The sequence below is a fragment of the Sphingobacterium sp. UBA1897 genome (assembly GCF_002337775.1).
Classification (GTDB): domain Bacteria; phylum Bacteroidota; class Bacteroidia; order Sphingobacteriales; family Sphingobacteriaceae; genus Sphingobacterium; species Sphingobacterium siyangense.
The window spans coordinates 1-57,671 of sequence record NZ_DDGR01000036.1; the positions used below are offsets into that span (position 1 = coordinate 1).

Genomic DNA, 57,671 nt, shown 5'->3' on the forward strand with positions numbered 1-57,671 from the left:
GCTGGAAACAGTCAAGGGCTTTCTTTCGTTTAGGACTTGCTATATCCTCATTCCTTAAAGAAAGTCATATCTCTATGTCCTGTTCCTAGCGCCTTATCTGGATCCATCTCAGATGGTGAATGCTGATATTCTTAGTGAGTATGTGCTGCGTATGATCTTAAATTAAATAGTTTGTGTCAACGAGATGAAGTGATGTGGTAATTATTTATTATTTTTAAGGAAATTATTTTGTAACATTTAAACTTAGAAAATGGGATTAATGATATTATTTTGGGTTGGGGGATCTGCTTTAATTGGCTTAATTGGAAAGAATAGGAAAATAGGCTTTTGGCCAATTTTTGCAATTTCACTGGTAGTAAGCCCAGTTATAGGCTTTTTTGTAGCTCTTTTCTCGAAAAAGAAATATTCCATGCAACGTGTTATCGAATATCAAGAAGCACAATTTCGACAAAATTATATAAACCAATCCAACAACCGTACAAATCAAATTGATAAAAGTAATGCAGTATCAAATATTGCCGATGAATTGACCAAATTTAAACAGTTACTGGATAATGGAGCCATTACACAAGAAGAATTTGATTATTATAAATCAAAATTGCTTCGCAACTCCTAGATAATTGTCAATTGCCTGCTCTATACTTCTGTTAGATAAACTGTAGTAATGCTTTTAAATTAAATGGTTTAACCATAATCCCATCAAAACGATGTAGCTGCCCTTCCGGAGCTCGCATTGTCACTTGGGATTCGTCTGAGGTCAGTGCAATAACCTTGCTATTCCATCCCTGTAGGCTATTGTTGTCTTTGATTGTATTGAGGATATCCCAGCCTGTAGGGCCTTGCATCCTGAGATCGGTGATAATAATAGCCGTTCTATTTTCCTTTGGATAGGCTATTGCTGCAGATGAATCCTGATAGATTTTCACATCTTCGAAATGTTGCAATGCTTGTTTTACGAATAGATTATTGATTGGATTGTCATCAATAAAGACAAAGCGTAGCTCTTTTGAAAGCTTGTCCAAGCTCGTAATTTGTTTCTTATTTTTCTTTTCTTCGGTGAATGGAACGACTAATGTAAACGTTGATCCCTTGACTTGCTGACTGCTAACGCTTAAGGTTCCATTTAGTTGTTCAGCCATAAGCTTGGAGGTACCTTTTTTTACACGGAAGCCCTTGCTGGAAACAGTCAAGGGCTTCTTGCGTTTAAATACTTCCCCGGTTTACTGCATATCCTCCGCCTATTGGTTATCGCAGTACATGGCCGTCGGAGAGCCCCTTTTCCTAGTGGCGTAGATAGTCCTGACTAGTCCTATACGAAAAACTTACAGACCGATTCCCAAGAAATCTAATGCGAACTTGCGACCTAGATACTAATCATTCAAAGAATATGGATCATGCACTGCTATGACATGATGTGGATTCCGTCATTGATATCTCGCTAAGAAGATCATAAAACATCAGGAAATGTGATTACGGTCACTTTGGTTTTCAGATCTTGTCGTGAAAAAGGACTCCTTAACAGTGTATTTCTGCTAAGTCATTTACAACCAATGGTCGAAATTGCTAACTAAGCCTTGTAATCGGGTAATAAAAAAGTGACGTACATCACTTTTGTACGCATTGTCCATCATTAGATTGTCATAAATTGCTGCTTATTTTTGAATCAGAATCAACAATTTAAGTAATGCAGTTAGAGCAATTTAATTACGACAACAAGATTGTCAGGAATTTCGGAATCGCTACCATTATTTGGGGGATAGTTGGTATGACCATAGGATTGCTTGTGGCAACGCAGCTTGTTTGGCCCCAGATGAACTTTGGATTGCAATTTACAACATTTGGTCGTGTACGTCCTGTGCATACCAATGCGGTGATTTTTGCTTTCGTAGGTAATGGTATTTTTATGGGAGTTTATTACTCCTTACAGCGGGTGCTTAAAGCAAGAATGTTCAGTGATGCTTTGAGTAAGCTCCATTTTTGGGGTTGGCAATTAATTATTGTTGCCTCGGCTATTACACTCCCACTCGGTCTTACTTCAAGCCATGAGTATGCCGAAATGGAATGGCCTATTGATATCGCAATTACCCTCATTTGGGTCGTATTCGGAATCAATATGTTCGGTACTATTATCAAACGGCGCGAACGTCACATGTATGTCGCTGTTTGGTTCTATATTGCCACATTTGTTACAGTAGCCGTATTGCATATTGTTAACTCCATCCAATTACCTGTAGCGGGCTGGAAAAGCTATTATGTCTACAAAGGCGTACAGGATGCGCTGGTACAATGGTGGTATGGTCACAATGCTGTTGCTTTTTTCTTGACAACTCCTTATTTGGGAATGATGTATTATTTCCTTCCTAAGATGGCCAACCGTCCAGTTTACTCTTATAAGTTAAGTATTCTTCACTTTTGGTCTTTAATCTTTATTTATATCTGGGCAGGTCCTCACCATTTGCTCTATACGGCGCTACCTGGTTGGGTACAGTCTTTAGGGGTTGTATTCTCCATTATGTTGATTGCTCCGAGTTGGGGCGGTATGATCAATGGCTTGTTGACCTTGCGTGGTGCTTGGGATAAGGTACGGACAGAGCCTATGTTAAAATTCATGGTCGTGGCCCTTACTTGTTATGGTATGGCGACTTTCGAAGGCCCTATGCTATCTTTAAAGCAGGTGAATGCAATAGCTCACTTTACCGACTGGATCGTAGCACACGTACACGTAGGTGCATTGGGATGGAACGGCTTTATGACATTCGGTATTCTGTACTGGTTGATACCACGTATTTATAAAACGGAGTTATATTCTAAGAAGTTGGCATCAACCCACTTTTGGATAGGTACCTTGGGTATTTTGTTCTATGCGATCCCGATGTATTGGGCAGCTGTAGTACAAGGCTTGATGTGGAAGGAATTTACACCGGAAGGGGTCTTGAAATATCCAAACTTCCTTGCGACAACATTGGAAATTTTGCCAATGCACATGATGCGTGCACTAGGTGGTGCACTTTATCTATCGGGCGTGTTCCTAATGACGTTCAACTTGATCAAAACTATGCAAAAAGGGAAGCTTTTGGCCAATGAGCCTGCAGAAGCTCCTGCATTATTGCCGGTTCAAGTAAACGAACAGTCTCAACACCGTCGCCTTGAACGTAAGCCAATTTTATTTATGGTACTGGCTCTTATTGCGATCCTCATCGGGGGTATGGTGGAGATGGTGCCGACTTTTACAATTTCTAAAAACGTTCCAACGATTGCGAGTGTAAAACCTTATACAGCATTGGAACTGCAGGGAAGGGATCTCTACGTGAGAGAAGGTTGTGTAAACTGTCACACGCAAACTATTCGTCCATTTAGATCCGAAACTGCCCGTTACGGAGAGTATAGTAAGGCGGGAGAGTTTGTTTACGATACACCGTTTTTATGGGGTTCGAAGCGGACGGGACCAGATCTGCATCGAATCGGTGGAAAATATCCTAATAAATGGCACTTTGATCACCTGTTGGATCCGACGATTACCTCGCCAGGAAGTATCATGCCAACATATCCTTGGTTGATCGATCAGAAGCTGGATAATTCTATTCTGCAAGATAAAATGAAAGCATTACGGAAATTGGGAATCCCCTATACCGACGCGGAAATTGAACATGCTGAGCAGGATCTCACCAAACAGGCACAAAAAATTGCTGATGATCTAAAACAAAATCAAGTGAATGTGTTAGCTGACCGTGAGATTGTAGCTGTAATTGCATACTTACAGCGATTAGGAACAGATATAAAAGCAGCTCCAAAAGTAGCTGATAATGTTAACGCAAATCAATAAAGCTATGTTTAAGCAAATAACAAATCTAAACGGCAGTGAGCTTTATCTAATTGCATCACTTTGGATCTTCTTGGTGTTCTTCATTTCAGTAGCAATAATGTTGTTTCGAATGAAAAAAGACTATGTTACTTATATGAAGGAATTACCTTTGGAAGAAGATGAAACAGAAAAGGAACTGAATCATTCACCTGAAAGTCTATAATATATGAGTTTATTATTGGATACTGCACCAGCTACCGCAGAAGTTGTTCAATCTACGATAGGATTCGGTACAGATAATTTATACACAGATATCTTAATTGTTGTATTGATCGTTGTGATGCTGGCTCTTCTCGCTTCGGCATTGATGGTCAATCGTGCGATGAAATCCATCATTAAGATTACCATGCCTGAATTGGCCAAGGAGGAAAAACTCAAAAAGGCGGCGAATAGGGGCTGGATGAAAAGGTCCTGGAACAAGATCATGGGGATCAGACCGATTTCAGAAGAAAAGGATATTGTCATAGACCATGAGTATGATGGTATCCGCGAATTGGATAATCCGATTCCGATCTGGTTTAATTTCCTTTTTTATGGAACGATTTTTTTCGGCCTTGTTTACTTATTTGTTTATCAGGTGTCGGGCATCGGAATGAACCAGGACCAGGAGTATGAACATGAGATGGTCGTTGCCGAGAAAGAGCGTCAGGCTTATCTTACTGCTTCTGCGAGCAATGTAGACGAAAGTAGCGTGGAGTTTCAGCCGGAAATGGCAGCTGATGGAAAAGCAATCTTTACCGCAAACTGTGTCGCTTGTCACGGTGGTAGTGGCGAGGGAGGCATCGGACCTAACTTGACCGATAAGTTTTGGCTTCATGGTGGCGAGATTAAAGATATCTTCAAAACCATTAAGTATGGTGTTCCTGATAAAGGAATGGTGCCATGGGAACAAACTTTAAGTCCTGCACAAATCGCACAGGTTGCCAGTTATATTATCACCTTAAGGGATACACACCCTGCTAATCCAAAAGCTCCGCAAGGTGAAGAGGTAACCTATGGCGGTGGCCAGGCTGCAAGCGGAGAGAAGCCGGCGGATGAGAGCAAAGCAGATCAGGCTGAAACAGAAAAAAAAGCAGAGTAGTAAATTGAAATAGCAATGAGTACAGTAGTCGTGAATAATGCCAATAACGGTGGATCTAAGTCAAAAAAAAGACAATGGATTTATGCCAAAAAACCGCAGGGAGAGCTTTACAAAAAGAGACAGTGGGTTGGTTATTCACTACTGCTGTTCTTGTTTGTAGTTCCTTTTATCAAAATAAATGGTGAACCGTTTCTCATGTTCAACATTATTGAGCGAAAGTTTTCCATCTTAGGAAATCTGTTCTATCCACAGGATCTCTACATATTCGTATTCGGCATGTTAATCGTGATGGTATGTGTGGTTTTGTTTACTGTTGTCTTTGGACGGGTATGGTGCGGATGGACTTGCCCCCAGACTATTTTTTTGGAATTAATATTTAGACGAATTGAATATTGGATCGAAGGTGATTGGCAACAACAAAAGAAATTGGATGCTGGACCTAATACGGATCAAAAACAATTGAAAAAGTTTTTGAAACATGGTATATTCCTGATCATATCATTTTTCATTTCAAATATCTTTTTGTCTTATATCATCGGTGTTGATGCGCTGATGAAGATCATCACTGATCCATTGGACCAACATATCGGTGGATTGATATCAATAATCATATTTACATTGGTTTTCTATGGTGTGTTTGCGTACGTCAGGGAGATTGTATGTATTGCAATTTGCCCTTATGGCAGATTGCAGGGCGTACTCCTCGATGACCAAAGTATCACTGTTGCATATGATCATAGACGTGGAGAGCCAAGAGGAAAACAGCAAAAGGATGCAACGACGACACATGGAGATTGTGTAGACTGCAAACTCTGTGTACATGTATGCCCCACAGGAATTGATATTCGAAATGGTTTGCAATTAGAATGTGTAAGCTGTACGGCCTGTATTGATGCTTGTGATGCTGTCATGGACAAAATTGGAAAGCCTAAAAAGTTAATTGGCTTTTATCCAATGGGTGAGATTGAAGGAACACTGAAGAAAAAAAGCAATACGAGAGCAATAGCCTATTCTATCGTGTTGGTTGCATTAATGTCGGTCTTTTGTTTTCTGTTGTTCAATCGTTCTCAGGTGGATGGAAGATTGCTTCGGGCAAAGGGAAGCACCTACCAGCTTCGTGATGATAAGACAATAAGCAATCTGTATTCTTTGGAATTGATTAATAAGTCTGGTAAAGAAATGCCTTTTAAATTGGTCTGTGATGATCCGCGTTTAAAGATTCAACTGGTCAATCCTATTCAAAAATTGAGTAAAGATGGGCATGCGACACTGAGCTTTTTTCTAATTATCGCGAATAAGGATGTGGAGACCTATAAAAGTAATATAAAATTAGCTATCTATTCGGGAGATAAGAAAGTGGAAAGTTTAAAAACCACTTTTATTGCGCCTCCGGGCATGAATTAAAATGAAAAACAATGAATTGGGGTACAAAAATTTTTTTAACCTTGGCGGTATTTATGTTGTGCATCGTCGGAGCTGGAATATATATGGTGAGTCATGATTCGGATAGTCTGGAAGAAGATGACTACTATGAACAGGGGCTGAATTATGATCAGGCTTATGATAAGAAGCAAAATGTGCTGATGATGAATGAATCGCCAACCGTCGAAATCAGGAAGGATACCCTATATATTCATTTTGTGTCCAAAGAAAATAAAGGGAAATTACTATTCCGAAAACCTTCGGATAATCGGCTGGATAAAGAGCTACCGTTTCAGACAACCAGTAATTTATATACATTGCCCATTTCCACATTCGATAAGGGCATGTGGAATTTGTATATTGACTGGAAGAGTGTAGGTAAAGATTTCTTATTTGAAGAGCATATTTTATTTTAGTTTACGAAAATGAGCTATACCTATTTTGCATTTTTCATGGGATTGTTTGGAAGCATACATTGTGCGGTAATGTGTGGTCCATTAATTTTTGCCATTGAAGGAAGGCAGGGGTTTGGTTGGAACGTTTTCTTCAATAAAATACTGTATCAATCCGGCAGGGTACTGACTTATGGTTGTTTAGGACTTTTACTCGGTACGATCGGAACATTTGCGCAGATTCAAGGTTGGCAGCGAAGTTTGAGCTGGGCCACAGGTATTATTCTGATCGGAATTGCTTTATTCCAGCTTATTGGTAAGCATAATCGGAAAATCGCTAGCTGGCAGACGAAGGCTGTGCAGCCAATTGTACGCTTATTGTCGAAATGGCTCTATAAACCGGGGGGGAGTTTTATTGCTGGCGTACTGAATGGCTTATTGCCCTGTGGTATGGTCTACATGGCACTCATGTCGTCCATAAATGCAGACAGTCCACAGCAAAGTTTCTTTTTTATGTTGTGTTTTGGCTTAGGAACTATCCCGCTATTGTTTGCGTTTTCTTTTCTGGGAAATTTCTCCAGATCTTTCAAAATCGGATTTTCGAAATGGGTTCCCTTTCTCTATTTCTTATTGGGAATATGGTTTATACTCCGGGGTGCCAATTTAGACATTCCTTATTTAAGTCCATTCATTCATGTCGATGGTGCAATAAACTGCGCTTAACGACAAACAATATGTCGATGCTAAGTATTATATTTGGTAAAACCCTTAGCACACAATATGGAGGTACTTCATCATATTTTACAGATTGCATTAGAATATTATTGGATTCCCTTACTCATCCTTTATATTGGTGTAATCGGGACGATTTTGATCGAAAACCGTAATCCTTCCAAGACCATTGCCTGGATTATGGTCATTGTTTTCTTACCTGTCGTCGGTTTGCTCAGTTACTATTTCTTTGGTCAGAAGTTTAAGAAGGTCAAAAGGATGAAACGCGTGTATCGCGAGCAGTCCAAAAAGCTACTGGATGCCTGGCGTAAGGAATCCGAAATTATGGAGGAACATATTGATACGTTAAATGAGCGGATCGGTAGTTTGGCCATGGTATACCGCTACCTTAAAAATCAGAAGATCTCTACATTCTCCCTCAACAACGATGTAACCCTGTTTATCAATGGGGAAGAAAAGTTTCCGGTACTTATTGATCGTCTTAAAGCTGCGCAGCATTCCATTCACATGGAATATTATATTTGGGAAATGGATGAAATAGGGCAGGAGATCTTACATATTCTAGAAGAAAAAGCAAAAGCTGGGGTCACCGTACGTCTGATATTGGATAGTTTTGGTGCTCCAGATGTCATTAAATATTTACGGCGGCATAAACCCGATTTTGTGTTTCAAGCTTTTCTTCCAGTAACCTTTAGTTCCTTGGCGAATAGCAACTACCGAAATCACCGCAAGATAGCGGTGATCGATGGGAAAATAGGTTTTGTCGGCGGAATCAATATTTCAGATCGGTATATCAATAATGGAAAAAATGAGGTCTATTGGCGGGATACAGCTATGATGGTTGTTGGCGCGGCTGTAAATACGTTGCAAATCCAGTTTTGGAACAGCTGGAACCAGACAGAGGCTGAGTCTTTTGAATTGGGACATGGTTATTTAAACCGATTTCCCCTTACCGATGAAGATGCAAGTGGGGTGGGATTTACAGCCAGTGATCCCGGATCGCCAGCGCCTTTCAATATGGAAGCAATTATTGCCGGTATCAACGAAGCAAAAGAATATGTACAGTTGTGTACACCCTATTTTATTCCCAGCGATCAATTGACGACCGCTTTAATGCTCGCGGTATCTTCAGGAGTCCGTGTGGACTTGATGTTGCCGGCCCAGTCTGATTCGTTTTTTGTACAGCACGCCTCATTCTCGTTTATAAAACCACTGTTGGAAAGAGGAGTCAACGTATACCTTTATACAAAGGGATTTCTGCATGCCAAAACCATCTGTATTGATGGGAAGCTTGCCTATATCGGTACGACAAACTTAGATATCAGAAGTTTTTACATCAATTTTGAAATCTCGGGAATTGTCTCGGATAAAGCGCTTTGCGACCGTCTTAATGCGCAATTTTTGGCTGATATTGAGGTCTCAGATCTGATTACAATCCGAAAATGGATGCAACGAAGCCGCTGGAAAAGAGGAGTTGATTCCATCTGTAGGCTTTTGGCTCCATTGCTTTAAATTACCTTTAAAAGTCGGTAATGACCCTATGGATAGGTATAATAAATGTTAAAAATACCCCAATGAGGTTGGTCTTTGCTCAAAATTGAATATATTTAGCTATTCATTTTTTATTCTAAGACTTTCAATGAAGCACATAAAACTATTGATTTAATTAACGACATTTTAATATATTTGAGCCGCTTTTAATATGTTTTAAAGCGGTTTTTTATTTCCTTTCAATTTGATGACGTATGATTTTACAGCAATAAATAAATCTAAATCATTGTTCAATTTATATTACACCAATAGAATAAAGGAGCTGATCGATAATAATTTGACAGTGTTGGAAGTTGAAATTTATCTTACAAAAGAAGAGGTTGAAGAGTTGGATTTCACTAAGCCAATCTATGTGGAAAATGAAGATGGTAATACATACTTTTAAGCTACTAGAGGTGAACTATAGTAACAATACCTTACTATCAAAGTGCAAATTGCAGAAGATTATTATTTAATATATATTTACAGGATGAAAAAATCTTTATTATTACTGTTACTTATGTTAGGGCTGACGACAACCATACTAACAAGTTGTGAGGGGGATAAAGACCCTTACCAATATGAACATACTATTAAAAAAGGATATTCCAAGGAAGAACTTATTGCCAATCTAGAGGGAGCTTATAAGGAAATATATGGGAAAGATTTTTTGTACGAATTGGAAAAAATTCAGAACAACAAAAATGAAATATATAGAATTAGTGTAAAACCAGACGGTCTTATAGATTTTAATTTTGAAAATGGTAAATTAAATAATTATCTCTTGATTCGGAATGATAATAAACGTCTTGATTGGATGTTCAATATAATAAAAGGTGTTGAAGCTACAAAAGCTGAATATTAAAATACATAATACCGTACATATTACCTACCAGAGTATGTACAATGATGGCTATCCAATTGGGTAGCTTTTTTGTTCCCACCCTTTGCCACGGAGCCAATATTTATCTAAAAAATTATGGCTATTAAAGGCAATTCAAATAAAGAAGAAATAGTATTAGGCGTATCTGTCGATGTTGCGGAAGCGCAAAAAAGGGTGAAAGTTTTAGAAAAAAACTTGATGCTCTTCAAGGGGTCAAATTAAAAGTCAGTGGTGGTGCACTTGCACAGGTCAATATGTAAATTGGCCAAACGACCAAAGCAATAAAAGACCTAAATGAAACAATTATAAATCCATTATCTAATGTTGACGAAGTTAAAAATATTGGGAAAGTAGTTGACGATTTAAATGAGACAATCGAAGATGTAAATAAAAATAAGGTAAAGCCGAAATCTGATAATAAGGAAATTAAAACTACAATCCTTTCATTGGATGAAATGGATGACTTATTGAAAAAGCTTCGAGATGAGCAACGCACAACTAAAGACCCTTTACGTTTACAGCAACTAGCTAACGAAACTAAGAGCCTAACGTTACAAATACCTGCAATGGAGTATGGATATAAGGACGTTACCGCCACCATCGCTATGTTAGAGGATGAGTTGTATTCCCTATCAGTGAGTAACCAGCAAAATAGTGAAGAGTTCGCCACTAAAGAATTGTTTGATGAGTTGGTGCTTATCAACCGTCAAATAATGTTAAAAAATGAATTGTTGAATAATATAAAATGGAAATAATTATATTTGGAATATGACTGCAATTGAACATGAAACTCTGATTTTTGATAAACTCAAGAGTGTAGTGAACCAAAAGGAATTTATTGAAACACTAGAGAATCAACTCATCTTAATCAATAGTACTAAAGATGCTGTAACGCAAATTTCTAATCTAGGTAATGAAGTTATTAATGACTTGGAGAATAAACTAGAAAAAAAGACTAGTGCAAAAGAAATCGCTAAAGAGGTGTATAATGAATTATTTATCAATAATACGAAAGCGAGAGCTGAGAATTTAGGTCAAAGCGAAAAGGAAATCAAGTTTAATTTGAAACTTCAAAGACAATACGCTAAAAAAAGTGGGCTGAAATATTAAGGACACAATTTAGGATACATTGAATAATTAAATCACTAATAATTAGATGCTTAAGTTAAATACTATAAAACTATTGACTTTATCGATAGGACTGTTAGGAATGGGGACGACTTATGCCCAGACTACACCTACGTTGCCTATTAATACGATCGTAGAACGAGTTCAGAAATATTTTCAGGTCTACCCAGTTGAAAAGGTACATTTACATTTCGATAAACCATATTATGCGGTGGGGGATACCCTCTGGTTTTCGACCTATTTATCCCGCAATTTGGCCGAATATGAGCCGAGTAAAATAGCTTATGTGGAAGTACTGAACAGTCGTGATTCCCTGATTCAGACACTAAAAATTCCATTGGATAAAGGGGTAGGAAATGGGCAGATTGTACTTGATCCTCAATTTATGTCGCAGGACAATTATCGATTTAGAGGTTACACAAAATGGATGGCCAACTTTGATAATGCCTACTTCTTTAATAAAGTGGTGCCAATCGGTGATGTTATCAATAAGAAATTGATTACGAACATTGAATTTCAAAATAACATTGGTGGTAATAAAACCCAAGCTGTCATACAGTTCCGCGATCGTACGGGAAAACCGATGATCAATTCAAAAATCAATTGGGAGTTTGTCTCGGGATGGGAAACGTTCGACAAGGGTAAAGGTGAGACTGATGGTCTAGGGAAAGTAACGATAAATTTGTCTGCAAAGGAAAAAGCAAATTTGGAAAAAGGACAACTGAAGATTAGCATTCAGGAGAATAAAAATGAAAAACCTTTGTCTAGTTCTTTCTTGCTCAAAAATGCCTTGTGGGATGCAGACGTGCAATTCTTTCCTGAAGGGGGAGATATTATCGCCGGATTGGCAAAAAAAGTGGCATTTAAAGCCCTCGGATCCGATGGGAAGGGGCTAAAGGTAAAAGGAAGTATTTTAGATTCAAAGGGCAAGTCTGTAGCGGAGTTTGCGGACTTCGGAACTGGAATGGGCTATTTTTCTCTCCTGCCGCTCGCGGGAGAAAATTATCAAGCTGTTGTGAAGTTTGAGAATGGACAGGAACGCAAATACAAATTGCCGGCTGTTGTCAATGACAAGGCAAATGTTGTTTTTGTAAAACAGGATGCCACGAATGCTGAGTTTGCCGTGGTAACCAGTGAAGAGAATTTTTCAAAAAACCAGGGGCAATCCTATTATGTTTTGGTGCAGTCGAATGGTCATCTCTGTTTTGGCGCGCAGGTGAATTTAAAATCTTCATCAGCATTGGTCAATATTCCGAAAGAGCGTTTACCAAATGGTATTGTCCAGGTAACCTTATTGAGTCCGGACGGAAAGCCTATCAGTGAGCGCTTGGCATTTGTTCAAAGTGAAAAACTTTTAAATATTCAGGTTACCAGCGATAAGCAAAGTTATAAGGCTAAAGACTTGGTCAATCTTAAACTTGCTGTAGACAACAATGGGCAGAAGTTCCCGGGAAGCTATTCAGTAGCTGTAATAGACGAATCCAAAGTTCCTTATAATGATCAGGCAGATCTATCGATTGTGAGCAACTTTTTGTTGACTTCGGACCTCAAAGGAAATGTAGAGAACCCAAATTCATATTTTGATGAAAAAAATCCCAACCGGGATAAGGCTTTAGATGCTTTATTAATGACGCAGGGCTATCGTCGATTTGACTACCCGACGCTTATATCGGAGAAGTTGCCGCAGATCAGTTTTCTTCCTGAGCAAGGAATCGAATTGTCCGGTATACTCCGGATGAATACGGGACGTCCTTATCCAAATGGTGGGTTACTTTTATCGGTACCTTCCCGTAATATTAAGAAGGACGTTTATACGGATCAAAATGGACGATTCACATTTAAAGATCTTGTGTTCCCGGATTCGTCCAAAGTAACGGTTAATGCTCGGTCGAATGACAATTACCGAAGCTTGGTTATTAATATGGACCAGAGCTTTTACCCTGAGATCGATAAGAATAATGGCTATAAGAGTTATTTTGTACCTAATATAGACCAAGCTTTTGCTCCTTATTTGGCGAATAGCCGAAAAGAATATCGAAAATCGATTCTCTTGGATGAGGTCGAAGTGACGGCTGTAGTGAAGAAAGTAATCACCAATAAAGATTTTCCTTCTATTTCGGGGCTGTCCATGCCGGAACACCGTATTGAACCCGAACGTTTGACCGGTTGTAACGTGTTGACTATGTGTCTTCAAACGGTATTGACGGGCATTACCTATGATCCACAGACATTGAAATATTATGTTTCTCGTGATTATAATGCGGGTGGGCGTACACCTGTTCAATTCTTTCTGAACGGTATGGCTATTGATGAGCCAGGATTGAATAGCATCAATGTCGCGGATATCGAAGGTATCGAAATCTTCTTACGTGATGAATTGGGTACAGTCTCCAGAATGTATCAAAATAATGGTGTTGTGTCAATCTATACGAAGAAAGTGGAAGCGAAGAAACCACGGATGTCATTGAGTGAGATTGAAAGCTTATTGCCTAAATCAAATGTAATCGATATGTATCCATTGGGGTATATTAAAGAGCGGAAGTTCTATGTTCCGAAATATGATACGCCGGAAAGAAAGGCTGCAAACGATTTGAGAACGACCATTTACTGGAATCCGAAAGTCTCGATCACAGAGACTGGGGAGGCTGCCATTCAGTTTTATAATGCCGACGGAAATGGAAATTACAAGGTAATCGTCGAGGGAATGGATCAAACCGGGAATATTGGCCGTAAGGTAATAAACTACGGTGTTCAGCCTTAAACCTTGTATATAGGAGTTGATCAAAAAAAGAACGCTGTTCTCAGTCAAAGAGAGCAGCGTTCTTTTTTTTGTTAAAAAAAACACCTCCTTGATGGGCAAGGAGGTGCTAACTAACCAATTATAAACCTAAATTATGAAAAGTATTTTGTCGCTATTAATAGCGCTAATCTTCTTATTTATAAAGTATATTTCAAATCTTATGCCAAATAGTTTTTATAGCACTTTTGGCAGATTTTTAGTTGACTTTTTTGATCAGGCTACTTATTCAGGTGGAAATAACAGGGTCTACAACGTGGTTCATAAGCGTCTTTTTCACCTAAAAGTACGGTTTCCGTATCCTTGGTCAGGCGATAGGAATAATTCGCTGGCGCGCCACATTGCATGCAAACCGCATGTACTTTCGTAACGTGTTCGGCTACTGCCATTAGATTGGGAATTGGGCCAAATGGTTGCCCTTGAAAATCCATATCGAGCCCGGCAACAATTACCCGGATACCACTATTTGCCAATTTGACACACACCTCTGTCAAACCGTCATCAAAAAATTGTGCCTCATCGATTCCGACAACTTGGGTAGAGGAACTCAAAAGTAGGATCGCTGAAGAATGATCAACGGGTGTTGACGGGATGCTATTACTATCGTGAGAAACGACCAACTTTTCATCGTATCGTTTGTCAACAGATGGTTTAAAGATTTCGACATTCAAACGTGCATATTGCGCTCGTTTGAGCCTGCGAATCAATTCTTCTGTCTTGCCTGAGAACATCGAGCCACAGACAATTTCAATGCTACCATATTGAGCGGGGCGCAAAGCCAAATTATGTTCGGAAAAAAGCATTTGATTAATTTAATTTTGTCGGAAGGTCTGCAAATAAGGTGATTTTTGTAAAATGACCTCCCATTATATTCTGTTTTTGACACTGCTAATATCAGAATTAAATATTAAATTTGATAACAGTTTTTACCAACATGGGCCTATCGGCTTATGAACGTGAAACTTAAATTATTTGAACTTCTTGGCGCTTTTTGCTAGTGCATAATTACACGATTACTTGACAATTTGTGTTAAAAAAGATTTACAAATAATTTACAACGAGCATGGCAACTGTTAATGCAAAAATTGTCCCTCATCAGAAAAAGGATGACGGAACCTGGAATGTCAAGATCACTGTTAGTCACAAATCCCAGACGAAGTATATAGATACATCTTCATTTGTAGATAAGGCCTACCTGGATTCAAAAGGTAAGCTTAAGAAGGCATTTGTTGATAAACATTTTTCTACTAAACTAACGGAGTATCGCGATGCTCTTACAGCTTTGGGTAGCAAAGTGAAATTTATGACCTGTGAAGATGGTAAGAGTTTTCTTAAGAACTTAGACGCAAAGGATGATATTATAGATCTGTTCTCCAAGTTCGATGAAAGGATTGATGAATACCGAAGCAAAGGGAGGGATGGTCAGGCAAAAAATATATTGTCGGTGATAAACCATCTACGTGATTTTACAGGGGAACAGTCGTTTGATATCACTCATCTTACTACGGGATTTTTATATGAGTTCAAGCGTTACCTAGAATCGCCAAAGGTTATCGTCAGAAATAATAATAATGGAGGATATACCAAGCCGCAGGAACGCCGGGGAATAAATGCTAATACGAAAATCATATATTTCGGTATCATAAGCAATTTGGTAAAAATAGCTTCTATAGCTTCAGGAAAGCCCTTCAGTCCATCAATACAGGCTATCAGGATGTCCTCTACACCGCGTTGCTTTAGATCGGTGAGTACGGATAACCAGAATTTAGCTCCTTCGTTTTCCAAACTATAAAGCCCTATCAGGTCTTTGCGACCATCCATTCCTATGCCCAGGATATTATATATGGCCCGGGACTCAACCGTACCGTTCTGACGGACTTTATAATGCATGCAGTCTAGGAAAACAAAGGGATAGACGGCTTCTAGCGGACGACTTCGCCACTCGTTAATAGCAGGCATAACGCTTTCTGTAATACGGGATATTTCAGTTGCAGAAATCTCTATAGCATACATCTCACGGATAAAATCACTTATTGCACGCGTGCTCATACCTTTGGCATACATGCTCAGCACATGACCTTCCAACTGTTCTGTTATAGTAAGCTGACGTTTGGGAACTACCTTGGGCTCAAATGTACCAGATCTATCCCGTCTAGATTCAAGTTCAAATGTACCGGTATTAAGACCTCGAACAGTTTTTTTGGCCTTGCCATTCCGACGATTAGAGTTCCCGGAAGCTTTATCTTCCTGAAGGTGACTTTCTAGCTCGCTATCCATCATCGACTCCAGTAAGTGCTTCATTAAGGGCGCTAGAACGCCATCATTGGGAGATAAACTCTTTCCGTTATAAAGACCTTGCATAGCTTCCTCTTTGAAGCGTTCAAAACGGCGAAGCCCTCTTGAGTTCCTTTAAAAACAAAATCTAACGAAAAATCGAATGGGGTCTTTTCTTTCATGACCATGTCGTTTGAATAATTAAATATAAAAAAAACTTATTGAATTATTCCGTTGACACAGTTTACGTTATAGTCTCAAAAGAGGTAGCTCATGCTATCTCTTTTCATCTAATAGGGCCAATATCTTTTTCAAAGTAGATTCCATTGTAATCAATCTGTTTTCAACTTCTGCCAATCGGTAAGCGAAAGATTGACCTTCTCCGCTATTTTTGCTCAGGTATGTTATGTCATTTAATGACATGCCTGCTTTTGAAAGACCTTTTATAATATGGCCAGATAGACGACGTTTCCCATTCTCTATATTTGAAAGAGTGTTTACAGATGTGTCAAGCATCTTGGCAAATTCAACCGCGGTCTTTCCTAATTCCTCACGGAATGCGCGAACCAATTTACCTTCTTCCTCGAAACTACTTTTTTCCATCGTGTGTATGTTTATGTACTGTCATTTTAAAGTGTAATAAATAGCCGCTACTTGATCTGACAGTTGGTTGTTTTTAAAAATTGTCAGATTGCCTATTCGAATATAGTAATGTTTCTGCAAAATCTATAGATTCAACTTGTTGCTTATTTTCTTGCACGGGATAAGTAACAAGTTGATCTTCTTTTAGTGTCTCCAGCATCTTTTCTTTTGCCAAATTAATTGTATCATTGAAGGTCTGCATAGGTGTCTTTCCAAAGCAATACTTTCCAGTATGGGTACGATCCTGATTATAGTAATTCATCCAACGATCAAGGTCGTTTTGGAGTTCCTGAATGCTTCGGTATATTTTCTTTCTGAATGCAACGGCATAAAACTCATCCTGAATAGTACGATGGAAACGTCCGCAAATACCATTGGTTTGAGGGCTTTTTGCTTTTGTTTTCGTGTGATCTATATCTTCGATGGCTAAATAGAGCTGATATTCATGCAGGTCTCTTACCTCGCAGTATTCTGTTCCTCGATCGGTTAATATTCTTAACAATCTTAAGTCATGTTGTTCGAAAAATGGTACTACCTGATCATTGAGCATATCTGCGGCAACTAATGCATTCTTACGATCATACAGCTTTGTAAAAGCGACTTTAGAATATGTATCAATGAAAGTCTACTTATATATATATGCCCAACTCCCTTAATATTACCGACATAGTATGTATCCTGAGCACCTAGATATCCGGGATGATGAGTTTCTATCTCTCCATGTGCCTTTTTCTCAGCTTGTAGCTCTGGAAAGAGCTACAAGCTGAGCTTTCGTTAAAACAAATACCTTCCTGTGCAGACTTTGCCTCTAAGGCTTTTAATCTGAGCTTGAAGGTCTGCAGATCATGCCTCATCCGGTAACTGCCCTAAAGCGAGCTGGTCTATAGCTAGATCGACAACAGCTTTTTCAATATGCTCTTCTACTCGGTTCTTTAATATGGGCTTTCTTCTAGAAAGTTCTTGAAGTGCAAGCTCGCTTCCTTGATCATACAATTCTTTGAATCGATAAAAACTGTCTCTTGAATAGCCCATTACTTTACAGGCTCTTGATACATTCCCTAAGTGCCGGGCAAGCTCTAAAACACCCAGTTTGTTCTTGATGATTTTTCTTGTGTTGTCATAACTCTAATCTATTTTTCAGCTGTTAATTTATTGCAACTGTCAGATTAAGTCTTGACTACTTCAGATTAGTAGCTATATTAATTCTTATCTATCACTTTTTAACCTGGGGGAATTATCATTTCGCAGCAGATACGTTTTTAAGACGAGCGGGATATTATGGCGTAACAATATTCTACATATTGAGCGGACTCACGCTTCATTACGTATATATAAATAAGTTGTACTTTGACAAAAGTAATTTTAAATCATTTTTTGTCAAGCGGATTACGCGTATTCTTCCACTTTTAGGAGTTGTTTCGATTGCAGCAATCATACTTTCCAAGAAAGTCCCAGATATTCTCGATCTATTTCTCAATTTGACAGGACTATTTGGTTTCTTTAAGTGGGATACATATTTTGCTACAGGAGCGTGGTCAATAGGGAATGAATTGGTGTTTTACGCTTTCTTCCCATTTCTCCTAATTGCAGTAAGGATGAAAAACTTTTTTTTCTGGTTTATAGGCGTTTTAATTTTATCCGTAAGTATCTATTTTTCTTATATCGTTTTGCCAAATTCCGAAGTCAACGCAGAATTGTGATAGGGAAATTATTCTCCGAAACAAAGGCTTCTACTGTTTTGCTTGTACTTCTATTTTTAGCTTCTTTATTTCTATACTATCCAACCGAAAGCGATAATGATTTTAAGTTGATAATGGGTACTAATAGAATTGTATTTTCTTTAACTTGTTGGTGTATGGTGTTGTGCTTGTTTTTATTAAAGGTTGAACATAGCGGATTTTATCACAAACCATTATTATTTATGGGGGAAATAAGTTATGGATTATATCTTTTTCACCCTATTGTTTATTCGGTATGTAAATTCACAACCAAATTATTACATTTATCTTTATTATTATTACATTTATCTTTGCCAACTTTTTTTTATTACTTTCAGCAATATTATCCATTGTGTTGAGCTATTTTAGTTATGAATTTTTTGAAAAAACAATCGTTAAAGCAACTAACAATTTCCTTAATAAACGCTAGTATAATTTTGTTTTCATTCAATTCCTGCAAAAAGGATAAACAAGAAATACGAGATATCTTACGGCCCGTAAATCCAGAATATATAAAATTTAATGAAAAGAGTATATCGATTTTTAGATTGAATGAAAAAGAAAAATTAGAATATCCTATTTCATTCAATTTGGAAAAATATGAGCTGTTAGTAAGTTTTAAGCCAGTTCAGACATATGTTGAAGGATTCTTCGGCAAAGGCATGGGAGGTGTAAAATTTGAGGGTAAAAAATTGAGCTTCTACAACAACAAGGGTGACTTATTGTCAACTAAAGAGTGGAATGTTGAAGAAGGTGTTGAAATTAAAATTAAGAAAGATATAGAATCGATAAAATATTTTTTTGATGATATTCTTATGGAGTCTTTTGAAATAAAGGATCAAAGTACCGCTGTGTTATTGAGAGGTGCTCCGATTTTATATTTTGAAAAGGGTGCAGCAGAAATCATTTATTTTTCTATCAATTCTTACAAAAATCCATCTGTTTTTGTAATAGGTGATTCTATTGTTGAAGGTGGCGCATTTGTTTCATATAAAAGCGATATAACAAAAAAGTGGTCCAACTTAATAAATCCAAAATTTCCAATTGACAATATTGCTATTGATGGATATGGAGGTTCTAAGATGGATTTGGAAACTTCAAATAGAATTATAAAGGAGATTGATATTTTTAAACCAAAGCTGGTTTTTGTATGTTTTGGAACAAATAATACTTCCAATCCGGGAGAATATATTGATAATGCAAATAAAATATTAGAGTACTGTAAGGCTAAAGGTTTGAAAATAGTGCTTTCAACTTCTTTGCCTCGTCCAAATTATGCTTTTTCTAATTCTGGAGCTGCAATAAATGACTGGGTAAGAGGATCAAAAATTGATGTCTTAGACTATTACAACTACTTGTATGAAAATGGTTATATTATCTCAAATCGATTTTTCGGTGATTCATTTCATCCGAACGTTAACGGAAACAAAATAATTGCTGAACATGCTGTTGAAATAATTAATAAAAATATGCTATAATTGAGATCCTCTCAGACTCAAGGTTTTTTTATAAAGTAGGAATATCACCCGACTAGATCATCTCTATAATTATATCCGCTTCATCTTCGGTCAACCATGAATTGTTGTTGAAGTGTACTTTCCATCCCACAGTTGTGTAAGATATACTAGTGATAAAGAATTTGTTGATGTACATGTGAAAATAACCTCCAATCACTGGAGAAATCTCCACAACCATAGACACACCATCTACTTCAAATCCTTGGAATATCTTTGATAATATACTAACAATATTAGTATGTTATCAAGAGTGTAAATACGGTAAATGAAAAAAGCCTAGATTGTTAGTCTAGGCTTACCCGTGATCTATACAGACCATATTGCCTGTTTTTTCTTTTATTCCGAAGTTTTCTGATTGTAAACGTCACATATATGTTCGAAATTATCACGTATTTTCGGTAATGTTTTCACATCTACATTTGGCGGCCTTACTCTTTCCTGACTGTTCAATAACCTCAAAAAACAACCGAATATGTTTTAGCAAATAAATCTATTTGTGACAAGTTTTTGAACTGCTTACAGAACAGTCGCTCGTTATGATTCGCTAAGCATCCGGTAAGGAAATTCTGCATGCTGTATGTGAAATTAGGTATTTTTATTGCGTATCTTCCTACAAGAAATACAAGTCGGGTTGTTCCTTTGCGAAAGCGCCCCGAATACTTTAGTCGGAGCGCTTCTCTTTGTTGCTTAGTGAGGGTTATACTTCAGTGTAGGTAAAGATGATAGGTTTATCGCCCGGGTTTATCTCTTTTTTTATCCAAGTCACTAAATTTAAATGCTTCCTGTTTTCCTCATTCCAAATAACAGCATTCTCTACTTCAGAATAGCTCATCTTTTTTCCCTGATGTAATCGTCTTCATCGTCCAATGAATGTTCGGTTAAAACATGGGGAATTGCTGCCTTTAAATCCATTGCCAAAACTTGCATCGTGTTACTGTTTAAGTCTACTTCAAACAGTTCTCTGTTGTCTATTATTTTCATAAATTATTTATTTTAAGTCCCGTAATAACTGCTATCGCCAAATAAGGTATACCACCGTTGCTCATAATCTTTGTAATGAGTATTGATGCTTATTAAAAGACCTTCTGTTTTATATTTGGCAATATCCAATTCTTCTCCATAACACGGTGACCATCTATCGCCGCAACATGAACATGACGAACTTTGATGCTCAATCATTGTTTCAAGTAGTGCTATCGCATGATTTTTATCTACAGCTTCAATTACTACCCTATGGCAGACATTTTTGTCTACATCAAAACTACCGCCTGAGTTATTTTGAGTGAACTCGTATAATTTTGTTTCTATTTCTCTTTTCATGATTTATAATTCTTTAATTATCTTGGTTAACATTGCTCGGACTTCATATCGCTGCACCTTTCCTATGTGCGAATTGAATCCTCTGAAACACCTGTACACATCACCGAAATAGTCTGCATAGGCTACCATCTTACCATTCTTAACAGCATAAGTGTAAGGCTTCTTAGAGTAGACACTATCTTTCTTTTTAGATGCTAGGTCTACTAGATTGTTGTTTTCTTCGATTGTCATAGCCTACTTTACTTTACCTTAGTGATTGTTAACTTGCCGGTTCTCAATTTCTTTTTCAATTCTGCTTAAGTCCTTATAAAGGCTTTCGGTAACTATTTTAATGAGTATTTGATCTATTGAATCAGGGTATGAATCGAAATTTGATATACTACGAATTATATATCCCAAGTCTTTTTCCAAAGACCATTCGAACCCGAACCCCATGTATGATTTAGTTCTAATCGCAAAAACTCTTGACGATAGTTCAGGCAAATTTTTCCGAACTCGCTCACGCTACTTATCAAATTTTTTACGTGCTTCTCTTTCAAGTTGTATGTTGTCCATCTTCTTTTCTTTTAAAGGGTGCCGGTTAAAGCACCCATGGGTGATAATTAAGCTTCCACAAACTCACCATTAACCAACTTGTAATGTGTATCTTCTTTAGGAATTACACCATCAATAATTGCAGTTTTGACACCGATAATATCATAGTTATTATTGTATTCAACTAAGCAGATAGCACAGCCTTTTTTACCTCGTATTTTCGAGCTTTTACCAGCAATACCAAAAGAGTTTTTGCCGTCTAGGTTTATTTCAGAATCGAATCTACCAGCAGACACCGAAGAGATAAGGCCGCTGTTCACCGAAGAGTTACTGGTATTCTTCTCTATATACTTATCTGCTCGTCTACGTAAGAAGTTTACTTTTTTGTTAGTGTATTCGATGCCAATTTTTACGGAGTCAAATAGTTTTAACTTGGTTTTTACTTTGAGGTTAGATACTGCTACTTTTGAATTTTGAGAATCAAAGTCTATTTTACCAGAACCTTCAACCTCTGCAAAATCCTTGTCATTACCTCTGTAGAAATTAAATACATCGAATGGGTGTTCGCAGAAATGGAATCCACTTTGGCAGGTAGCAACATTGCCTTTATGAATAAATTCTTTGTTCTCATCGAACTGGAATCCACGGCAATTCATTCCTTTATCAAATCCTTTGAAACCTCTTACAAGTAAAAATTCCACTGGAAGTATAACATTGAACGGTGTTTCTTTTGACTTGAATAGTTCGGCTATTTCGCTTTCTTCAAATTCAGCAATTCCGCAACCTATTTTGGTTACAATAAATTCTAAGTCTGCATTATCATAAGCATATTTGTATAACTCATCTATATGTTTAGATATGGTGCTTAATGATAGTTTTTGCATTTTCTTACTCAAAGTAGGTAAGGCATAACTTTGACCTTGAAGTCCTGTTGCTTGGCCTTCAATTGCGCCAAACTTTTTAACTGCTGTTCTTGCGGCACCGCCTGCATGGTTGCCGTTCATGTTGCTTCCGAATACGAAGATTTGTCCTTCTTCTAATTTTGATGGTGTTGTTTTCATGTTGTGGTTATAATTTTGATTTTTTAATATTCTGTTGCTACTTCCTCACGAGTAGGGGCTATGTCGTATACTCCTGTTGCAACTTCCAAAGTGTCCACGTTTAATCCAGACAATACTCGGGAAATATCGAAGGACCTACCGAACAGCAACAAACCACAGGCAAGAGCCATAACGTTGGTTACACCTGGTAGCGGTTTGATTGAACCATCAACCTCAATAAATACTTCTTTGAATTCAACCACAGGCATGGACATGCCGTGTCCTAAATAGATAGACCATAATGGAAGACTTTTATCTCCCCATGTTCCGTTGGGATCGAATCCCAATGATGATAGATTACTCTCTGTGAAATTTGGTTTCATTTTCGTTAAGCTTTAGCACCTTTGATTGCTCGCGATAGTAATCACGAGCAAAATATGGCAAGTCCAAGCGCTTAACCTCTTTATAGTCATTGGAAAATTCATGTTCACTCCATCCGCAGCTGATCAATCTTTTAATAACCTTGATAAATCCCTTAGGATCTCTCTTGGCTACCTCCGACACAACCAGCTTTCCTCCAATTTCCAACTTCTTCAGTTTGGTAAGCACTAACAATTCTAAATCAGTGTCAAGTAATCCAGAATTAGTAACATAACGTGGTATAACTAAAATGATAATAATGTGAATGTAAAAAAAACATATTACAACATAACAATAGTGTTATTAAAAAAAGTTTATTTTATTTAGGATATTTGAGAGTAGGGCAGGGCACTTCTGTCAAGTTTTGTAGAAAGGTTTACAAATAATTTACAACGAAGTGTATTCAATCTTGTTATAATGTTTGTGTACAGTTACTTAACGGCATTATATCAGAATTAAATATTAAATTTGGGTAGCAAAAAAGTGAACGTAAATCCAAATATTTCTAAATCAAAGGATTGAGTTTTTCACTTTTCGGTCGGTTGAAGGTATAAGTATTATAAATGATTAATTGGTGATTTCAAATAGAACTATGGGTACTAAAGAGGAAATTTTTAATAAGATAGGCGATTTATTACAGGATTTAAATGGACAGTATTTAAGCTTGTCAGAGCAGGGGAGTTTGTCCGAAATTAACGAATTAGTAACACTGGAAGCGAAAGCACAGGCTGTAGCGGCTTACATAACTTTACTCAAGACCAAGGCTGTTCTTCAGGAAGGTCAATCGCAGCATGCTTTAAGTAATGCAGCCTTGGACAGTAAGAAGATTTCTTTCAACGATTATTTTACCCCACCTTCTACCATTAGAACATCAGCGCAGCAAGTTGTTGCTGAACAGTCCCAAAAAGAGGTTCAAGAAGCTCAACCAGTTGAAGATTTCAGCCGTGAAAATGAAGAAGCGATCGTGGAGGAAAAAGAGACCCCATTTGTCTTTGAAAGTGAACCTGTAAAATCGAAAGAGCCAGAAACTCCATTTGTTTCTGAAAGTGAACCTTTACAATCGGAGGAGCCTAGTCCTGCAATTGCTGAACCTGTCGGTCCGCCAGTTGTTGCAACTCCGCCGGTTTTTGAAGCTGCTCCAGTGGAGGAATTAGCTTATCAGGCAGAAAAGGAAGTTAAAGCGCAAGTTGAAGAATCGACTGTCTTCGTTACAGAAGTAATCGAAGAACCAAAAGAGGTCGTTATTGAACAGCCGCAAGAAGTTCTTATTCAGGAGGAAATCAATACGGTCATTGAGGAAGCTCCAGCGAGACCATTGACCTTAAATGAAATTATCTCTCAACAGAAACAAGCTGGCGTACAGAATCGTGTTTATCAGGTGAATCAATCTGGACAGAGCGATAAACTCACGGATATTAAAGCAGGGATAAGCTTAAATGATAAGCTCTTATTTATTAAGGATTTGTTTAATGGGTATAGTTTAGCATATAGTGAGGCTGTTGAGTTATTGAATAGGTTTACAAGCTACGCGGAAGCCGATGCATTTTTGCAGACAAATTATGCTATTAAAAATAAATGGGCAGATAAGCCGCATACCGTTGAAAAATTATACGATGTCCTGCGCAGAAGATATAACTAGAATTATAAAACATAAAAAACAGCTCTCGTTCTACCGGAGCTGTTTTTTTATGCCTATATTTTGGTTCTTTAGCTTAGTTGAAATTGTAGCCAATCGTTCCCTTCATGACCATAAACGAAATACTTTGGTTGAAGAATTTCGGCTAAGGATTCGAGTTCGCTCAAATAATTGTATCCGGGAATTTGTGCAAATTGTTCACTGGTCATAATAAAGACCTGATCAAGCTCGATAGCTTTGGATGAAGCGATAGCTGCCGTATTCAACAATTGTGGAATTTGGATAAATGTCTGTTCCCCATTGCCGATGACGATGATTTTATCGGCATCATGTTCTGTCGTAACTGGAATACCACCTGCAATTTTTATGGCTTCCTGCAGATAGGCAGAACGGTTTATTTCAAGGGGCTGTATTTGGTCCAGCACCAGTACTTTGGGCCTGTCAGTGGCCGAAATAAACTTAAGCTTATGGATTAGAATACTTGTTTCGTCTTCAATTTTTTCAACCAGTTCAACTGTTTTATCGATGGCATCGAGATCAGTCCCGATACGTTTGATATAGGAGATCATATCATCGATGTCGACAAGTTGAGGGCGATCTGAAATCAATGTGTCGTAGGTTTCAGCTGGGATAGCTGCCGGATTTAGGTCCAACTGGTCCAAAATATGGGCGACTAGTTTTTCTTGATTGCTTTGCATGGTGCAAAAATACAAAACCTTCATGACTTCGAAGACACCAAGCGCAATGAAAGCGAACTGAAGGTTCTTTCTGGTCAATAAGATCAGACACTTTCAGAAAAAAAAGAGGCATTGGGGAAAGTAAATTAGCAATAGTAGGTATGCGCAGATTTTTGTAAATTGGCCTGAAATAAATGATATAAATATGTTTGACAAATTATTTCAAGCCCAGCAAAAGGCGGAGGAAATCAAGAAAAGATTGGATTCAATTTCTGTGTCTGGTGAAGTGGAAAGTGGTTTAATCCGTGTGGTAGCGACAGCAAACAAAGAGATAAAAGAGGTTACCATCGATCCTGTATTTTTATCAAACGCAGATAAGGAAGAATTGGAGGAGTTGCTTGTGGTTGCTCTGAATAAGGCAATTGCTCAAGCTGAGAATATCAGCCAAGCTGAAATGCAGGCAGCAAGCAAGGATATGTTGGGTGGACTAGGAGGACTAGGCGGATTATTTAATCAATAGCGATATTATCATGAAAGCAACTTATTACGGACAATCATGTGTGGAGTTTGATTTTGACGGAACGAAGGTTCTTTTAGATCCATTTGTTACGTATAATCCACTTGCAAAAGAAATCGATGTAAATACAATTAAGCCGGATTATATCTTTTTAAGTCATGGACATCAGGACCATGTGGCAGATATGGCGACGATTCAAAAAAACAGCGGTGCCACTGTTTTAGCGATTGTTGAAACTGCAGGCTGGGTGAGAAGACAGGGAGTACCTGATGATAAAGTTATCGAGTTTAACTTGGGCGGAACGGTTCAACTACCTTTTGGTTCGGTAAAGATGGTATATGCCGCACATACCAATAGTACACCTGATGGTCAATACGGTGGGTTTCCTGCAGGTTTTGTCTTTAATGTAAAAGGCAAGCGAATTTATTTTGCTGGAGACACTGCATTAACCATGGAAATGAAATTGCTGGCAGACATGAAGCTGGATTGGGCATTTTTGCCTATTGGTGGGCATTATACAATGGATGTGGATGATGCAATTAAAGCCGCTGAATTTGTGAATTGTGCTCGGGTAGTTGGTATCCATTACGATTCATTTCCGCCGATAACGATCGATAAACAACAAGCTTTGGATAAATTCCAAAATGAGGATATTTCATTGTCATTGCCGGAAATCGGTTCGACATTTGAGTTATAACCAATACAACAAAAAGCCGAGCTAGCTCGGCTTTTTGTTGTATTGGTTTCTTGATTTTATGCAGATCTGCGTTGTGTTCATTAAGATATGACAATCTTTTTAAGATCTTCCAGGCTGAAAAGAGGGATATCGATGATTTTATTCTTCAGGATTTGTTCTTTGTTTTCTTCAAAATAGAAGAGCTTCCATTCCCCATTTTTATATTCTAAACTACTGAGGTTTTCGATCCAATCGCCTGAGTTCATATAGGTACAAGTTCCTTTTCTGGTAATAACTTCTTTGATCTGAGGCTGATGAATGTGTCCGCAAATGACGAAATCATAATTTTTTTCAATCGCCAGTTCAGTAGCGGTATGTTCAAAATCCGATATATATTTGACTGCTTTTTTAACTGAGTTTTTGATCTTTTTGGATAATGAATACTTTTCTTTACCCATCTTATCCAGGCAATAATTAATCACATTATTGAGCTGAATAAGTTTGTCATAGCCCCAGCCACCCAGTTTGGCCAACCATTTCGAATGATGGATGGAGGCGTCGAATACGTCCCCATGAAAGATCCAGACTTTTTGGTTATTGAGCGAGAGAAGCAGTTTATTACTTAGCTTGATGTTACCTAATTTGAGGTCGGTAAACTTACGTAGCATTTCATCATGGTTACCTGTGATGTAATGTACTTCTGTACCCGAAGAGCTCATATCAATAATTTTTTTGATGACTTTGAGATGTTCCTGTGGGAAATAGCTTTTTTTGAATTGCCAAATGTCTACGATGTCTCCATTCAATATCAGTATTTTGGGAGATACGGACTCTAAATAAAGTAAAAGCTCCTTCGCTCTACTCCCGTAGGTACCTAGGTGTAAATCTGAGATTACAAGTATATCAAGGCTTCTTTTCATTTGCAATAAATTTGTTTCATGTACGTCTTCAAAGATGTCTAAACCTTCTTTGTTGATTTTTGTTGTCCTTTTGCCTGTTGGGGACTATATTTCACCTTTGACAGATTTGCCTGAAATGAATCGATCATGAACGGTCTATTTTACCGTTTTTTTATTATTGTATGCCACGATTTTTCATTCAATAAATCTGTTATCTTCTTTTACAAAAAAAGAATACTTTTATTTTGTACCGATGAAATTCCTGTTATTAAATCATTAAAATGTTTTGTAAAACGGTATGAATTAGTTTATTGGAAATTAATATTGGCAAGGGATTTTCATTGAGGAGACGACCACAAGGTCAAGAGAGTGGGGGAAGAGCAACAAAAAAAGGTATCCAATTTTATTGAATACCTTTCATTATGTTAAAGATTATTTTTCTTTTTTATTTGGCAGTTGCTGCCGCTCTATCGATGTGAAATTGTACTAAATCGTCAATAGGAGAGCGTAAGATCTTGCCTACTTTCATTCCATATTGCTCAGCTTTTTCAGCCAAAACATTTCTGAAATTATAACCTACCGAACCAATACAGTTGAAAGTATAGCTTTGATAATTAGGGTATTTGCTAACAAGGTTTCTGAAAAATGCTTCAAAAGCTTCATCAACGATATTACGTGTATATTCGATATTTACATTATTGTCATAGACAAATTTGCTAAAGCTAGCACAGAAACGATTTGGCATAGGTTTGGTATAAACCGCGTCCATAATTTCGTCTTTTGTCATTTTATACGTGTTATAGAATACTTCTTTAACATCTTTAGGCATCAAATTACGAACATAATCTGCCAGTAATTTTTTTCCAATATAACTACCAGAACCCTCGTCACCTAAAATGTAAGCACCTGAGTCGATGTTTAATGTGATTTCTTTGCCGTCATAGAGACAAGAGTTTGTTCCTGTTCCTAAGATCGCAGCAAATCCGGCTTGAGTTCCTAATAATGCTCTTGCTGCTGCAAGAAGATCGTGTCCTACTTCAACTTCAGCTGTAGTAAATACTTGTTTTAAGGCATCAACAACAATTTGTGCTTTTTCCTTGTTATGAACACCTGCACCATAATAGTTTACCTCTGAGATTTTTTCAAAAGGTAAATCTTGCGGTAGTCCTTTTTTTAGGGAGTTTACAATGTATTCACTATCAACAAAATAAGGGTTATATCCTTCTGTGTTGAAGTAGATTTTTTTATTCGAATCGTCTAACAAACACCAGTTTGTTTTTGTTGATCCCCCGTCAGCAATGATTATCATTATTGAGTAGTTTTAATTGTGTTTATCGTTATAAAATGAGTAATCAATTCATTAATCAATTCCCCGAAAATACATTTTTTAATTTTAAATATCATAATTTATCCATGTATTTTTCAAAAAATAAATTTTTGTCCTTTGGTGACTATATAAAAAAACTGGCTTAACGATATTGTTAAGCCAGTTTTTGAGCTGTGTAATAAAATTGTTTAAATAGTGTACTATTTACAATTAGTAAGGGTATTAATGGCCCCCTTCAGCCTCTATTTCGTCAATATTGATTCCTTGTTTTGTTAATATTCCCTTAACAAATATCGCAAAGAAAACAACATAACAGAATCCGATCAACGGTAGGATATACGAGTTATGGATACCAATAATATCTGCCAATTTTCCTTGAATCGGAGGAAGAACACCACCGCCAAGAATCATCATGACAAGAAATGCCGAGCCTTGAGCGGTATATTTACCTAAACCAACAATGGATAAACTGAAAATCGAAGACCACATAATTGAACAAGCAAGACCACCCGATAAGAAAGCATAGATTGCAACTGTACCTGATGAGAATAAACCAATCAACATCGCAATGATTCCAAATAATCCGAAAATAATCAATGTACGGGCAGGTTTTTCTTTACTTAGGTAGAATGCTACAATTTGAAGAAGAATACATACTACGTAATAATAGAGATGTGACATTTCAAATCCTGCAAGCGTATTTACTCCGATGATAATGGAGAATGCAATCAGAGGAACGATAATCAATAATCCATTTTTAGCTGATTTACTCAAGTTAAAGGCTGTAATTGCGCCGGCCCAACGACCAATCATCATACTCCCCCAATACATAGATACATAAGGTGTAATTTGCGATGATTGCAAATGACCAAATTCCTTCAATGTCAATAATTCCCCGAGGTTACTACCGATAGCAACTTCGATACCGACATAGATAAATAGGGCGAGCATACCCAAAGCCAATTGTGGATATTTCATCGCACCCCAGCCTTCTGGATTTTTTTGTGCGCTCTTATTGGAGAACAATAAACCGCCGATCACAACGACCAATGCTCCGGCCAACCATAGCATACGTTGCATTTCGAGTGGTTTGGCCACTTCTTTAATGTGCAATTTGAGTTGGTCAATCTGAACCTGATCCGTTAAACTTGAAACCTGTTTATGCAACTGCTCTACCTGCAAGGCTAAATCGCTCTTATAGCTTAGAAAAACCGGTGTGAACATACCAAAAAGTAGTACGGTCATAATGATCAATGTACGTAAAGCTTTATTAGCCTTTTCCATTGGTTCATCACTAATGCCAGCAGGAACTTTTTTACTGAAATTAAATAATGCTGCAGCAAGGAGGAACAATAGACCAACACCTATGTAAAGATAAACAACCTTGTTTAAAGGAAGGTTAGCGATCTCGGAGTCAGAAATAGGCTCAAAAGTTCCGAATAAGGAAAATCCGATAACAAGAGGTCCTATTGTTGTACCAAATGAGTTGATACCACCACCTAGGTTCACACGGGAAGCACCCGTTTTCGGATCGCCCAATAAAACGGCAAATGGATTTGCTGCAGTCTGTTGTAATGAAAAACCAAGGGCTACAACGAATAGTCCCAACAACATACCAACATATAAGTTTACTTCGACAGCAACAATCATGGCTGCTGCACCCAAGGCCGAGAAAAGTAAACCGTAAACGATACTCTTTTTATATCCCCATTTTCCAACCAGGTCCTTTCCTCCGATTGAACTGAAAATAAATAGTAACAATGCACCAATATAATAGGCTGTATAAAAAGCAAAGTCTATTAACTGGGATTGAAACTGGTCTAAATGAAAGTAATTTTTGCAGAACGGTATAAAAACACTGTTCCCTGCCGCAATGAACCCCCAAAAGAAAAACACAATAATCAATGTGTAGAGTGCGGGGTAATTGGTTTTAGTTTGTTGCTGTTCCATATAAGGGATCTAAAAACTTAAATTTTGAAAGGTACGAACTTATGAAAAAAAATATAAAATTCAATCTAAAAATGTTGTTAAATCGTTTTACTAGCTACAATAGTAAATATTTTTTTTGAAATATTTTGAAATAACAAAATTTGTTTTTTTCTTTGTCTAGGTTCTCAATATTTAATCCACTTCGGGTTTAAAAGAAATCATTAAGTTCTTCATCACATTTAATCATGGAAACTTGTTTAAGTGTGTAATCAGAATTCAGAAAAAAGCTCAAAAAAAAATCCAAAAATCATACACAACACATTAATGGATATTAACGAATTAAACGCTAAACTCGTATCGGAATTGCGCGAGATTGCCAAGTTGATCGGTATCGCAGATGCTGATAAATTGCGTAAACAAGAATTAATCGAAAGAATTAGCAATACTGGTGGGGAAGAGGAAGCAGCTCCAGCGCCAGCTGAAAAAGCAGCTAAAGTAGAGGAAGATAATCAGGAACATGCTGAACGTACACGTAAACGTGTGCGGACCGTAAAGACTGCGGAACCTGTCACGGTAAGAAAACGTGAAGTTTCTGAGCATGACGAAACCCCGGTTGCAACCGAAGACGCACCATCAGCAGATAAAGGTCCCCAACCTGAAAAAGCAACACAAACTCCTAAAGCAGAAAACACTTCTTCAAGTACAGATTTCGATAATGTGATCGTTAATGAGGGTGTATTGGAGATTATGCCTGATGGTTACGGCTTCTTACGTTCATCAGATTACAACTATTTGACTTCTCCTGATGATATTTATGTATCCCAATCTCAGATCAAATTATTTGGTTTGAAGACGGGAGATACGGTACGAGGTTGTATCCGCCCACCTAAAGAGGGTGAAAAATATTTCCCTTTGGTACGGGTTGAGGCTATCAATGGGCAAAATCCTGCTGAGGTTCGTGATCGTGTGCCATTTGATTATTTGACACCATTGTTCCCCGATGAGCGTTTAAATTTGGATATGGGTGTTGGAAATTACTCTACGCGTATCATGGATTTATTTACGCCTATAGGTAAAGGTCAACGTGGATTAATCGTTGCTCAACCGAAAACGGGTAAAACAAACTTGTTGAAAGAGGTTGCAAATGCTATTGCAAAGAATCACCCAGAAGTTTATTTGATTATCTTATTAATTGATGAGCGTCCTGAGGAGGTTACTGATATGGCGAGAAGCGTGCGTGCTGAAGTTGTTTCTTCAACATTTGATGAGCCGGCTGACCGCCACGTGAAAATCGCTAATATTGTGCTTGAGAAAGCGAAACGTATGGTAGAGTGTGGACATGATGTCGTTATTTTGTTAGACTCAATCACAAGATTGGCTCGTGCATATAACACAGTTGCGCCTGCGTCTGGTAAAATTTTGTCAGGGGGGGTGGACGCTAACGCTTTACATAAGCCAAAACGTTTCTTTGGTGCTGCCCGGAATATCGAAAACGGTGGTTCATTGACAATTTTGGCAACAGCATTAACAGATACAGGTTCTAAAATGGATGAAGTTATCTTTGAAGAATTCAAAGGTACAGGTAATATGGAATTACAGTTGGATCGTAAGTTGGCTAACAAACGTATCTTCCCTGCGATCGATATCACAGCTTCCAGTACACGTCGTGATGATCTATTGACAGACAAAGAAACATTACAACGTATTTGGGTACTTCGTAACCACTTATCTGATATGAATTCTACAGAGGCCATGGAATTTTTACAAGGTCAATTGCGTGGAACTAAATCAAATGAAGAATTTTTGATCAGTATGAATGGGTAATCCCATCAAATTTTGATATTTTAGCCATCATTTTAATCGAATGATGGCTTTTTTTATAAATTAGATCCTGTAAATGAAAAAACATATCCCAAATCTACTTACTTGCCTAAATTTATTTAGTGGCTGTATCGCTGTATTGATGGCATTGCAAGGCAATATTCATGTGGTTACTATTTGTGTCTTTGCGTCCGGGATATTCGATTTTTTTGACGGAATGGTGGCAAGACTTCTTCATGTTAAATCACCAATCGGAAAAGAGCTTGATTCGTTGGCCGATATGGTCAGTTTCGGTTTTTTACCTGGGACAATCATGTTTACCTTATTGACAAAGGTATTTCCTGATGGCTCTCTGTTGCCTTATCTGGGCTATATCATTACTGTTTTCTCAGCCTTACGTTTAGCGAAGTTCAACCTGGATGAGCGTCAAACTTCTGATTTCATTGGTTTGAATACGCCAATGAATACATTTTATGTGCTTTCATTGCCTTATATCGCAGACAAGTACCCGCAATTGGTTTTAAACCCGATTGTATTAATCGTTAGTATTCTTCTAACCAGTTATCTTCTGGTGAGTGAAATTAGGTTGTTTTCGATGAAATTTAGTTCGATGGACTGGAAAACGAATAAGTTTCGCTTTATATTTTTGATCTTGACGTTGATCTTGTTTATTGTTGGTCAATTTATGGCTTTACCGATTATTTTAGTTTTATATTTCCTATTATCGGCATTGCATTTTAATAAAAAAAACGATCTTGTTTAGATCGTTTTTTCATATTGTTCCAATTCAAACAGGAGCTCTTTCATTTCGATATCTATAATATCAAAGGTGGCCTGAAGGCCCTCGAGAGACTCCTCATTTTTTGCATTGGTCTCTAATTCCTCAAATTTTTCTTTTAAGTGAAAGGCACCGATATAGTCCATTGTCGGTTTGATGTGATGGGCTGTATCACCAATCTTTTGAAGATCACCTTCAGCCAGCGCTTGTCGGAGCTTGTCGAGATCTACAGGTGTTTGAATAAGATACATGGATACAAATTGTTTGATTAATTCGTGGTTGTCAAACATGTTTTGGCGGATCAGTTCAATGTCGATATGGTTCATCGTCGCTAATTTTCTTTACAGGTAAGTCGTCTGTGCATTTATCCAATAAATATACGTTATTTTTTTTGTAAACGGGGTGGATATAACCCGGAGCTATTTCTACCAATGGTTCGAGTGTGAACCTCCGTTCGGCGATATAAGGGTGTGGAATCTGCAGTGAGGGCAAGTCGATGATTTCCTGGTTAAAGTAGAGTATGTCGATGTCAATTACTCTTTCACCCCATTTTTTTATACGGATACGTCCTAATTCCTGTTCGATATGTTGTGTTAGATCTAAGCATGCCAAAGGCTGTAACTCGGACGCTATTAAAACGACCTGATTCAAAAAGGCCGGTTGGTCTTCAACTCCCCAGGCCGCTGTTTCATAGATCGAAGAAACTTCAATAATTGCTCCAACATGTGTTTCAAGTTGTTTTCTTGCTAGATCAAGCTGTTGAAAACGGTCTCCGAGGTTAGTGCCCAAAAGTATATAAATCTTATTCATAATGCTAAATTAAGCTTTTGTGGAACTTAGTTGTTTGAATTTCGGCTATTTCTTTGGATTTAGGGTATTCATGATCTTTGGATATGTAAGTTTCTTTCAGGCTAGGCATCTTAATTTCGCGAATAAAATGTGGTGTAGTTGAAATAAAAGACTGGGTGAATAAAAAATATTGCATTACCTTTAGTGAAAAATAGGTCTTTCTCTTGGAAGATATCTTATGGATCGGATTTAATTACAAAATATGAAATCATTTTTTAAGTACGTACTGGCAACAATTACGGGGATTGTGATCTCTTTTGTTGTGTTGTTTATTGTTTTGATGGGAATTATTGGGGCGATCATCAGCTCGGCGTCCTCTGATCAGGAGATTGTTGTTAAAAGCAACTCGGTTTTATACCTATCCTTTGATTATGATATTACAGAAAGAAGTGAAGCGAATCCTTTGGGTAGTCTCAATCTTCCAGGTTATTCTACTAAAAATATTGGGCTAGACGATATTTTGGCAAGGATCAAGTATGCGGCTACGGATGGGAATATTAAAGGGATCTATTTAGATGCTAGTCATATCGGTGTTGGTTTTGCGAGCTTAAAGGAAGTAAGGGACGAACTTTTGGCCTTTAAGAAAACCGGGAAATTTGTTGTTGCTTATAATGCCGGGTATGACCAAAAGGCCTATTATGTAGCGAGCATCGCTGATAAAGTATATGTTAATCCACAAGGGACGATTGATTTTAGAGGTTTGGCAAGTTCTACGATGTTCTATAAGGATCTCTTGGATAAGGTTGGGGTAGAGATGCAGATTGTGAAGGTGGGGACATTTAAAAGTGCCGTTGAACCTTACTTTTTGAATAAAATGAGTGATCCCAATCGTTTGCAGGTAACATCATATTTGGGAAGTATATACAGTACTTTTATTAATGAAATAGCTGCGAGCAGAAATATTGCTGCGGATTCAATACGGGCTATAGCGAATGACTATCGTGTTCGGGATGCGGACGATGCGGTAAAATATAAGCTTGCGGATGCTAAGTTGTATAAAGACGAACTTTTGTCAGACTTGAGAGAACGTTTGAAAATTTCGGAAAAAGATGAAATATCGTTTGTTTCTCTACTGGATTATAATAAAAAGATAAAAGACGATGCGAGTGGATCTGAAGTCGCGGTTCTTTATGCTGCAGGAGAAATTGTTGACGGTGAGGGTACTGGACCTGGCCAAATCGGTGGTGATAAATTCTCCCGCGAACTACGAAAATTAAGAGAAGATGATGCGATTAAAGCTGTTGTTTTGCGTGTTAATTCACCAGGTGGATCTGCTTTGGCTTCAGATATTATTTGGCGGGAGGTTATCTTGACCAAGAAAGTGAAGCCTGTTATCGTTTCCATGGGAGATTTAGCTGCATCAGGAGGGTATTATATCTCAGCGGCAGCGGATTCGATATTTGCCGAACCAACCACGATTACAGGATCTATTGGCGTATTTGGCGTGATTCCTAATTTCCAAAATCTGATGAACAATAAGATTGGAGTACATTACGATGGTGTAAAAACGGGTAAGTTTGCTGATTTGATGACTTCTTTTGATCGCCCGTTGACAGCAGAAGAAAGGGATATCATCCAGCGGGAAGTTGATAAAGTATATGGTACATTTACGAAAGTTGTTGCAGATGGCCGTAAATTATCCATTGCTGATGTTGATAGTATTGGGCAGGGAAGAGTTTGGACCGGTGCGCAAGGACTGAACAATAAATTGGTTGACCGTCTCGGAAACTTGGATGCCGCTATTCAGGCTGCCGCTAAAAAGGCCAACTTGAGCAAATATAAAGTGTCCCAGTATCCGGAGAAAGAGGATCCTTTTACCTCAATATTGAATAATTCAAAAGAAAAAGTCCAAGTTTGGGTTGCAAAAGAGCAAATGGGCGAATACTATCGTTATTTTGATGTCATGAAAAAAGCTACCGCACAGACGGGTGTGCAGGCGAGATTGCCTTATAGCGTTGAGATTCACTAGCAATTGATTCGCAAAGGGAGTCCAATCGTCGGATGGTTATAGATTATTATGATTTATGACGATGTAGGTAATTCTTACGTTGTGTGACAATAAGTTCGATCCAAGGTAAGAATTACCATTAATAAATAATTATTTCTAATGAAAGCAAATGCTTTTTTTTATATTTAGCTGTTCGTTTGACAAAACGACCTAATCCCAAATCAATAAAGTTACATAATGAAAACAGTAGACGATTTAAATTTTGCAGGTAAAAAAGCCTTGGTACGTGTGGATTTCAACGTGCCTTTGGATGAAAATTTCAATATTACGGATGATAATCGTATCCAGGGAGCGGCTCCAACAATAAAGAAGATTTTGAATGATGGTGGAAGCGTGATATTGATGTCCCACTTAGGAAGGCCAAAAGATGGTCCTACTGATAAGTATTCATTAAAACATATTGTTGCTCATCTTTCACAGGTTTTAGGTACTGATGTTCAGTTTGCCAATGACTGTATCGGTACAGAGGCTGTAGAAAAGGCTGCAGCTTTACAAGCTGGTCAGGTTTTATTGCTAGAAAACCTTCGCTTCTATAAAGAAGAAGAAAAGGGAGATGTTGAGTTTGCAGAAAAGTTGTCAAAATTAGGTGATATCTATGTAAACGATGCTTTCGGCACAGCGCACAGGGCTCATGCTTCGACAGCAATTGTTGCGCAATTTTTCCCGGGAGCTAAATATAGCGGTTACTTGATGGCAGCGGAAGTTGGAAACGCAGAAAAAGTATTAAACAATCCGGTTAGACCTTTTACGGCTATTATGGGAGGTGCAAAAGTTTCTGATAAAATTCAGTTAATTGAGGCCTTGTTGGATAAAGTTGATAATCTTTTGATTGGTGGAGGTATGGCTTATACATTCATCAAAGCTAGAGGTGGTGAAATTGGTCAATCATTGGTTGAAATCGATAAACTTGATTTAGCGAATGAGTTGGTGAAAAAAGCGAAGGAAAAAGGTGTAAACTTGGTTATTCCTACGGATGCTCAGATTGCAGATGCATTTTCAAACGATGCCAATGTGTATGATGGACCAAATGATCAAATTCCGGCAGATTTGCAAGGTCTTGATATCGGGCAGGAGTCTGCTGCAAATTTCGCAGCGATCATCAAGAATTCTAAAACAGTTCTTTGGAATGGTCCGATGGGTGTTTTTGAATTTGATACCTTTGCGAAGGGTACCAAAGCTGTTGCTGATGCTGTTGTGGAAGCAACGAAAAATGGCGCATTCTCTTTAATAGGGGGTGGTGATTCAGCTGCTGCGGTAAGTAAATTTGGTATGACTGAGGATGTAAGTTACGTCAGTACAGGTGGTGGTGCTCTTTTGGAATACATGGAAGGAAAAGTTCTTCCAGGTGTGAAGGCACTTGAAGATTAATATAAATCAAATTTTTAGAAAAGGGACAACGTTATGTTGTCCCTTTTTCATTAAAAAAGATCTGTGTTATGTACTAAACTATTGATGTAATGTCAGATTAAATCAATTATCTGTTAAATGTTTGTGTAGTACTGGTGAGTTTTTATTGTATTTGCTAAATTTATCATGACATGGGTTATATATGCAGATATTGATGGATGCTAATAAGAGTAAAGAAAAAGGTAGTTCTGGTTTTTTTTCGGTACTGACGTATAATGTAGCGGGCTTGCCCGGGATTATTTCTTCTGCGATTACAGGCAGAAGTAGAAGTATTGCTGAAATTGGAAAGAAGATCAATCCTTTTGATATTGTTAATGTACAGGAGGATTTCAATTATAATAGAAGTTTATATTGGGGCGGGAATTTACATCCATATCGCACAAGAACCAAAGGGCGTGTTCCCTTTGGTGATGGTCTCAATACCTTGTCTCATTTTCCAATGACCGATGTTGTTCGCGTACCCTGGAAGAAACGTACGGGAGCAGATTTTCTAACACCGAAGGGCTTTACCCTAGTTCAGATAGAAATCGTTCCTGAAGTCTGGTTGGATGTCTATAACGTTCATGCGAACGCACAGAATAGCAGGAAAGCTTCAAGTGCACGTCGGGATAATCTCAATCAGCTACGTGATTATATCGGAGAGCATTCGAGCGATAAGCCACTTATAGTAATGGGCGATTTTAATGCACATTATAGTTTTTGTGATGATAATCTGCATGATTTTATGGATTCCACAACATTGGTTGACAGCTGGGTTGAGCTCGAAAATGGAGGCTTAGTACCAGAGGTGCGACATGAGTTTAAACCTCCACATATGCTGTCTATCGGCAATCAGAGCGAATCTATCGATAAGATTCTTTACCGGAGCAGCAGTCACCTAAGTCTTACTGCCCGGGATTATAACATAGAAAATAATCTATTCACTAATATTAAAGGACTGCCCTTGTCGGATCATTATGCTTTGGCACTGAATTTTAACTGGGCGATTCATCCTTAATAGGTGTAGTTTAAACTGAATGTTGGAACTATACGTTGCGTTGTCGTGTTGTCATTGATATAGGTGCCTTTAACGACGAATTCGAAGTCTGGAAGTGGGTATCTGAAAGCATTGAAATCAAGCGATAGATAGGCCCCAAAACTTTTTGGTGAAATCTCCTTGTGTTTGTGTATGTTTTGATAATCAGCAAATATTCCACCTTTTACACGTTTAATATAAGCTAAGGATCCTAATCCAAGGTCGGGATAAGCTATGGGGAAGCGATAGTTTACCAATACCGTGTTTTTTATTTTTTCATATTTGTAGTAGCTAAATCCACTCACTAAAGGGATGTCGTTGATATATTGATAAATTCCTGATCCTGTTTGGGCGCTCAGTCTGATTTGAAAGCCGTGATTGCTCATGAATCCAGGTAGATAAAATACTGTTCGTGCCGATAGAATTTCACCTTTTGCATTGTTTTCGAAGGGGGTATGCCGATAGGTGACGCTAAAATTTTGCCCCCATCTTGGGTAGAGATCCATGCTGGCCATACGCGCATTGCGATTGAGGTAAAGCTGGTATGTTAATGGAAATGCAGTCTCGTAATTAAAGTTTTTGACATCTGTTCGGCTAAGATCATAGCGCCTTAGATAAGCTGTTGCCAGGTTGAACCCAGTGGAATAGACGTAGTCTCTTCTGTAAAAGGAGAGTGGGATGGAGATCTGTGACGATATATAATGCTCGCGCCAGTCGAAACGGATGCTACTGTCCGGTTTATTAGGGATGCTTGCTGCTGCGATTTGCCCTCTGTTTTCATAACGTAGTGAGAATTTTGGGAAGTACTTGTTGTAGGTCAGTTCTGCCGAATATACTCCTTTTCGGATGTCGGTATCATATTCATATCCCAGTGCAATTTGTGTGGTATTTAAGATGTTGTTTGATAACCAGAAGACTCCGGGTTTAAAATTGTCGAAGCTTTCAAAATTGCTGCTACTTAGCGAAAGACTATGGAAATTAAACGTTCTACCTAGTCCACGATAGGGGACAATTTGGTAGTGCTGACTAGTATCTACTGAGACTGAAGCGATATTTTTTACGCTGTCTTTGGTCAATGCCGTAGCGTAATAATGCGAAAAATAATCCGTTTCGGGAGCGATATCAAATGCTGTGTCTATGGGTGTTTGGGCGATCTTGTAGCCATTGTACTGGTAGTCGTTGAAGAATAATTGTCTTGTATCCTTGTCGTAAAATGGGTTAAAAGCGCCAAACTGTGCCTTTGTCAAAAGCTGCTTTTTGCCAGATATGAGGTCGATGCTGTAAATGTTATCGATACCATTGAAGTTGGCTTTTGTGATGATCTTCATACCTGAAAGGTATTGCGGCCTTTCATATTGTTGGTTACCCCATGGTGTTAGGTTGGTGATTTTGTTATTGTTCAGGTCAATTTCACACAATGCGGTTCCATGTTGAGATAATCGTATGCCTATTATTTTATCTCCTTGGGGGTTGAAAGCAGGGTGCTGGAGCTGTTCAGCATTACCTATTTTAACCCGTTTGATGATACTGTTGTTTTTAAGGCTTATAAGCGTCAGATAGCTGTCGTTGGATAAATCTACCTCAACACAGGCGATGGTTTCGTCTAGTGGGCTAAAAATAGGTGAATAATATCTCGTCTGTTTGCTGAGCTGGTTAATTTTCCCTGTTTTGAGATTCATGATATTGATGACGCTGTATGTTCTCTTGTTGAAACGCGGATCTTTATGAAGCTCATCCCATACGATGTAATTGCTGTTTACGTCAAAATGTGGCGTCAACTGTATGCCGGTTTTGACGAGCCTATTTTCTGTTTTTGTTGCCAAATCATAGGTATAAATTGCATTCGTCTTTTGTGGATTCTGTTTAATAAAATAGATCAGACCATTCTTGTGTTTCGGCAATAAATTACTGTTGTAATAATTGTTGTTTTTTTTGTTTATTTCTGTGTACTTCTGGTATTGATAATTGCTTGTTTTTTTATTCCATATAGCGTCTAAATTTGCTATTGTTTTGTTGTATAAATAGGCACTATTTCCACCTATTTTTTTCTTTAAAACGCGATTAATATTGTAGGGGTATAGCGGTTTTTTGTTAAGCTCTGAAAAGAGGTCGGCTTCATAATTCGAGGGTAATTCTGATTTTAAAGTGGAGGTCATCAGATAACCGATTGTATAGTAACTCGGGACAATATCTTTATAGGATCCCAGTAAATATTTATTAAAACTATAGTTGTGATTCGATTGAAAGTTTGCTTTGATTGGCATTTCAAAAGCGGGTAATCTTCCTCTTCCTCCTTCCGAATATATCGTTTCAGTTAGCGTTGCATCCCCTTCGAAATACCAAGAAGGGACGGTCAGTCCATAGTAGGCTAGGGCTAATTGTTCAAAAAATGGCGCGCGCAGTTTGCCTGTCAATTTGTCAAATTGACTTACGTGTCTTGACTCATGCAGGATCAAATTGGGTAGCCAGGTCTGATTGTCTGGCTCTGCTCCGGCGGTGCTGTACAGTTCAGATTTACGTGGAGACAGCTGTACAAAACCATTCGTTTGTAGATTCGTGTTATGGATAATGAATGGGATTTTCCGCGGTGTTATTTTGTAATTTCTAGAAGTTGTACGCAGCGATCGGTTAACCTGGTCAGCTAGGGTAGGGGCCTTGCTCTTCATTTCTTCGGGGAAAATAAGTTGAAAATTCTTCGTTTCGATCTTATACCATTTTTGGCTTAAAGGGGCTTGGCTGTCTTCAAAAAATTGAGCGGAACTTTTTTGTGAATATATTATTAATGATAATAATGATAATATGCTGATAATTATGTTTTTATGTTTCATTAATTTCTGTATATCGTGTATTTGCTATTTTTTTTAGTTTTATTGTTCCTATTTACATGAACTTTAAGTTATGTTTGAAATTGTTTTATCTTTGAATAATAGGTTTTTATGTTTTTTATGTTTTACTTTTTTTATGCTATTTTTTTATTTAAAATAACCTGATAATAAGGGGGCGTTCTGAAAAAATGCGCTATATTCAACAGGTTAAAGCATATGACGAATATACTTAAATAATTGGCGATTCTAAGAGAGTGTCGGGAAAATTTGTTTGCTTTTTTTGTATAAAAATTTGACGACTAGGAGTTGTTGCTTTCGGAGGGACTGTTGGTGAGTTGGGTGTCGTCTGATTTATTTTATTCGATAAAAAAATGGATCGGTGATTAGACGATAAATTTCGTCGTCTTTCTTTTGTCTAGACCTGTTGAAGTTATTGGCGAGAACGGTTTTCTCTTTAGTTTTTGTTGATGACAAAATGTCTTGTTTTTGATTTGAGCATTGAACGTTGCGCGGCGTATTTATCCCAATTACTGCGACAGACAGCAGGTTTTTATTATTTATTTTTTTATGCAGAATTTACTTTAAAAAAGCGATTTTTGTAACATATAAATTTTGTGTAGATGTAGGATTTTTAAATTGATAGGAGATATGGAAGAACTGGAAATGCAGGTGAATCAAATAGAGCAATTGATAGCAAGTGGAGATCTTGTTGGGCTGGAAGAATTTTTGAATGAATTAAATATTTCAGAAGTAGAGGAGCTAATTGATGAGTTGCCCGAGCATGGTTCACTATTTATTGAATCATTAAATTTGAATCGCGCAGTTAACGTTTTTCGTATTCTGGATTTCCCTACGCAAAACAGGATTTTTAAGAAGCTTTCTAAAGCGAAAATTAGCGCGCTAATTAACGAGTTACCCCCCGACGATCGGACTTCTTTTTTCTCAGAAATGAAGGACGATATTAAGCATTTAATTTTACTATTACCACCCAAAGATCGTGTTGAAGCATTGGCGTTGCTGGGCTATCCAGAAGATAGCGTTGGACGTCTAATGACCCCCGATTATATTACCGTAAAAGAGCACTGGAGTATTGAACGAATATTGGGACATATTAGACGTTATGGAAGAGATTCGGAGACGATAGATGTACTCTATGTGATTGATGGAAATGGGAAGCTGGTAGATGATATTCGGATTAAAGATGTGTTGATGGCGGAGCCAGATAGAGTCGTTGGCGAACTGATCGATCATCGTCTGATTTCGCTGAATGCTTACGATCCCCAGGAGGAAGCGATCAACATCTTCCGGATGAATAACCGAGTGGCCTTGCCTGTTGTCGACGAACAGGGGGTTATGTTGGGGATAGTGACTGTCGATGATATTCTTTGGGTAGCAAACGAGGAGTACACGGAAGATATGCAGCGTATCGGGGGAACGGAGGCTTTGGATGAACCTTACCTGGATGTGTCGATTAAGAACTTGGTCAAGAAAAGAGCTGGTTGGCTTATTGTGCTTTTTTTGGGGCAACTTTTGACCGCTACAGTTATTGAGCACTTCGAGGAGCAAATGGCAAGTGCGATTATGTTGTTTGCGCTGATGCCTGTTATTATTTCCAGTGGTGGGAACAGCGGTTCGCAAGCGTCAACATTAATTATTCAGGCGATGGCCTTGGGGGAAGTTACCTTGGGGGACTGGTGGCGTGTGATGCGAAGAGAGATTCTGTCGGGTTTGCTGCTGGGACTTATTTTGGGAGCGCTGGGTTTTATAAGGATTATGGCATGGCAGTCTTTTGCGCATAGCTATGGTGAGTATTGGGTGTTGGTTGCATTGGTTATTTCTTTGTCCCTGGTCGGCGTTGTCCTTTGGGGATCGTTGATGGGGTCTATGTTGCCTTTTGTGATGAAACGGCTTGGGGCCGACCCTGCGAGTTCTTCAGCGCCTTTTGTGTCGACATTAGTCGATGTAACAGGTTTGCTGATTTATTTTAGTGTAGCGACGCTTATTTTGAAAGGTGTGCTGCTATAATCGTACTGAATTTACAATATTGCCCATTGATCAGCTAATAGCCATTGAAGGTAAAAGAAGGATAATGTTGGTTTAAGTGCTGAAAAGGGGATTTTGTGGAGCAGTATGAAAAATAAAAATAAATTATTCTAATTGGAATTTAGGAAGTTGTAAAAAATGTGCTCAAAAAATTTGTAGTATTCTAATAATCTTCCGATACTTGCATCACGGAAACGCGATAGGGTCTCCGGAAAAATTGAAAAAACACTCCTGAATAGCTCAGCAGGTTAGAGCATCTGACTGTTAATCAGAGGGTCGCTGGTTCGAGCCCAGCTTCAGGAGCAATTTAATAACTTACATAACCGGGGTTTTTAAAATATTCAATTTTTCATTCCTGAATAGCTCAGCCGGTTAGAGCATCTGACTGTTAATCAGAGGGTCGCTGGTTCGAGCCCAGCTTCAGGAGCAACAACGCAAATATTTTATTTGCAAATAAAATTAAAATGTACTACTTTTGTACACTCTATGAGAAAGGAATTTCTCGAAAAATAAATTCCTGAATAGCTCAGCAGGTTAGAGCATCTGACTGTTAATCAGAGGGTCGCTGGTTCGAGCCCAGCTTCAGGAGCAATATTGAAACCGGCTTTACGCCGGTTTTTTTGTTTACCATGCTTATTAAAAAACTATGAGTTTAGTAATTATTGGTACGGTGGCTTTCGATACAATAGAAACACCGTTCGGTAAAACTGACAAAATTCTAGGTGGTGCCGGTACATTTGCTAGTTTGGCGGCATCATATCTATGTGATCAAATCAAATTGGTCAGTGTTGTTGGGGAGGATTTTGGAAATGACAATCTCGATCTTATCAGGAACCGTGGTATAGATGTTACGGGTGTCCAGGTGATTACTGGTGGGCAAACTTTTTCTTGGTCAGGCAGGTATCATAACGATATGAATAGCCGTGATACCTTGGCGACAGACTTAAATGTATTGGCTGATTTTGATCCAATTATTCCTGAAAGTTATCAGGATTGTGAGTATCTTCTCTTGGGTAATCTTACACCTCAAATACAATTAACAACGTTGGAGCGCTTGGTACACAAACCTAAGCTGGTGGTTCTGGATACGATGAACTACTGGATGAATGTTGCCATGGATGATCTAAGAAAGGTACTTCTAAAAGTTGATGTGTTAGCCATCAATGATTCAGAGGCGAGACAGCTGTCAGAAGAGTATTCTCTGGTTAAAGCTGCAAAAGCCATTTTAGCAATGGGACCTAAATATTTAATTATCAAAAAAGGTGAACACGGTGCGCTTCTTTTTGGAGAGAATCAGATTTTTTCTGCTCCAGCTCTACCATTAGCAGATGTGTTTGATCCAACTGGCGCGGGGGATTCCTTTGCAGGAGGTTTTATTGGCTATCTTGCCAAAGTAAAAAGTATAAACTTTACAAACATGAAGAACGCGTTAATTTTTGGTTCTGCGCTAGCTTCATTCTGTGTAGAGAAATTTGGAACAGATCGTTTGGTTGATCTTACCGAAGAGGACATACAAAAGCGCTTGAATGCTTTTGTTGCCCTATCTCAGTTTAATTTATAATCATTGATCTTTCAGTTTTCCGACGATCCGAAATTTTGAAAATACAGATTCTGAATGAGGGGCTTCTTGGAGCTCCTCAGTTAGATCTTGTCCGGCCCAATGTTCGTAATGCATCCCGTTTTTCCACAGTCTACTTTCTCCGACATCATAGATAAATCCGCGATAAGCAACCCAGATCTGTGGTTTGTCCTGACCATTACGTAAAGCCAGTTGGCTTTTGCTGTATTCCGATAATTCTTCTGCCATTCGTAATTGTAAAAAGGCGAAGATAGAAAAACTAGGCTACTTTATATGCCGATAGTGATCTTTTCATTAATTTTCTAGCGACATGTATTCTTGTTTTCACTGTTCCGATAGGGATATTTAAATGTTCAGATATCTCGTGGTATTTAAACCCTTCAAAGTACAGTGAAAATGGGATGTAATATTCTTCGGAAAGATTAGATAAAGCTTCATGGATGTCTTCCATGACAAATTTGCTTTCGCCTTGATTTGAGGAGGCGGATAATAGGAGGTTAGAGTTAGAAATATCCTCGTCTTTCGTAATGAAAGAATTGGTTTTCACAATACGTCTATAGTTATTAATAAACGTGTTTTTCATGATGGTGTAAAGCCATCCTTTCAAATTGGTTCCTTCTTTGAAATTTTTAAAATAGGTCACAGCTTTCAGGATAGTGTCCTGAACGAGATCGTTGGCATCTTCGTAATCACTGGTAAAATTTCTGGCGTAGAGTTTTAATGAGTCCGATTGCTCAATAACCATGGTGTCAAATTCATTCTTTGTCATAGCTTAATGAATTATAACTGTTCTTTTTACAAAACAGTACGTTTATAAAATGCGGTTCATTAAGTATGAGGCAAATAATGCGCCAAAAATGGTAAAATTAGATTTGTTAATATAATTTTAAGATTATTTTAAGCACAGCAAACGTTTGCGTAAACTAACTTTAAGTAAATAAAATTAGCTCAAAGTGATATTTTACTAAAGTGAAGCCTGTTTTTCTTTTGCTTTCAGATTTAAAAAAAATATTTTTACTTTTTTTAAATCTTTACAGTAAATTAACTTCACGCTCCAGCTTAATGCCAAATTTGTTGGCTACATCACTTATGATTTGTTCCGATAGATTATAAATTTCCTGTCCTGTAGCGTTTTGTCTATTTATTAGTACAAGTGCCTGATTTTTCCATACACCTGCTTGTCCATATTCTTTTCCTTTCCAACCGCATTGTTCTATTAACCATCCAGCAGCCAATTTTGTTTCATTATTAGGCATTGGATAATGCGGTATTGTGGGGTATTCTTTCTGAAGAGGCTCAAAAGTCGATGCTGTAACTACGGGGTTCTTAAAGAAACTTCCGGCATTTCCCACTGTACTTGGGTCAGGGAGCTTTTCTACACGGATTTTGGAGACAATGGTTGCGATATCGGCAATACTTGGGTTCGTTATATTTTCTTTAGCGAGTTCGGCTTCTATTGCACCATAAGTTGTATTGATATGAGCTGTTCGGCTAAGCTTATAGGTTACCTGGGTAATGATAAACCGTCCTTTATGAGCTGTTTTAAAGATGCTGTCACGGTAGGAGAAATTGCAATCTTCTTTTTTGAATGTGGCAAAGTTGCCGGTATGCGTATCGAAAGCCTGACATTCGTGAAAGACATACATTAACTCCGTACCATAGGCACCGATGTTTTGCACGGGTGAAGCCCCGACAGTGCCGGGAATCAGGGCCATGTTTTCAATGCCAGCGTAATTATGTTCGATACAGTACCAAACGAAGTCATTCCAGATCTCTCCAGCTTGCGCTGTGACATAGACATCGTCGCCATCTATCTTTGCTTGTATACCCTTGCTGTTCATTCGAATAATATATCCTTCGAATGCTTTGGTGAAAAGGACATTGCTACCAGCTCCAAGAACAAAAAAGTTCTCTTTAAAAATATCATTTTTAAAAATTTCGGTCAATGTTTCATTGTCATTCACTTCGATTAGAAAATTTGTCTTTTCTTCAATTCTAAACGTATTGAAAGCTTTTAAAGATATATTCGATTGAATGTTTAACTTCATATTGACTTTAGTTTTCAGAAATTCAAAAAAATCAGCTATCTTTAGCATGATAATCGGTAAAGATAGTATAAACCGTTTATTTAACGATAAAAAATATAAGTTTAATGGGTAATGCAGATGTAAAAAGAATCAAAATTCTAGAAGCTGCGACGAGGCGCTTTGCACATTTTGGAATGGCTAAGACAACGATGTCGGAAATAGCCAAAGATCTCAATTTCTCAAAAGCATTGCTGTATTATTATTTTCCGGATAAGAATAGCTTATATTCTGCAGTTTTCGAATACGTTATTGATAAAATGATCGAGGATATCGAGGATGTCATTGCGCAGGGAGGCGACTTTGAGGAGATCATGATGTATTCTATTGATATGCGGGTCAAGATTATCAATCAATATTATAATTTATTTGAATACACCATGAAGATGGTGAAAGAGCTTCCGGATGAGTTGGAGCAGGTGTTCAAAGAATCTTATCTACGTGAAGTAGAAATTATTGAGAAGATTCTCAATATTGGTATCGATGCTGGGGAGATACAGGTTGAAGATATCAATGAAACTGCGCGGATTCTTCTGTATTCACTATTCGGTATGCGTATGGGCATATTAAAGGATATGAAAAACATGTTGTTCCCAACAAAAGAAGAATTCGATCATATTCTCAGTTTACAGAAGAAAATGATGAAAATCTTCTTAAATGGTTTACGTTTTCAAGTCGTTAAATAAGTGTTGAGCGAATATGTTCGATAATCTGTTTGGCATGAATTCGTGAATTTTCAATAAACCAAAGGTGGGTATTTAAGCCACCACAAACGACGCCTGCCAAATAAATCCCGGCTATATTTGTTTCCATTGTTTCTTCATTATGGCTAGGAATGCAAGGTGCCTCTTGGGGAATATCAATTCCGATCTTTTTCAAAAAATCAAAATTCGGGCGATAGCCGGTTAAAGCCAGTACAAAATCATTATCGAGTTCGACGATACCGTTTGGTGTTTGGATATGTGCAGTAGTTGGAGTAACTTCTATTAAGTGGCTATTATAATACACATCGATTTCACCAGCAGCAATTCGATTTTCAATATCAGGTTTAACCCAATATTTTACCCGACGGCTGATTTCGCTACCACGGATCACCAAAGAAACTTGCGCTCCTTTTCGGTAGGTTTCAAGCGCTGCATCAATGGATGAATTACTGGCGCCGACAACGATCACCTTCTGGCTGCTATAATAATGTGGATCATCGTAGTAATGCCTAACTTTGGGAAGTTCTTCGCCCGGGATATTGAGCAACATCGGTATGTCATAAAAACCTGTGGCGATGATGACTTTTTTGGTCAGGTACATGCTTTTGTTGCTACTGACCAGGAACTCCGTATCCTCTTTCTTAATTTCCAGTACTTCTTCAAAAAGATGGGTATCCAGTGTGAACTTTTGCTGTATACGTCGGTAATATTCCAAAGCCTCCATGCGTTTTGGCTTGGGGTTGGTTGTGACAAAGGGAATATCACCTATTTCTAATCTTTCGGAAGAAGAGAAGAAGGTCATATTTTGGGGGTAATTATACAGTGAGTTGACTAAACAGCCTTTTTCAAGAATAAGATAGCTTAAATTTGCTTCTTTGGCTTCTAAGGCGCAAGCTAAGCCAATTGGCCCGCCGCCAACTATAATCAGGTCGTACCGTGTTATCGTATCGCTCATGGTATAAATGTCGAGAATTTTAAAGAATAAATCAGCTTAAAGCTTTAGACAGCTCATTTTCTGACATTGCTGTGCTTTTAGTATGAAGGTCCTGAACTATTTTATGCAGGTCCTGCGCAATTTTATTGAGAAAGTCCAGCTGTTCGGTCAATAGCTGCCCATCAACCGAACTGACATCTGTATTATCAAATTGGTCGTTGGGAATTTCGATCGCCAAAGGAATAAATGCATTGACGCTATCGTCAGAATGTAGCAGTTGAATGGACTGCTCCAAGGAGCTTAATATTTTTCGGATCGTCCGGACATGGTCCTTATTGATATAATTATTGTCCATTTCGTCGAGATGGTTCATTAATGTCACCGAAAAAGAAGCTAAAATATGGTTGAATATGACGAATTTATTGACTTCCTTACTATATTTTTGACGTTTCTTGGGTTCGGTAAGCATGCGCTGGAACGTCGAACCCATATTGGCGGTTTCGACGTAGACAGCCTTGCGGGTTAGTTTGTAATCCGTGATGGAAGGCGCTTGGCCTGCAATTTCTTTCAATGCCTGAAAGATGTAATTGTAGTTGGCAATGAGTAGCTTTCGCATGGACTCCTTGACTTGCATGCTTTCCCAATTTGGAAAAATAATATAACTGGATAAGAATGCAATCATGCCCCCGATAAAGGTGTCTAATATGCGTTCTTTCGTGACGTCTAGGGTATTGGCGCTGACGAAGCTCAGCATAATTAATACATAGGGTGTCATAAAAAGTACCGCAATAACATAGTTGACGCGGAATAAACTATATGCCGTCAGAAAAAAGAATACCAAGAGAACAAATAGTATAGTTGGGTCATGGATGGTTAACAGGATGAGGGCTCCGATGAGGCCACCTATCGTTGTGCCTATGAGACGCTGGATATTTCTCTCCTTTGTGAGTCCGAAGCCAGGTTTTAGGATAACCATGATGGTGAGGAGGATCCAATATACATTATTGGTGATATTGGTGACCTCAAACACGTAATAGGTGACCGACATGACAATCGCCATACGGCAGGCATGTCGAAAGATGGTGGATTTTAGGGTAAGATTTTCGCGGAACTTCTTAAAATCAATTGCAGAGCTTTGAACAAAGCGTTTTGCGTCATCAATTTCCTTTCTTTTGACATCGTCAGGTTGTAGATGCGAGTAACCATAGATATTTTTGATCCGGCGAACCAGATCACGTAAATTGATCAATACCTTGCGTAAAGCAAATGTGCTGTATTGTTGATTTTTATCCAGTTGATCGATTTTAGTGTGAAGGCGACTGAGATCCGAGTCGAAATCGTACAGTGGTTTTGGCTGCGTATTTGTATTAAGCTGATAGGCTAAATTGTCAAGCTCATTGGTATATTTTAAAATCACATTTTTGAAATCTTCCAAGATTCCTGTAGGTCCAAAGCGTTCGCTGATGGTATTGTAATCATAGTGCGCCGCCATACTTTGCTCAAAGAGATCGACGATATCGTTGAAAACGAGGGTTAAATAACGTCCTACCTTTGTGGTGTCTTTTATCGATCGTTTACTTTGAAATAATACATCCCGTAGGTTTTCCTGATGCTGATTGACTTCAACTTGTTTGTCGATTAGTTTGAGGTAGTTTTTATCATTATCAATTTTAGCATCGTAAAAATTAGCTTTTAGCCGGATGTAATCAGCAACATAGCGAATTGTTTCTGATAGTTCCTGTTCGGCCAGCCTGTAAGGACGTACTTGGGTGATGGAAAGACTAATGGCGATATACCATAAACCACCTAAAGTGTAGAAACCTAGATAGTTGATAGCTTCAGCAAGGGGGTAGTGAATCTGTACATGGATCAACATCATCAGGATGCACATGAGACCTACGTTGGCGGCTCTTCCATTGAAAACCGCAAACATCGCGAATATAAAGCAGGCTACGCCGATAAAAATTGCTAATAGATATACATTTTGATTGACTATATTGGTTAAAATAAAAGTTAAAGTAGTTAATATCGCACCCGCAATCATTCCTTTCCTTCTATGGCTAGGCGCACCGGGGGTATCCGATAAGCCTACTAAGAGCGCTCCCAGAGAGACAATGGTTCCATTGGTAAATTGCCCTATGGTTGCAAAGATCAGGACAGGCACGATACATCCGATGGTAATTCGGAGTCCATCTGCAAAATATTGGCTATAGAAAAAACTTTTTATTTCTTGTGTCTGTTTCATAATGTGTATAGTACAAACTTAGATAAATTGCTTTTCATATTAAAAACAATTATTCTGCTATGTTTGCTCTTTTTTGTACGGATGATAGCGATATAGCTGGTTGGTTTCTGTCTGATCAAGAAAGGTTCATTTTGTAGCCGGGCTTTATGAACTAAGGGATCGACACAGGTCGTTCCCATATTGTACTATGTTAATGTGTTAAAAATGAAAAATTACTAAAATTTGTTAGTATGTTTTTAAAATTTTAATTGTTTTTTTGATTAATTTATATTTTTTTATTTGTTTAGCTATAATATTGTTATATTTGGAGCCATAGGGTAATTTCAGAGACATTACAAAATTTCAAGAGTCACCTAAACTCTCTTGACCACTTTCAAAGATTTAAATATGAAGCAAAGTAAAAATGAAGCCGTCTTTCAGGACGAGGTATTGACACGCTTTGAGCTTTTCAAAAGTTTGTTTTTAACATTGCCATTTCAACGTGTTAAAGATACCGGTACTTTATTACCATTTTTTGCAAAGCAATGTGAAAAGGGTGTGGATCAGCATTTAACTCCTGATGAGATCATAAAGAGTTTCTTCGATCAGCATGAGGAATTTTCTTCGGAAGAGCAACGTATTGATTTGTTATTTCGATTTGTTCAATATATAGAGCGTCAGGTTGTTTTATTTGATGCGATCGAAGACTCGTCATTTCAGATGGTGGGTCGTGGCGATGATGAAAATGTCTTAGGGGCATTAATTAAAAACGCCGAAGGTAGCGAAGATATGCGCCGTAAGATTGTGTCGAAATTGAAGGATTTTTCTGTACGTCTTGTATTGACTGCACATCCTACTCAATTTTATCCGGGACCGGTATTGGGTATTATCAACGACCTGATCGATGCAATCAAGACCAACGATATTCATAGTATTCACCTGCTGTTACAGCAATTGGGGAAAACGCCTTTCATCAATAAAAATAAACCGACTCCAGTTGACGAGGCTGCGAGCTTAGCTTGGTTTTTGGAAAACGTGTTTTATAAAGTGGCATCGGAGATTCAGTCGTTCATTGATGATGAATTGGATGTCGATACCGAAGAGGTAAAACAATTGATTGAGCTTGGTTTTTGGCCGGGGGGTGACCGAGACGGGAATCCTAACGTAAGTGTTGATAGCACCAAGAAAGTTGCCGCATTGCTACGTACTATTTTGTTTAGATGTTACTATAGAGATTTCCGTATCGTTAGACGACGCATCACATTTAGAGGTGTGGAGGAGTATATGGAAAATCTGCAGACATTGTTCTACGAAAATAGTTTTAATCCGGTCGAACATCCTGCAGACGAAACCGATAATATCATCACGAATCTAAAAGCAATCAAAAATGTTTTGGAGGAATATCACAACGGGCTTTTTGTAGAGATCGTTGATGATCTACTCCGTAAAGTGATGACTTTTGGTTGTTTCTTTACCACATTGGATATCAGACAAGACAGCCGCATATTACGTGAGGCTACCAATTATCTGATTCAGCACAACCAGGAAAAGACTGGAATGCCATTGGATTATCTGGAGCTTAGTGAAAATGATAAGCAAAAAGCATTAAAATTCAAAGAACTTGACTTAACGGTGGGAGAGGATGCGGATCCGTTAACGAAAGATACTTCGGGCGTGATAAAATTGTTAAAGGAGATTCAACGTTCCGGTTCTGAGCGAGCTGCACAACGCTTTATCATCAGTAATTGCCAGCAAGCAAGTGATATTTTGGGACTGCGTCAATTATTTTTGTGGTCTGGATGGAAGAAGGATGCTTTAACGATCGATTTTGTGCCCTTGTTTGAGACCGTTGATGACTTGACGAGAGCAGCGGACGTGATGAAAACCTTGTACAGTAATAAGGAGTATAAGGCACATTTGAAACGAAGAGGAAACAAACAGACGATTATGTTGGGTTATTCTGATAGTACCAAAGACGGTGGATATCTGATGGCGAACTGGTCGATCTATCGTGCAAAAATCGAACTTACGGCGATATCACGCGAATACGATGTCGATTTGGTGTTTTTTGATGGCCGCGGTGGACCTCCAGCACGTGGTGGTGGTAAAACACAACGTTTTTATGCATCTATGGGTAAGGAGATTGCCAACGATCATATTCAATTGACGATTCAGGGACAAACAATCAGTAGCCAGTACGGATCTTTAGATACAGCGCGGTTTAATATTGAGCAACTTTTGCATGCCGGCATTATTTCAGATTTAAAACAACGTGTGGGCGATACTTTAACCAAGCATCAACAGGAGATCATTGATAAGCTAGCTGAGTTGAGTCACCATAAGTTTATGGATCTACGCACGAATGAATTGTTTTTACCATATTTGGAGACGATGTCGCCATTGAAAGCGTTATCCTCGATCAATATTTCAAGTAGACCTGTAAAACGTAACTCAGGCCGTGAATTGCGACTGGAAGATTTGCGGGCGATTAGTTTTGTAACTTCATGGAGCCAGTTGAAGCAAAATATTCCTGGATTTTATGGTGTCGGAACAGCATTGCAATGGGCTGAAAAAAATAACCTCTGGAAGGACGTACAGCAATTATATGTTTCATCGGGATTTTTCCAGACATTGATCGACAACTGTATGATGTCGATGACAAAGTCAAACTTTGATATTACAGCATATATGAAAGATGATCCTATTTATGGTGATTTTTGGAAAACTTTATATGCCGAGTACCAGATAACAAAAGAATATTTGTTAAAATTGAGCGGAACCTCAAAATTGATGGAGAACTATCCTGTGGATCGTGAGTCTATTTTAGCGCGCGAGGGAATTGTATTACCGTTATTGGTTATACAGCATTTTGCGATTCGTGCATTGAATTCGGATCAGCTGACTGATGCACAACGTGAAGATTATTCGAAGTTAATAGCGCGTACAATCTTTGGCGTGGTGAATGCCGGAAGAAATGTTGCGTAATTTTTCTTTCTTTTCACGGATAGGGTTTCGGAGAACATATATTTTATCTACTTTTGTATAGTTAACAAAATTGATATGAAGATTAATAAGTTATTTATTGTTGCGGCTTGTGCGGGTACATTATTTGCATCTTGTGGTCAAACAGCTGCAGATAGACAGCGTCAATACTCTAATGCATCCTTAGCGGATGGTGATGCCTTTGCAATGATTAAATTCGTTGGCGAAAATGGAAACTACTTGGTAAATCTTGCCGATGTAGCTGCAAAACAATCTACCTCAGCAGAGGTGAAAAATGTAGCTGCAAAGATTAAAGAAGCTTACGCAACAGTGTTGCCAGAATTAGACAATTTAGCAAAAGAATTGCATGTTGGCGATGCGCAACGTGGTGTACCTGCATTTCAAGTTCCAGCTTCAATTGGTTCGGACAGTACAGCGGCATTCAACGATAAAGCATTTTTAGCACTAGTGGTTGAAAAACAAGGTGAGATTAATACAAGATTGTCTCATGAAGAACACAATACAAACAAGGATGTTATTCACCTTTCGGAGGAGTCTTTGAAAAAAGTGGAAGAGATCTATAAATTAGCTGGTGGTAAAGTTGAAGAACACCATCACTAAGAAAAACACCATCACTAAGAAATAAGGTAAATAGAAGGAAAGGAGTATTCATTAAAATGAATATTCCTTTTTTTATGAGTTTTATGCTGGCAATAATGGATTTTCTGTATGGAATTGTACCAGGTACTGCATTTCGATAGGATACGCTACCTGTATCCTGAGTTAGTTGATTGTCAGTGAGATAATTTTGCCAGGAAATGAGTTCATATTTTTGAGAAAACAGGAGTTTTAGTTGTTTTACGACAATATCAGCTGTTGTGTGCACAAGAATTCCTTGTGATAATCGTTTGTTATTTGTTAAATTAATGATAACTTAACATTTATATAACATAGTTTTTAATAACTGTGTTTATTTTAGCGTAATTTAATGAAATCGTATATAAAGTGAGATACGCCGCAATAGATATAGGCTCCAATGCAGTCCGTCTTTTGATAGCTGACATTATAGGACAGAAAGATCAATATAATTTTAAGAAAAATACACTGTTACGTGTTCCACTCCGTTTGGGAGATGATGCGTTTATTCATCAGGAAATTTCACCAAGAAAAGCCGAGAGTTTGATCAAAACGATGAAGGCTTTTCGGGAGTTGATGGATGTTTATCACGTGGAGGATTATATGGCCTGTGCGACGTCGGCCATGCGTGATGCACGAAATGGGGCTGACATTGTTGCGGAGGTTAAGAAAAATGGTATAAACATCGATATTATCGAAGGAGCAAAAGAGGCTGAGATTATTTACAATAGCCATTGGGATAATAAGATGGAAAAGGACAAAGTTTACCTGTACATTGATGTGGGTGGCGGTAGTACTGAATTATCGTTATTCGCTAATGGTGTTTTGGTTAATTCTAAGTCTTTCAACTTGGGTACGATTCGTATTTTAGACAATCAGGATAAGGCAGAAACCTGGGATGAATTGAGGGAATGGGTACGTAGCAATACGCATATGTATAAGCAAGTTGTTGGGATCGGTACCGGTGGTAATATTAATAAGCTTGCACGCCTCTCCAATGAGAAGCTGGATAAACCATTGTCCTATGCCAAATTAAAAGCGGTATATGAACATTTATCTTCCTTTTCTTTAAAAGAGCGCATAATTTTATTGGGGTTAAACGAAGATCGTGCGGATGTTATCATACCTGCGAGTGAAATTTTCCTGACAATTATGAAGTATGGCCGTCTAAAACAAATCATTGTTCCAAGGGTTGGACTTGTCGACGGTGTAATTAGAACCTTGATCAATAGGAATTTAGTGAAATAATGCTTTAAAAAGCAATTTTAGACTTGTAAAAGAGCGAAAAATCTTTATTTTTGTGATACCAAAGGTGAATATGAGCCCAGGTGGCGAAATTGGTAGACGCACCATCTTGAGGGGGTGGCGCTCGCATGGGCGTGGCAGTTCGAATCTGCTCCTGGGCACTTAAGGAGACACTAGTTAATAGTTGTCTCCTTTTTTTATGCTCAAAAATATAGCTCACATCCAAGGCATATGATAAATTTGATAATAATAAAGCCTTATTGGTTTATTTGGATAAAAATTTACACCGGGGCCGGTTCGAAGTTTATGGACCTAGTCTTATAAGAAGGTATTCTATAATTTACTCTTGGTGTTTATCTTGTATAGATAGGTTTTCCGGGAAACCAGTTAGCGCCATTACCACCACAGGTAAATGCTTTCTGCTTTCTCGATTATTTTCCATTTTCTTATAAAAAGCAATGTTTACGGTTCGCTATTCTAATTTTTTAACCCCATTTGCGCTAGTATATTTGGGCATTGTTAACGAATTTGTCCGATGCTGTAATAATTGGGCCGCTGAACTGTAGTTTATTTTGAATCAGATCCCTAAAAATACAAATAATGCTAGAGACATACAATGTATAAAAATAAGACTTTCTGTCATGATTAACCTATACAGTACAAACAGTTGTATTGCGAATAATAGACTAACAACCACGAATAATGAAGGGGCCTATAACAAATAATAAATCACCGTAAAATTAGTTAAATGCGTTTCTATTTTTACTTCCATAAAATAAAGACCTGCTTCAAAAGCATGTTATGGTTTAACAAAAAAATAGAAACAATGAAAAAATTAATGATGAGTTTGATGGCGGTTGCGCTGCTATCTACAGTGGCTTCTGCAAAGACAACAGAAAAGGCTCCGAAAGAAAATGTCAATGTTAAAACGACGACTTACCGCCTTCCTAAAACGAACACCCTCGTGAAAGTCACCGAAGAGGTCAAAGAAAGCAAAGGCCAATTAACGCATTGTGTTTTTGTATTGAGTTTTTATGACTATGATACGGCACAATTGGTTGGTACACATACTTCAGACACTTATACGAGTGGCGGTTGTGGATCGTTCTTCAAAGCGTGTAGAGCTTTTTGGGGTGTTTAATGCAGTCGATCGCTCTTGATTTCAATCAGCTGAGAGGCTTCTGCATTTTCACGGTGTTACAAAAGATTAAATCTAAGCGGGGTTAAAACCCCGCTTTTTTGTTTTGGACTGATGAAAAAAAACGTTATCTTCGATTATTATATTTAATTTATCGGATAAAAAAGTACGAGTGGTCCCTGTTTTTAATGATAACGGAATTTGAAACCGAAGAACTTCAATATGCACACTAGAAATTTTTTACTTCTTCTTAGCTCACTGATATGGCTAAGTTGTACAAAAGATCCCATCGAGCCAAAGGTAGAGCCCCCAGAGGTGGTACCTACAGATACCACCAAAAATGAGCCCACTGTTCCGCCAGATAAGTATGAAATTCGAAAAGTAGAGTTTCAGATGAATAAACTGTTCGCTGATGACTATATTGATGAAAAGGTTTTTCTGGGTGG

The 57,671-nt window shown here is 38.0% G+C and carries 52 protein-coding genes, 4 tRNA genes and 3 pseudogenes (1 of these 59 running past the window's edge); 37 read left to right on the forward strand and 22 right to left on the reverse strand.

All coding sequences use genetic code 11. The annotated features are described in order from the left end of the window. The first annotated feature begins 259 nt into the window (after positions 1–259). Positions 260–616: an SHOCT domain-containing protein gene (locus B4N43_RS23270; protein ID WP_286736537.1), complete on the forward strand. Its 357-nt coding sequence runs from the start codon at positions 260–262 to the stop codon at positions 614–616. A 31-nt stretch (positions 617–647) separates the two neighbouring features. Here B4N43_RS23270 and B4N43_RS23275 read toward each other — a convergent pair whose 3' ends face one another. Then, complete coding sequence (locus B4N43_RS23275; protein ID WP_286736539.1) at positions 648–1,139, reverse strand: response regulator; 492 nt, start codon at positions 1,137–1,139, stop codon at positions 648–650. A 545-nt stretch (positions 1,140–1,684) separates the two neighbouring features. Between B4N43_RS23275 and ccoN the strand changes: the two genes are divergently transcribed. The 12 genes from ccoN to B4N43_RS23335 all read left to right on the forward strand — a co-directional run bounded on the left by ccoN (position 1,685) and on the right by B4N43_RS23335 (position 13,791). Then, entirely contained in the window at positions 1,685–3,823 is a 2,139-nt protein-coding gene (gene ccoN / locus B4N43_RS23280; protein ID WP_088160744.1) for a cytochrome-c oxidase, cbb3-type subunit I, read from the forward strand. Positions 3,824–4,028: 205 nt separating this feature from the next. Beyond that, the gene (locus B4N43_RS23285) at positions 4,029–4,943 is read left to right on the forward strand and encodes a cbb3-type cytochrome c oxidase N-terminal domain-containing protein (protein ID WP_286736540.1); all 915 of its coding nucleotides are present in this window, start codon (positions 4,029–4,031) and stop codon (positions 4,941–4,943) included. A gap of 15 nt (positions 4,944–4,958) precedes the next feature. Next, positions 4,959–6,347 carry a cytochrome c oxidase accessory protein CcoG gene (gene ccoG / locus B4N43_RS23290; protein WP_145331341.1) on the forward strand — a complete coding sequence of 463 codons (1,389 nt, stop codon included), beginning with the start codon at positions 4,959–4,961 and terminating at the stop codon, positions 6,345–6,347. Positions 6,348–6,358: 11 nt separating this feature from the next. Beyond that, positions 6,359–6,781 (forward strand): FixH family protein, encoded by a 423-nt coding sequence (locus B4N43_RS23295; RefSeq protein WP_088160746.1) that lies wholly within the window; start codon positions 6,359–6,361, stop codon positions 6,779–6,781. A 9-nt stretch (positions 6,782–6,790) separates the two neighbouring features. Beyond that, positions 6,791–7,480, forward strand: a complete 690-nt coding sequence (locus tag B4N43_RS23300) for a sulfite exporter TauE/SafE family protein (protein ID WP_145331343.1) — start codon at positions 6,791–6,793, stop codon at positions 7,478–7,480. Between the two features lie 57 nt (positions 7,481–7,537). Next, positions 7,538–9,001, forward strand: a complete 1,464-nt coding sequence (cls, locus tag B4N43_RS23305) for a cardiolipin synthase (RefSeq protein WP_286736542.1) — start codon at positions 7,538–7,540, stop codon at positions 8,999–9,001. A 265-nt stretch (positions 9,002–9,266) separates the two neighbouring features. Beyond that, the gene (locus B4N43_RS23310; protein WP_286736544.1) at positions 9,267–9,425 is read left to right on the forward strand and encodes a hypothetical protein; all 159 of its coding nucleotides are present in this window, start codon (positions 9,267–9,269) and stop codon (positions 9,423–9,425) included. A gap of 84 nt (positions 9,426–9,509) precedes the next feature. Beyond that, positions 9,510–9,884 carry a hypothetical protein gene (locus B4N43_RS23315; protein WP_286736546.1) on the forward strand — a complete coding sequence of 125 codons (375 nt, stop codon included), beginning with the start codon at positions 9,510–9,512 and terminating at the stop codon, positions 9,882–9,884. Positions 9,885–9,998: 114 nt separating this feature from the next. Continuing rightward, on the forward strand, positions 9,999–10,124 hold the full coding sequence (locus tag B4N43_RS23320) for a hypothetical protein (protein WP_286736548.1): 126 nt from the start codon (positions 9,999–10,001) through the stop codon (positions 10,122–10,124). A gap of 233 nt (positions 10,125–10,357) precedes the next feature. Further along, positions 10,358–10,657: a hypothetical protein gene (locus B4N43_RS23325; protein ID WP_286736551.1), complete on the forward strand. Its 300-nt coding sequence runs from the start codon at positions 10,358–10,360 to the stop codon at positions 10,655–10,657. A 13-nt stretch (positions 10,658–10,670) separates the two neighbouring features. Beyond that, a complete protein-coding gene (locus B4N43_RS23330) occupies positions 10,671–11,012 on the forward strand; it encodes a hypothetical protein (protein ID WP_286736553.1) in 342 nt (113 codons plus the stop codon). A gap of 46 nt (positions 11,013–11,058) precedes the next feature. Then, the gene (locus B4N43_RS23335) at positions 11,059–13,791 is read left to right on the forward strand and encodes a carboxypeptidase regulatory-like domain-containing protein (RefSeq protein ID WP_286736555.1); all 2,733 of its coding nucleotides are present in this window, start codon (positions 11,059–11,061) and stop codon (positions 13,789–13,791) included. A gap of 257 nt (positions 13,792–14,048) precedes the next feature. Here the strand turns inward: B4N43_RS23335 and B4N43_RS23340 are convergent, their stop codons facing one another. Continuing rightward, positions 14,049–14,630 (reverse strand): thymidine kinase, encoded by a 582-nt coding sequence (locus B4N43_RS23340; RefSeq protein WP_075991734.1) that lies wholly within the window; start codon positions 14,628–14,630, stop codon positions 14,049–14,051. 500 nt (positions 14,631–15,130) lie between these two features. On the opposite strand from B4N43_RS23340, the pseudogene B4N43_RS25600 reads away from it, so the two are divergent. Beyond that, positions 15,131–15,433: pseudogene (locus B4N43_RS25600) on the forward strand (phage integrase SAM-like domain-containing protein); the annotation flags it as partial. Positions 15,434–15,477: 44 nt separating this feature from the next. On the opposite strand, the pseudogene B4N43_RS23345 reads toward B4N43_RS25600, so the two are convergent. The 3 genes and pseudogenes from B4N43_RS23345 to B4N43_RS23355 all read right to left on the reverse strand — a co-directional run. Continuing rightward, positions 15,478–16,188 (reverse strand): annotated as a pseudogene (locus B4N43_RS23345) (IS256 family transposase); the annotation flags it as partial. 189 nt (positions 16,189–16,377) lie between these two features. Continuing rightward, on the reverse strand, positions 16,378–16,704 hold the full coding sequence (locus B4N43_RS23350) for a helix-turn-helix domain-containing protein (RefSeq protein ID WP_286736558.1): 327 nt from the start codon (positions 16,702–16,704) through the stop codon (positions 16,378–16,380). Between the two features lie 73 nt (positions 16,705–16,777). Then, a pseudogene (locus tag B4N43_RS23355) lies at positions 16,778–17,847 on the reverse strand (IS481 family transposase). Positions 17,848–17,894: 47 nt separating this feature from the next. On the opposite strand from B4N43_RS23355, the gene B4N43_RS25605 reads away from it, so the two are divergent. Genes B4N43_RS25605 through B4N43_RS23360 form a run of 3 tightly spaced genes read left to right on the forward strand, consistent with a single transcriptional unit; the run spans position 17,895 to position 19,939 of the window. Then, positions 17,895–18,443, forward strand: a complete 549-nt coding sequence (locus tag B4N43_RS25605) for an acyltransferase family protein (protein ID WP_376749053.1) — start codon at positions 17,895–17,897, stop codon at positions 18,441–18,443. Next, positions 18,440–18,820, forward strand: coding sequence for an acyltransferase family protein (locus tag B4N43_RS25610; protein WP_376749050.1), 381 nt, complete (start codon positions 18,440–18,442; stop codon positions 18,818–18,820). Before B4N43_RS25605 ends, B4N43_RS25610 begins: the two co-directional genes overlap by 4 nt. A 12-nt stretch (positions 18,821–18,832) precedes the next feature. Next, on the forward strand, positions 18,833–19,939 hold the full coding sequence (locus B4N43_RS23360; RefSeq protein WP_286736560.1) for an SGNH/GDSL hydrolase family protein: 1,107 nt from the start codon (positions 18,833–18,835) through the stop codon (positions 19,937–19,939). A 736-nt stretch (positions 19,940–20,675) separates the two neighbouring features. Here B4N43_RS23360 and B4N43_RS23365 read toward each other — a convergent pair. The 5 genes from B4N43_RS23365 to B4N43_RS23385 form a co-directional block, all read right to left on the reverse strand. Next, positions 20,676–20,810 (reverse strand): hypothetical protein, encoded by a 135-nt coding sequence (locus B4N43_RS23365; RefSeq protein WP_286736561.1) that lies wholly within the window; start codon positions 20,808–20,810, stop codon positions 20,676–20,678. Then, positions 20,807–20,959, reverse strand: coding sequence for a hypothetical protein (locus B4N43_RS23370; RefSeq protein ID WP_286736562.1), 153 nt, complete (start codon positions 20,957–20,959; stop codon positions 20,807–20,809). Before B4N43_RS23370 ends, B4N43_RS23365 begins: the two co-directional genes overlap by 4 nt. Positions 20,960–20,971: 12 nt before the next feature. Continuing rightward, positions 20,972–21,298 (reverse strand): DUF7296 family protein, encoded by a 327-nt coding sequence (locus tag B4N43_RS23375; protein WP_286736563.1) that lies wholly within the window; start codon positions 21,296–21,298, stop codon positions 20,972–20,974. A gap of 602 nt (positions 21,299–21,900) precedes the next feature. After that, complete coding sequence (locus B4N43_RS23380; protein WP_286736564.1) at positions 21,901–22,893, reverse strand: A1S_2505 family phage non-structural protein; 993 nt, start codon at positions 22,891–22,893, stop codon at positions 21,901–21,903. Positions 22,894–22,916: 23 nt separating this feature from the next. Continuing rightward, positions 22,917–23,255 (reverse strand): hypothetical protein, encoded by a 339-nt coding sequence (locus tag B4N43_RS23385; RefSeq protein WP_286736565.1) that lies wholly within the window; start codon positions 23,253–23,255, stop codon positions 22,917–22,919. A gap of 629 nt (positions 23,256–23,884) precedes the next feature. Here B4N43_RS23385 and B4N43_RS23390 point away from each other — a divergent pair. Next, on the forward strand, positions 23,885–24,931 hold the full coding sequence (locus B4N43_RS23390; protein ID WP_286736566.1) for a hypothetical protein: 1,047 nt from the start codon (positions 23,885–23,887) through the stop codon (positions 24,929–24,931). Positions 24,932–24,999: 68 nt separating this feature from the next. Here the strand turns inward: B4N43_RS23390 and B4N43_RS23395 are convergent, their stop codons facing one another. Beyond that, on the reverse strand, positions 25,000–25,626 hold the full coding sequence (locus B4N43_RS23395; RefSeq protein WP_075991736.1) for a hypothetical protein: 627 nt from the start codon (positions 25,624–25,626) through the stop codon (positions 25,000–25,002). 184 nt (positions 25,627–25,810) lie between these two features. On the opposite strand from B4N43_RS23395, the gene B4N43_RS23400 reads away from it, so the two are divergent. Together B4N43_RS23400 and B4N43_RS23405 are read left to right on the forward strand one after the other, a co-directional pair. Beyond that, positions 25,811–26,125, forward strand: a complete 315-nt coding sequence (locus tag B4N43_RS23400) for a YbaB/EbfC family nucleoid-associated protein (RefSeq protein ID WP_286736568.1) — start codon at positions 25,811–25,813, stop codon at positions 26,123–26,125. Between the two features lie 10 nt (positions 26,126–26,135). Beyond that, on the forward strand, positions 26,136–26,819 hold the full coding sequence (locus B4N43_RS23405; protein WP_286736569.1) for a metal-dependent hydrolase: 684 nt from the start codon (positions 26,136–26,138) through the stop codon (positions 26,817–26,819). Positions 26,820–26,899: 80 nt separating this feature from the next. Here B4N43_RS23405 and B4N43_RS23410 read toward each other — a convergent pair whose 3' ends face one another. The 3 genes from B4N43_RS23410 to B4N43_RS23420 all read right to left on the reverse strand — a co-directional run bounded on the left by B4N43_RS23410 (position 26,900) and on the right by B4N43_RS23420 (position 30,974). Then, the gene (locus B4N43_RS23410; RefSeq protein WP_286736570.1) at positions 26,900–27,718 is read right to left on the reverse strand and encodes a UDP-2,3-diacylglucosamine diphosphatase; all 819 of its coding nucleotides are present in this window, start codon (positions 27,716–27,718) and stop codon (positions 26,900–26,902) included. Between the two features lie 424 nt (positions 27,719–28,142). Then, on the reverse strand, positions 28,143–29,006 hold the full coding sequence (locus B4N43_RS23415) for an N-acetylglucosamine kinase (protein ID WP_046671899.1): 864 nt from the start codon (positions 29,004–29,006) through the stop codon (positions 28,143–28,145). 240 nt (positions 29,007–29,246) lie between these two features. Continuing rightward, on the reverse strand, positions 29,247–30,974 hold the full coding sequence (locus B4N43_RS23420) for an MFS transporter (RefSeq protein ID WP_286736572.1): 1,728 nt from the start codon (positions 30,972–30,974) through the stop codon (positions 29,247–29,249). A gap of 303 nt (positions 30,975–31,277) precedes the next feature. On the opposite strand from B4N43_RS23420, the gene rho reads away from it, so the two are divergent. After that, a complete protein-coding gene (gene rho, locus B4N43_RS23425) occupies positions 31,278–32,777 on the forward strand; it encodes a transcription termination factor Rho (protein WP_286736574.1) in 1,500 nt (499 codons plus the stop codon). 73 nt (positions 32,778–32,850) lie between these two features. Continuing rightward, positions 32,851–33,537: a CDP-diacylglycerol--serine O-phosphatidyltransferase gene (gene pssA / locus B4N43_RS23430; protein WP_286736576.1), complete on the forward strand. Its 687-nt coding sequence runs from the start codon at positions 32,851–32,853 to the stop codon at positions 33,535–33,537. On the opposite strand, the gene B4N43_RS23435 is transcribed toward pssA, so the two are convergent. Both B4N43_RS23435 and folK read right to left on the reverse strand, forming a co-directional pair. Further along, entirely contained in the window at positions 33,534–33,878 is a 345-nt protein-coding gene (locus tag B4N43_RS23435) for an Hpt domain-containing protein (protein ID WP_120334918.1), read from the reverse strand. The two genes, pssA and B4N43_RS23435, sit on opposite strands and share 4 nt — an antisense overlap. Next, positions 33,859–34,362, reverse strand: a complete 504-nt coding sequence (gene folK / locus B4N43_RS23440) for a 2-amino-4-hydroxy-6-hydroxymethyldihydropteridine diphosphokinase (protein WP_286736578.1) — start codon at positions 34,360–34,362, stop codon at positions 33,859–33,861. Before folK ends, B4N43_RS23435 begins: the two co-directional genes overlap by 20 nt. Before the next feature lie 241 nt (positions 34,363–34,603). Here folK and sppA point away from each other — a divergent pair, with 241 nt between their 5' ends. The 3 genes from sppA (at position 34,604) to B4N43_RS23455 (ending at position 38,813) form a co-directional block, all read left to right on the forward strand. After that, entirely contained in the window at positions 34,604–36,370 is a 1,767-nt protein-coding gene (sppA, locus tag B4N43_RS23445) for a signal peptide peptidase SppA (RefSeq protein WP_286736579.1), read from the forward strand. Between the two features lie 216 nt (positions 36,371–36,586). Beyond that, on the forward strand, positions 36,587–37,777 hold the full coding sequence (locus tag B4N43_RS23450) for a phosphoglycerate kinase (RefSeq protein ID WP_070570453.1): 1,191 nt from the start codon (positions 36,587–36,589) through the stop codon (positions 37,775–37,777). Between the two features lie 181 nt (positions 37,778–37,958). Then, the gene (locus B4N43_RS23455) at positions 37,959–38,813 is read left to right on the forward strand and encodes an endonuclease/exonuclease/phosphatase family protein (protein ID WP_088160759.1); all 855 of its coding nucleotides are present in this window, start codon (positions 37,959–37,961) and stop codon (positions 38,811–38,813) included. Here B4N43_RS23455 and B4N43_RS23460 read toward each other — a convergent pair. Next, positions 38,810–41,497, reverse strand: a complete 2,688-nt coding sequence (locus B4N43_RS23460; RefSeq protein WP_286736581.1) for a hypothetical protein — start codon at positions 41,495–41,497, stop codon at positions 38,810–38,812. The two genes, B4N43_RS23455 and B4N43_RS23460, sit on opposite strands and share 4 nt — an antisense overlap. A gap of 807 nt (positions 41,498–42,304) precedes the next feature. Here B4N43_RS23460 and mgtE point away from each other — a divergent pair. The 5 genes from mgtE (at position 42,305) to B4N43_RS23485 (ending at position 45,260) form a co-directional block, all read left to right on the forward strand. After that, positions 42,305–43,681 carry a magnesium transporter gene (mgtE, locus tag B4N43_RS23465; protein WP_088160761.1) on the forward strand — a complete coding sequence of 459 codons (1,377 nt, stop codon included), beginning with the start codon at positions 42,305–42,307 and terminating at the stop codon, positions 43,679–43,681. Positions 43,682–43,928: 247 nt separating this feature from the next. Further along, positions 43,929–44,002: transfer RNA gene (locus B4N43_RS23470), tRNA-Asn, on the forward strand. A 50-nt stretch (positions 44,003–44,052) separates the two neighbouring features. Further along, positions 44,053–44,126 (forward strand) — tRNA-Asn (locus B4N43_RS23475). 88 nt (positions 44,127–44,214) lie between these two features. Further along, positions 44,215–44,288 (forward strand) — tRNA-Asn (locus tag B4N43_RS23480). A gap of 57 nt (positions 44,289–44,345) precedes the next feature. After that, positions 44,346–45,260 (forward strand): PfkB family carbohydrate kinase, encoded by a 915-nt coding sequence (locus tag B4N43_RS23485; RefSeq protein ID WP_088160762.1) that lies wholly within the window; start codon positions 44,346–44,348, stop codon positions 45,258–45,260. On the opposite strand, the gene B4N43_RS23490 is transcribed toward B4N43_RS23485, so the two are convergent. From B4N43_RS23490 to murB, 3 genes are all read right to left on the reverse strand, one after another. Continuing rightward, positions 45,261–45,506: a cytochrome b5 domain-containing protein gene (locus B4N43_RS23490; RefSeq protein ID WP_088160763.1), complete on the reverse strand. Its 246-nt coding sequence runs from the start codon at positions 45,504–45,506 to the stop codon at positions 45,261–45,263. A 31-nt stretch (positions 45,507–45,537) separates the two neighbouring features. Further along, entirely contained in the window at positions 45,538–46,047 is a 510-nt protein-coding gene (locus tag B4N43_RS23495) for an RNA polymerase sigma factor (protein ID WP_286736584.1), read from the reverse strand. A 262-nt stretch (positions 46,048–46,309) separates the two neighbouring features. Beyond that, positions 46,310–47,326, reverse strand: a complete 1,017-nt coding sequence (gene murB / locus B4N43_RS23500; RefSeq protein WP_286736585.1) for a UDP-N-acetylmuramate dehydrogenase — start codon at positions 47,324–47,326, stop codon at positions 46,310–46,312. A gap of 104 nt (positions 47,327–47,430) precedes the next feature. Between murB and B4N43_RS23505 the strand changes: the two genes are divergently transcribed. Continuing rightward, entirely contained in the window at positions 47,431–48,048 is a 618-nt protein-coding gene (locus tag B4N43_RS23505; RefSeq protein WP_075991750.1) for a TetR/AcrR family transcriptional regulator, read from the forward strand. On the opposite strand, the gene B4N43_RS23510 is transcribed toward B4N43_RS23505, so the two are convergent. Both B4N43_RS23510 and B4N43_RS23515 read right to left on the reverse strand, forming a co-directional pair. Then, positions 48,041–49,021, reverse strand: a complete 981-nt coding sequence (locus tag B4N43_RS23510) for a YpdA family putative bacillithiol disulfide reductase (RefSeq protein WP_286736586.1) — start codon at positions 49,019–49,021, stop codon at positions 48,041–48,043. The two genes, B4N43_RS23505 and B4N43_RS23510, sit on opposite strands and share 8 nt — an antisense overlap. A 31-nt stretch (positions 49,022–49,052) precedes the next feature. Beyond that, positions 49,053–51,245 carry an FUSC family protein gene (locus B4N43_RS23515; protein ID WP_286736588.1) on the reverse strand — a complete coding sequence of 731 codons (2,193 nt, stop codon included), beginning with the start codon at positions 51,243–51,245 and terminating at the stop codon, positions 49,053–49,055. A 387-nt stretch (positions 51,246–51,632) separates the two neighbouring features. Between B4N43_RS23515 and B4N43_RS23520 the strand changes: the two genes are divergently transcribed. The 6 genes from B4N43_RS23520 to B4N43_RS23545 form a co-directional block, all read left to right on the forward strand. After that, on the forward strand, positions 51,633–54,209 hold the full coding sequence (locus tag B4N43_RS23520) for a phosphoenolpyruvate carboxylase (protein WP_115047821.1): 2,577 nt from the start codon (positions 51,633–51,635) through the stop codon (positions 54,207–54,209). A gap of 75 nt (positions 54,210–54,284) precedes the next feature. Then, entirely contained in the window at positions 54,285–54,827 is a 543-nt protein-coding gene (locus tag B4N43_RS23525; RefSeq protein ID WP_070570475.1) for a hypothetical protein, read from the forward strand. A gap of 384 nt (positions 54,828–55,211) precedes the next feature. Next, complete coding sequence (locus B4N43_RS23530; RefSeq protein WP_120334907.1) at positions 55,212–56,090, forward strand: exopolyphosphatase; 879 nt, start codon at positions 55,212–55,214, stop codon at positions 56,088–56,090. Between the two features lie 74 nt (positions 56,091–56,164). Further along, positions 56,165–56,248 (forward strand) — tRNA-Leu (locus tag B4N43_RS23535). Positions 56,249–56,925: 677 nt separating this feature from the next. Continuing rightward, on the forward strand, positions 56,926–57,228 hold the full coding sequence (locus B4N43_RS23540) for a hypothetical protein (RefSeq protein WP_286736590.1): 303 nt from the start codon (positions 56,926–56,928) through the stop codon (positions 57,226–57,228). 219 nt (positions 57,229–57,447) lie between these two features. After that, positions 57,448–57,671, forward strand: the 5' end (the start) of a protein-coding gene (locus B4N43_RS23545) for a hypothetical protein (protein ID WP_286736592.1). The gene runs 805 nt beyond the window's last position; the window shows 224 of its 1,029 coding nt (coding positions 1–224); the start codon lies at positions 57,448–57,450; the stop codon falls past the right edge of the window.

Excerpts from the sequence above, each read along its gene's own strand:
- B4N43_RS23455 (WP_088160759.1), top strand. The coding sequence starts at position 37,959 with ATGCAGATATTGATGGATGCTAATAAGAGTAAAGAAAAAGGTAGTTCT.
- B4N43_RS23460 (WP_286736581.1), bottom strand. The coding sequence starts at position 41,497 with ATGAAGAGCAAGGCCCCTACCCTAGCTGACCAGGTTAACCGATCGCTG.
- B4N43_RS23270 (WP_286736537.1), top strand. The coding sequence starts at position 260 with ATGATATTATTTTGGGTTGGGGGATCTGCTTTAATTGGCTTAATTGGA.
- B4N43_RS23405 (WP_286736569.1), top strand. The coding sequence starts at position 26,136 with ATGAAAGCAACTTATTACGGACAATCATGTGTGGAGTTTGATTTTGAC.
- B4N43_RS23380 (WP_286736564.1), bottom strand. The coding sequence starts at position 22,893 with ATGAAAACAACACCATCAAAATTAGAAGAAGGACAAATCTTCGTATTC.
- B4N43_RS23365 (WP_286736561.1), bottom strand. The coding sequence starts at position 20,810 with ATGAGCTATTCTGAAGTAGAGAATGCTGTTATTTGGAATGAGGAAAAC.
- B4N43_RS23315 (WP_286736546.1), top strand. The coding sequence starts at position 9,510 with ATGAAAAAATCTTTATTATTACTGTTACTTATGTTAGGGCTGACGACA.
- B4N43_RS23450 (WP_070570453.1), top strand. The coding sequence starts at position 36,587 with ATGAAAACAGTAGACGATTTAAATTTTGCAGGTAAAAAAGCCTTGGTA.
- B4N43_RS23410 (WP_286736570.1), bottom strand. The coding sequence starts at position 27,718 with ATGAAAAGAAGCCTTGATATACTTGTAATCTCAGATTTACACCTAGGT.
- B4N43_RS23505 (WP_075991750.1), top strand. The coding sequence starts at position 47,431 with ATGGGTAATGCAGATGTAAAAAGAATCAAAATTCTAGAAGCTGCGACG.
- B4N43_RS23515 (WP_286736588.1), bottom strand. The coding sequence starts at position 51,245 with ATGAAACAGACACAAGAAATAAAAAGTTTTTTCTATAGCCAATATTTT.
- B4N43_RS23295 (WP_088160746.1), top strand. The coding sequence starts at position 6,359 with ATGAATTGGGGTACAAAAATTTTTTTAACCTTGGCGGTATTTATGTTG.
- B4N43_RS23300 (WP_145331343.1), top strand. The coding sequence starts at position 6,791 with ATGAGCTATACCTATTTTGCATTTTTCATGGGATTGTTTGGAAGCATA.
- pssA (WP_286736576.1), top strand. The coding sequence starts at position 32,851 with ATGAAAAAACATATCCCAAATCTACTTACTTGCCTAAATTTATTTAGT.
- B4N43_RS23485 (WP_088160762.1), top strand. The coding sequence starts at position 44,346 with ATGAGTTTAGTAATTATTGGTACGGTGGCTTTCGATACAATAGAAACA.
- ccoN (WP_088160744.1), top strand. The coding sequence starts at position 1,685 with ATGCAGTTAGAGCAATTTAATTACGACAACAAGATTGTCAGGAATTTC.
- sppA (WP_286736579.1), top strand. The coding sequence starts at position 34,604 with ATGAAATCATTTTTTAAGTACGTACTGGCAACAATTACGGGGATTGTG.
- B4N43_RS23400 (WP_286736568.1), top strand. The coding sequence starts at position 25,811 with ATGTTTGACAAATTATTTCAAGCCCAGCAAAAGGCGGAGGAAATCAAG.
- ccoG (WP_145331341.1), top strand. The coding sequence starts at position 4,959 with ATGAGTACAGTAGTCGTGAATAATGCCAATAACGGTGGATCTAAGTCA.
- B4N43_RS23370 (WP_286736562.1), bottom strand. The coding sequence starts at position 20,959 with ATGAAAATAATAGACAACAGAGAACTGTTTGAAGTAGACTTAAACAGT.
- B4N43_RS23360 (WP_286736560.1), top strand. The coding sequence starts at position 18,833 with ATGAATTTTTTGAAAAAACAATCGTTAAAGCAACTAACAATTTCCTTA.
- B4N43_RS23415 (WP_046671899.1), bottom strand. The coding sequence starts at position 29,006 with ATGATAATCATTGCTGACGGGGGATCAACAAAAACAAACTGGTGTTTG.
- B4N43_RS23340 (WP_075991734.1), bottom strand. The coding sequence starts at position 14,630 with ATGCTTTTTTCCGAACATAATTTGGCTTTGCGCCCCGCTCAATATGGT.
- cls (WP_286736542.1), top strand. The coding sequence starts at position 7,538 with ATGGAGGTACTTCATCATATTTTACAGATTGCATTAGAATATTATTGG.
- B4N43_RS23540 (WP_286736590.1), top strand. The coding sequence starts at position 56,926 with ATGATGAGTTTGATGGCGGTTGCGCTGCTATCTACAGTGGCTTCTGCA.
- B4N43_RS23520 (WP_115047821.1), top strand. The coding sequence starts at position 51,633 with ATGAAGCAAAGTAAAAATGAAGCCGTCTTTCAGGACGAGGTATTGACA.
- B4N43_RS23395 (WP_075991736.1), bottom strand. The coding sequence starts at position 25,626 with ATGCAAAGCAATCAAGAAAAACTAGTCGCCCATATTTTGGACCAGTTG.
- folK (WP_286736578.1), bottom strand. The coding sequence starts at position 34,362 with ATGAATAAGATTTATATACTTTTGGGCACTAACCTCGGAGACCGTTTT.
- B4N43_RS23375 (WP_286736563.1), bottom strand. The coding sequence starts at position 21,298 with ATGAAAAGAGAAATAGAAACAAAATTATACGAGTTCACTCAAAATAAC.
- murB (WP_286736585.1), bottom strand. The coding sequence starts at position 47,326 with ATGAAGTTAAACATTCAATCGAATATATCTTTAAAAGCTTTCAATACG.
- B4N43_RS23320 (WP_286736548.1), top strand. The coding sequence starts at position 9,999 with ATGGCTATTAAAGGCAATTCAAATAAAGAAGAAATAGTATTAGGCGTA.
- B4N43_RS23435 (WP_120334918.1), bottom strand. The coding sequence starts at position 33,878 with ATGAACCATATCGACATTGAACTGATCCGCCAAAACATGTTTGACAAC.
- rho (WP_286736574.1), top strand. The coding sequence starts at position 31,278 with ATGGATATTAACGAATTAAACGCTAAACTCGTATCGGAATTGCGCGAG.
- B4N43_RS23350 (WP_286736558.1), bottom strand. The coding sequence starts at position 16,704 with ATGGAAAAAAGTAGTTTCGAGGAAGAAGGTAAATTGGTTCGCGCATTC.
- B4N43_RS23325 (WP_286736551.1), top strand. The coding sequence starts at position 10,358 with ATGGATGACTTATTGAAAAAGCTTCGAGATGAGCAACGCACAACTAAA.
- B4N43_RS23525 (WP_070570475.1), top strand. The coding sequence starts at position 54,285 with ATGAAGATTAATAAGTTATTTATTGTTGCGGCTTGTGCGGGTACATTA.
- mgtE (WP_088160761.1), top strand. The coding sequence starts at position 42,305 with ATGGAAGAACTGGAAATGCAGGTGAATCAAATAGAGCAATTGATAGCA.
- B4N43_RS23275 (WP_286736539.1), bottom strand. The coding sequence starts at position 1,139 with ATGGCTGAACAACTAAATGGAACCTTAAGCGTTAGCAGTCAGCAAGTC.
- B4N43_RS23390 (WP_286736566.1), top strand. The coding sequence starts at position 23,885 with ATGGGTACTAAAGAGGAAATTTTTAATAAGATAGGCGATTTATTACAG.
- B4N43_RS23420 (WP_286736572.1), bottom strand. The coding sequence starts at position 30,974 with ATGGAACAGCAACAAACTAAAACCAATTACCCCGCACTCTACACATTG.
- B4N43_RS23330 (WP_286736553.1), top strand. The coding sequence starts at position 10,671 with ATGACTGCAATTGAACATGAAACTCTGATTTTTGATAAACTCAAGAGT.
- B4N43_RS23510 (WP_286736586.1), bottom strand. The coding sequence starts at position 49,021 with ATGAGCGATACGATAACACGGTACGACCTGATTATAGTTGGCGGCGGG.
- B4N43_RS23385 (WP_286736565.1), bottom strand. The coding sequence starts at position 23,255 with ATGAAACCAAATTTCACAGAGAGTAATCTATCATCATTGGGATTCGAT.
- B4N43_RS23490 (WP_088160763.1), bottom strand. The coding sequence starts at position 45,506 with ATGGCAGAAGAATTATCGGAATACAGCAAAAGCCAACTGGCTTTACGT.
- B4N43_RS23495 (WP_286736584.1), bottom strand. The coding sequence starts at position 46,047 with ATGACAAAGAATGAATTTGACACCATGGTTATTGAGCAATCGGACTCA.
- B4N43_RS23285 (WP_286736540.1), top strand. The coding sequence starts at position 4,029 with ATGAGTTTATTATTGGATACTGCACCAGCTACCGCAGAAGTTGTTCAA.
- B4N43_RS23335 (WP_286736555.1), top strand. The coding sequence starts at position 11,059 with ATGCTTAAGTTAAATACTATAAAACTATTGACTTTATCGATAGGACTG.